Source organism: Bradyrhizobium sp. AS23.2 (assembly GCF_001908185.1).
In the GTDB taxonomy this organism is placed as follows: Bacteria; Pseudomonadota; Alphaproteobacteria; order Rhizobiales; family Xanthobacteraceae; genus Bradyrhizobium.
In genome coordinates this window covers 1-44,674 of the sequence record NZ_LGHM01000162.1, presented here as the reverse complement: position 1 = coordinate 44,674, position 44,674 = coordinate 1, and the positions used below count along the sequence as shown (strand labels likewise).

Below are 44,674 nucleotides of genomic sequence, written 5' to 3'. Positions count from 1 at the left end.
CCCCGTTCGACGACGGCGCGGGCGACGCGCGGCCGGGCGCCATGGCGGGTCTCGATGAAGCCTTCAGCGGCGAGCTGTTCATAGGCGACGGTGACGGTGGAGCGTGCCACGCCCATCTCGCCGGCCAGGGCGCGCGAGGACGGCAGCAACCCGTCCGTTCCGTATACACGCGCGATGATCTGCTCTTTGAGAGCCTCGTAGATCTGGCGTGCACCCATGCGGCCGGCGCGGCGTTCCGGGCGTGTTTTCATCTGGATCATCCGCCGTTCGAGAAGGAGCGTTCTCTCATGCTCGTGATCAGTACGCAGTGAAGGCGGCGTTGTATACCTTCATTCCAGAGGCGCCGGCTTCAATCCGGGTCCGGCTGCCCGGCACGAGAGAAGCCAAGATCGGAGATCGCGATGGACGATCAGGCGAAGCTGGCTGCCCTGCAGCGCCATTGGGACGCTTCGGACGCGAACGATTTCGAGGCGGAGCACGACATCTATCGCGAGGATGCGGTGCTCGACTATCCGCAGTCGGGCGAGCGCATCCGCGGCCGCAGGAACATCCAGGAGAGCCGCTTCGTGCAGCCGAACAGGAAGCGCTTCACGGTTCGGCGGATCGTCGGCGGCGGCGACCTCTGGGTGAGCGAGTTCGTCCTGTCCTATGACGGGGTACCGTCCTACGTGGTCAGCATCATGGAATTCCGCGAGGGAATGGTCGCGCACGAAACGCAATATTTCGGCGACCGGTTCGACCCGGCACCGTCGCGTGCACATCTTGTCGAGCGCGTGGGATAGGATACGCGCTCCGCTTCGTCATTGCGACGTTGATGCAGTGGTACGGCAAGCTACTGTCCCGTGCCCCGGACGCAGCGCAGCGCTCCTTAGCGGTGCGCTGCAGAGCCGGGGCCCATGCAGCAGCGAACCGCGTGGCCTTCTGGGTCCCGGCTCTGCGCCGCAACGCCATAAGCGCGTGTACGCGCGTCTTCGACGCGCTATGCGCGTTGCAGCGCGTCCGGGACACGAGAGCACGGCATGGAATCGATGCGGCGGCTGGTCGCAGGTTCGCGCCTTGATTCCGACAGACGGCGCTTTATGTCTGGAGAGAACAACAATCCGGGCCCCTCTGGCGAGGCCGTCGGCAATGCCGGCAAACCTCGCGATGTCGGATGACCTGTCCCGCGCGAATGCGATGGATCGGCCGATCGTCGGGCCTTCTGAGTTCCCTCCGACCCAATCGTCCCCATCGCAGCTCCGCGCGGCCATTTCGCAAGATTGAGGAGCAACGATGCCTGACGCAGCCACTTCAAATCCGATCGAGATCACCGAACCGTCCAGCCTCAATGAGCAGGCTGCGGTCGCGCTCGTCATTGCCGGCGCGCTCGTCGCGGTGGCTGACCGGCGCGTCTCGCCGGTCGAGCGCGACGAGGTGATCCGTTTCATCAGGGGTCGCGGATTGGCGCCGCACATCGGAGACAACAGGCTGTTTGCGATGTTCGACGAGTTCGCCGAGCGGCTCGAGGAGCCGGACTTTGCCAACGTGGTGATCAATACGCTACGGCCGGTCTCGGATCTGCCGCTCGCAGCGCATCTGATGGAGCTATCGGAGCGCGTTGCGGCCGCGGACGAGGACATTCACCCGCACGAAGTGCAGGCGATCAAGCTGTTGCGCCTGCTGACGCTGGTGTTGCCGCGCGCAAAGCAGGTCGGGCCGAGTCCGACAAGCGCCGCCTCAAAGGAGTGCGCATGAGCGCAGCTTCGGACGAGCGCACGACGGGGACCGGGGACGCCACCAGCCAGATGGCGGGTGGTGACCCGCGCATCGACAAGCTCGTCCATCGCCTGCCGCCGCGCATGGAGGGCGCCGTCTCCTATCTGCTCAAGCCGTCAAGCCGCTGGGTGAGGATCCCCTCGGGCGCGCTGCTCGTCGTCGGCGGCGTGTTCTCCTTCCTGCCGGTGCTCGGCGTCTGGATGCTGCCGCTCGGTCTGGCATTGCTTGCAGAAGACGTGCCCGCGCTGCGCTCCTCGCGCTCGAAGGTCCTGGATTGGGTCGAGCGGAAGAAGCCGCAATGGCTCGATCCGTCCGCAGCCAAAAATGATCAATCATGATTGAATTCATCACCGCCGACGCGCTGTCCGCGCTGCTCCAGGTCGTCCTCATCGACCTTGTGCTCGCCGGCGACAATGCCGTCGTCATCGGCCTTGCCGCCGCCGGCCTGCCGGCCGAGCAGCGCCGGCGCGCCATCGTCGTCGGCATCGTCGCGGCCACCGCGCTGCGCATCGTCTTTGCCGGCGTCGCGACCCAGCTCCTGCAAGTCATCGGCCTGTTGCTCGCCGGCGGCGTGCTGCTGCTCTGGGTGTGCTGGAAGATGTGGCGCGAGCTGCGTGAGCAGGCCGCGCCCTCCAGCCAGCTCGCGTTCAGCCATGGCGGCGGCGGAAATGCTGCTCCCGCGCCGCGCAAGACCTTTGGCCAGGCCGCGGCACAGATCGTCGCCGCTGACGTCTCGATGTCGCTCGACAACGTGCTCGCGGTCGCGGGTGCCGCGCGCGAGCATCCCTACATCCTTGCCTTCGGCCTCTTGCTGTCGGTCTCGCTGATGGGCGTTGCCGCGGACCTGCTCGGCCGCGTGCTGCAGAAGCAGCGCTGGATCGCCTATGTCGGCCTTGCCATCATCGTTTACGTCGCCTTCGAGATGATCTATCGCGGCTCGCTCGAGCTCGCGCCTGTTATCGCGAGTCTCTGAGGCGACAATTCTTGTCTGCAATCCGGAGAGACCAATGACGTCTGAATCCAAAGCACCTTCGGCGCGCACCGCGGCGGGACCGCAAATCGGCCCGTTTGCCCAACTCATCTTTGGCTCGCGCTGGCTGCAACTACCGCTTTATGTCGGTCTCATCATCGCGCAGTCTGTCTATGTGCTGCTGTTCCTGAAAGAACTCTGGCACCTGGTCGTGCACTCGTTCGACGCCAGTGAGCAGCAGATCATGCTGATTGTGCTCGGGCTGATCGACGTCGTCATGATCTCGAACCTGCTGGTGATGGTGATCGTTGGCGGCTACGAGACCTTCGTCTCCCGGCTGAACCTGAACGGCCATCCGGACGAGCCGGAATGGCTCAGTCACGTCAATGCGAGCGTGCTGAAGATCAAACTGGCGATGGCGATCATCGGCATCTCCTCGATCTCGCTGCTCAGGACCTTCATCGAGGCGGGCAATCTCGGCACGACGCGGAGCAATTTCACCGAGACCGGCGTGATGTGGCAGGTGCTGATCCATCTGACCTTCATCATCTCCGCAATCGGCATCGCCTGGGTCGACCGCCTAGCCGACAACGCGCACCGCAAGGAGGCGGGGCACGGCCACGGTCACGGCTGAGGGCGGGGGCGCAATCGCGATCCTACGCGGTAGGCAAAACGACCAGCTCGGGCCAAGCCTCGTTATGCACGATCCTGCCAATCCGATTGTCAGGATTTACGCGAACGGGAGATGTCGCTCCTGAGCGCTTCCAACTCCTTGCGCACGGCGCGCGCAGCATCGCGCTCGATCTTGCGATAGCGTGCGACGAGTCCCTCACCGAACGGGGTCAGCATCGCGCCTCCGCCGTTCTTGCCGCCGGCCTGGGGCTCGACCGCGGCATGCCCGCAAATGCGGTTGATCTCGTCGACGAGATCCCAGGCGCGCTTGTAGGACATGTCCATGGCGCGGCCTGCCGCCGAGATCGAGCCGTGCTCGCGGATCTGCTCCAGAAGCTCGATCTTGCCGGGTCCGATCCGATCCTCGCTGTCGAGGTCGATACGAACGCTCAGCTGAGGAAGCGATTTGGCGCTCGCACGCGACATGATTGGGTCTCTTGACGGTCTCTTGACAGTCTCGTGGCCGATTGCGCCAAAGATTGCCACTCTTGCCCGCCGCGGACAAGGCGACGGCGCCGGATATCCAGAACGCGTCTTTCGCGCCGGTGCGCCCCTTGCCCGGTCAGGTATGGTTGACGATGAGCTTGAGCGAGCCGACGAAAGTCGGCCGTTGCAGAAGGGCGTTTCAAGATCGATCAAATTGTCTGCAATCCGCTCAGCGGTGGCAAACCCTGCGCACAGGAAGCGCGCGGCCTTAAACCTCGGCTTTGGAACCGGCGTGCATCTCTTCCCGGCAACAGGGTGGGGCATCAGCATGTCAGTTTTCAAGGAGATCGTCGCTGCGGTGGCGGGAGTCTACGCGCTCCTGTTCGTCTGCGACGCATTGTTCGGGGGCGGCGAGGCGCGCTTCGACGATGCCTATTACAGCGCCAGCTTCTACGCGCCGCGGCTGAAGGAATTCCGCTTTGCCGGCGATACGCCGCCGGCGGTCCGCGTCAGCGACGCCTTCGCGCAATTCGCGCCGAGCGAAGCCAAGCCGAGCAAGCGCTATTCGTCGCTGACGACGATCATCCGCTAACGCTCGCGGCCGAGGATCAGATCCGGCCCCCCGAAAACGGTCTTGTGAAGATCGCTCCCTTCGGGCGGTGGTAAGAGCGGGCTCATGATCCTCTTTCTGCTTGCTTATCTCGGTGGCGTCCTGACCATCGTGAGCCCGTGCATCCTGCCGGTCATTCCCTTCGTGCTGGCGCGCGCCGATAAACCGTTCCTCAGGAACGGGCTGCCGATGCTGGTCGGCATGTCGCTGGCATTCGCCGTCGTCGCCACGCTTGCCTCCGTGGCTGGCGGCTGGGTGGTCTCGGCCAATCAATACGGGCGTGCCGCCGCATTGGTCCTGCTGGCTCTGTTCGGCCTGACGCTGGTGCTTCCCGAACTCGCCGATCGCCTGATGCGGCCGCTTGTGGCGGTCGGTGCGCGCTTGTCGCAATCGGCGGACCAGCCCGGCAAGGACAGTCTTGTCGCGCCCTTCGTGCTTGGAATTGCGACCGGCTTTCTCTGGGCGCCCTGCGCTGGCCCGGTGCTCGGCCTGATCCTGACCGGCGCCGCGCTCCAGGGCGCAAATGCCGGAACGGCGCTGTTGTTGCTGGTTTACGCGGCCGGCGCCGCCACGTCGCTGGCCCTGGCACTGCTGGTCGGCGGCCGCGTCTTCGCCGCGATGAAACGCTCGATCGGGGCCGGCGAATGGATCAGGCGCGGGGTCGGCGTCGCTGTGCTTGCGGCTGTGGTGGCCATATCGCTCGGCCTGGATACGGGCTTCCTCACCAACCTTTCGGTCGGCGGCACGACGTCGCTGGAGCAGGCGCTGCTCGACAGGCTGCATCCGAACGCCAAGACCGCGATGACCGGACCGTCGATGCAGGCCAAGCCGGCCGGCGGCGCCGCATCTGACCTGATGGTCGAGGATCTCGATCCCTCGCTCGCCGGCGCGCAGCAGTGGCTGAACTCGCCGCCGCTCACCTTTGAGGGGCTGAAGGGCAAGGTCGTCCTCGTCGATTTCTGGACCTATTCCTGCATCAACTGCCTGCGCTCGATTCCTTACGTCCGCGCCTGGGCGGAGAAATATCGCGACCGTGGTCTCGTGGTGATCGGCGTGCACGCGCCCGAATTCGCCTTCGAGCGCAATGTCGACAACGTCAAGAATGCCGTTGCATCCCTGAAGATCGGCTATCCCGTCGCGATCGACAACGACTACAAGATCTGGCGCTCCTTCGAGAACCAGTACTGGCCCGCACACTACTTCATCGATGCCAACGGCAAGGTCCGTCACCATCATTTCGGTGAGGGCGAGTATGCAGAGTCCGAGCGCGTCATCCAGACGCTGCTGAGCGAGGCCGGCAATAAGAACGTTCCGTCCGACATCGTTGCCGTCAAAGGCTCGGGCGCGGAGGCCGCCTCCGACGGCGCTGAGGTCCAATCGCACGAGACTTATGTCGGGTATGACCGCAGCGAGAATTTCGTCTCGCCCGGCGGCGTGGTGAAGGACGAGGGCCACGTCTATGCGGCGGGCGAGCCGCAGCTCAACGACTGGTCGCTCACGGGCAATTGGACGGTCGGGCCGGAGCGCGCGCAACTGAACGAGCCAGGCGGCAGCATCATCTACCGCTTTCACGCCCGCGACCTGCATCTCGTGCTTGGTCCCGCCAGCGAAAGTGCCAGCATCCGCTTCCGCATCACCATCGACGGCAAGCCGCCCGGCGCTGCGCATGGCATGGATTCGGACGCCGACGGCAACGGCGTGGTCACGACGCAGCGGCTCTACCAGCTCATCCGCACCCCGGACGCCGTGACCGACCACACTTTCGAGATCCGCTTCCTCGATGCCGGCGTCCAGGCCTACGCCTTCACGTTTGGCTGAGCGCTGAGGCTCACTCCCCCTGGATCCATTCCGCCACGCCGCGCCACAGCGTGTCGCGGTGCTCGGGGCGGAAGAAACCGAAATGGCCGATCGCCTTGGCGCCGACGTCGGTTGGCTTCACCGTCAACACCTCCGGCTTGATCGCGGTGAATCCGCTCGTGAGCAGTTCGACCGCGGGAAGCGTCGCCCACGGATCGTCCGAGAAACACAACGCGCGCAGCTCTCCCTTGAACTTGGCAAAGTTCTCCAGCGCCGGCAGTTTTGAATCGAAGAGATAGCGGGGGCTGGAGACCCATTCGGCCCACTGCAGGAACACGCCCTTGGGGAGGTCCTCGCCGATGCCGGCCCAGCCCGGTGCGTAGCCGAGCATGTGGACCAGCGGTACGCCGACGAAATTCATGAAGGCGAAGACACGGTATTTCTCGGGTGAGCTCATCAGCCGCCAGGTCGCGGCCTGCGAGGCGAGGAATACGGCGCGCGATATTTCCGTGTTGTTCTCGATCAGCCCCAGCGCCTGGCCGCCGAAGGAGTGGCCGACATAGGCGAGGGGAAGGGTGTTGTACCGGTCGCGCATCCAGCGCACCGCGGCGGTGACGTCGAGCGCGGCCCAGTCCGACATCGAGGCCTCGAAGCCGACCAGCGATTTCGGCTGGTTGTAGCCCACTAGCGCCGGCTGCCGGGAGCCGCCGATGCCGCGGTAGTCGTAGGTCAGGACCGCGCAGCCGCGATGGGCGAGGTAGGAGGCAAAGCCGCGATAGATCTTGCGGGGGACGGCGGTCGCCGAATTGATCAGGACGGCATGGCGCTTGGCGCCGCGCGGCAGGAACAGGGTGCCGGTCAGCCCATACCCGTCCGTTGCCGGGAAGCTGATCTCGTCGATGAAAACGTCGTCCAGTGCCGCGTCCATGGGCGGAGGGGGTCTTGCCGGTTTCTTCGCGATCCCTAGCAAATGCGAATTCGGCTTTCCCCGCAAGGGTTTGCAGTGCGAAATGGATTTACAACTGGCGGCCGGGGACCAGCCTGTGTATAAGGCGGCCCTCGCAACCCGCAGATCAGGTTGTACTTTTTGCTTCACGGAGAGATTGCGATGTCCGAGCGGTGGACGCCCGAGTCCTGGCGCAGCAAGCCGGTGCTACAGGTGCCCGATTATCCCGACGCCAAGGCCCTGGCCGACGTTGAGGCGCAGCTTGCGACCTTTCCGCCGCTGGTGTTTGCGGGCGAGGCGCGCAATCTGAAGAAGGCCTTAGGCCGCGTTGCGGCCGGCGAGGCCTTCCTGCTCCAGGGCGGCGACTGCGCCGAGAGCTTTGCCGAGCACGGCGCCAACAACATCCGCGACTTCTTCCGCGTTCTGCTGCAGATGGCGGTGGTGCTGACCTATGCCGGCGCCGTCCCCGTGGTGAAGGTCGGCCGCATTGCCGGCCAGTTCGCCAAGCCGCGGTCCTCGCCGACCGAGAAGGCCAACGGTATCGAGCTGCCGAGCTATCGCGGCGACATCGTCAACGACATCGCCTTCACCAAGGAAGCGCGCGTGCCGGATCCGCAGCGCCAGTTGATGGCCTATCGCCAGTCGGCCGCGACGCTGAACCTGCTCCGCGCTTTTGCCACCGGCGGCTTCGCCAATCTCGGCAGCGTGCATCAGTGGATGCTCGGTTTCCTGAAGGATAGTCCGCAGTCCCGCCGCTACAAGGAGCTGGCCGACCGCATCTCGGAGGCGCTCAACTTCATGCGCGCCTGCGGCCTCGATCTCGAGAGCCATCCCGAGCTGCGCGCCACCGACTTCTACACCAGCCACGAGGCGCTGCTGCTCGGCTACGAGCAGGCCATGACCCGCGTCGATTCCACGACCGGCGACTGGTACGCGACCTCCGGCCACATGATCTGGATCGGCGACCGCACCCGCCAGCTCGATCACGGCCATGTCGAATATTTCCGCGGCATCAAAAATCCGATCGGGCTCAAGTGCGGCCCGTCGCTGAAGCCCGACGAGCTGTTGAAGCTGATCGACGTGCTCAACCCCGACAACGAGCCCGGCCGCCTGACGCTGATCAGCCGTTTCGGCTCCGACAAGGTCGGCGAGCACCTGCCGAACCTGATCCGCGCCGTGAAGCGCGAGGGCAGGGTTGTGGTCTGGTCCTGCGATCCCATGCACGGTAACACCATCACCTCCACGTCAGGCTACAAGACGCGGCCGTTCGACCGCATCCTGTCCGAAGTGAAGTCGTTCTTCGCGATCCACGCGGCGGAAGGAACTCACCCTGGCGGCGTGCATCTGGAAATGACCGGCAAGGACGTCACCGAATGCCTCGGCGGCGCCCGCGCGATCACGGACGAGGATCTCAACGACCGCTACCACACGGTCTGCGATCCCCGCCTCAATGCCGAGCAATCGATCGACATGGCTTTCCTGGTCGCGGAGCTCCTCAAGCAGGAACGCGTCGGCAAGACCAAGCCGATGCCGTTCGCCGCGGGGCTCTAGGACCTTGCTGCGGATCTGGAAGGCCACGATCAATTCCCGTAACGGTCTGGCCTTTGCGTTCCGCTCGGAGCAGGCCATCCGCGAGGAGATCTTTGCGCTCCTGCTGTCGCTGCCGCTGGCGTGGTTCATCGCCGCGACCGCGATGCGCGCGGTCGAACTGGTGTGTGCCGTCGCGTTCGTGCTGGTGGTCGAGCTGCTCAACACCGCGATCGAGAAGCTCGCCGACCGCCTCACCATGGACCACGACAAGCAGATCGGCCGGGTCAAGGACATGGGCTCGGCCGCGGTCGGCATTGCGCTGCTGATGTCCGGTGCGTTCTGGATCTTTGCCCTCATCGAGCGATTGGGGTTCCTCTAGCTCCCGGAGAATATCCATTGAGCGTGGGTGTCCGCGGCTCCTTCACCTCTCCCCAACGGGGAGAGGTCGATTTGGGTCTCACGATGCGTAGCATCGTCGAGCGCAAAGCGGGTGAGGGGGCGCGGATCCTACGAGAGACCGTAACCCCTCACCCGGATTGCATCTTCAATGCAATCCGACCTCTCCCTTCGGGAGAGGTGACTGCGAGCGATCCATGACCGAACGACTCAACGAATTCGCGGTCACGCTCGCCCAGCTCAATCCGACCGTGGGCGACATCGAGGGCAATGCGGCGAAGGCGCGTGCCGCGCGCGCGCAGGCCGTTGCCGACGGCGCCGATCTCATGCTGTTTCCCGAATTGTTCATCGCCGGCTATCCGCCGGAAGACCTGGTGCAGAAGCCGGCCTTCCAGGCCGCCTGCCGCGCCGCGATCGAAGGCCTTGCGCGCGAGACCGCCGATGGCGGCCCGGCCATGCTGGTCGGCACACCCTGGGTCGAGGACGGCAGGCTCTATAATGCCTGTGCGCTGCTCGACGGCGGCCGGATCGCAGCGCTGCGTTTCAAGTGCAATCTGCCGAACTACGGCGTCTTCGACGAGAAGAGGCTGTTTGCGCGCGGCGCTGCCGCGGGTCCCGTGACCGTGCGCGGTGTGCGCATCGGCGTTCCGATCTGCGAGGACATCTGGCTCGAGGAGTCCGAGGACTACGAGAATGTGGTCGAGACGCTGGCCGAGACCGGCGCGGAGATCATTTTGGTGCCGAACGGCTCGCCCTATGCCCGCGACAAGAGCGACGTGCGCCTGTCGGTGGCGGTGGCGCGCGTGACAGAGAGCGGTCTGCCGCTGGTCTATCTCAACCAGGTCTGCGGCCAGGACGAGCTGGTATTCGACGGCGCCTCCTTCGCGCTCAACGGCGATCTCTCGCTCGCAGCACAATTGCCGGCGTTCGGGGAGAGCATCACCACGCTGCGCTTCACTCGGAATGGCGACGATTGGCGCTGCACCGGGCCGATTGCGGAGCAGCCCGAGGGCGACCAGGCCGATTACGCGGCCTGCGTGCTCGGCTTGCGCGACTACGTCGCCAAGAACGGCTTTCCCGGCGTGCTGCTCGGTATTTCCGGCGGCATCGATTCGGCGCTGTGCGCGGCGATCGCGGTCGATGCGCTCGGCGCCGACCAGGTGCATGGCGTGATGCTGCCTTATCGCTACACTGCGGCGAGCTCGATCGCCGACGCCGGCGAGCTCGCCGGCCATCTCGGCATCCGCTACGAGGTTTTGCCGATCGCGGAGGCGGTAAGCGGCTTCGAGACCATCCTCTCAGGCATCTTCAAGAATCTGCCGCCAGACATCACCGAGGAGAATCTCCAGGCCCGCACCCGCGGCACGCTTCTGATGGCGATCTCCAACAAGACCGGGCTGATGGTGGTCACCACCGGCAACAAGTCGGAAATGTCGGTGGGTTACGCCACGCTCTATGGCGACATGAACGGCGGCTTCAACCCGATCAAGGATATCTACAAGACGCAGGTGTTTCGGTTGGCGGCGTTGCGCAACACCTGGAAGCCGGACGGTGCGCTCGGGCCGGCGGGGGAGGTGATTCCGCCTGATATCATCACGCGTCCGCCGACGGCGGAATTGCGCGAGAACCAGACCGACCAGGACTCGCTGCCGCCCTATGACGTGCTCGATGCCATCCTGGAGCGCCTGGTCGAGCGCGAAGAGCCGCTGGACCAGATCATCGCCGCCGGCTTTGATCGCGAGACGGTCACCCGCATCGACCATCTCCTGAACATCGCCGAATACAAGCGCCGCCAGGCCGCGCCCGGCGTGAAGGTGACGCGCAAGAATTTTGGCCGCGACCGCCGCTATCCCATCACCAACCGTTTTCGCGACAAGGGAGAGCCGCTGCCGGCGCCCGACGAGATGCTGATCTCGCGCGGCAGCCGCGCCTCGATCGATGCGTTCGAGGGATAGCACGAGAGGCCGGGCGGTCTTTCCACTACTCAAGTGTCATCATCCGCGAAGGCGGATGATCCAGTACTCCGCGGCGGACGTTGTAGAAACCGACTCCTGCCGCGGAGTACTGGATGCCCCGCCGGAGCCTGTCATCGGGCTCGCCGAAGGCGAGACCCGGTGGCGGGGCATGACAGTGGAGCGAGGTGCCAGCTCGCGTACTGCTACGACGGGGTTGCGAAGAACAGCTCCCGAAGGAAGTGCGTGTACTCGGATTCGAGCACCATGATCGTCACAAAGACCAACACCGCAATCGGCGGCGCCAGGATGGCATAGGCCAGGGCCAGCCGCTCCCAGGCCATGTGCATGAAGACGGCGACGATCAGGCCGGCCTTCAACACCATGAACAGCAGGATCAGCGACCACCTGAGATAGCCATGCAGGCCAAAGTAGTCGACGAGGTAGGAGCACGTGCTGAGGACAAACAACCAGCCCCAGACCACGAGGTAGAGCTTGATCGGGTGCTGTTGACCCTTGGCGTGAACGGCTCCCGTTGCGACTGCGCCATGCGCCGGAGCGTGGAGCTGGCCTTCCATGTGTACCGCCGCGTTTGTCATGCGCCGACCTCACCAAAGATAGAACAAGGCAAAGATGAACACCCACACGAGATCGACGAAGTGCCAGTACAGGCCCATGATCTCGACGATCTCGTAATAGCCCTTGCGGCTCGTGAAGAAGCCGCGCCTCTCGACGTCGAAGTCGCCGCGCAGGACCTTCCGCGCAATGGCGATCAGGAAGATCACGCCGATGGTCACGTGGGTGCCGTGGAAGCCGGTGATCATGAAGAAGCTCGCACCAAACTGCGCCGCGCCCCACGGATTGCCCCAGGGCCGGACGCCTTCAATGATCAGCTTGGTCCATTCGAAGGCCTGCATTCCGACGAAGGTTGCGCCGAAGGCCGCCGTGACCAGCATCAAGGCTGAGGTTCTGACGCGATCGCGGCGGTAGCCGAAATTGACAGCCATCGCCATCGTGCCGCTGCTGCTGATCAGGATAAAGGTCATGATGGCGATCAGGATCAGCGGAATCTGCTTGCCGGCGAAGTTGAGGGCGAAGACTTCGCTCGGGTTGGGCCACGGCACGGTCGTCGACATGCGCGCCGTCATGTAGGAGAGCAGGAAGCAACTGAAGATGAAGGTGTCGCTGAGGAGGAAGATCCACATCATGGCCTTGCCCCAGGACACATTCTTGAACGCGCGCTGATCCGAAGCCCAGTCCGCAGCGATGCCGCGCCAACCCGGAAGCCGTCCAGGAGCTTCTGCTGGATGTGTCAGTGCAGTCTCAGCCATCTGGTCTCGCCTCCCTAGCTCAGCAATTGGCGACAGATGTTGACGAAATCGTCGGTCCAGCCCGTGAGAAGCCCGAGCAGGACAAGCCAGACCAGCAGCAGGAAATGCCAGTAGATGGCGCATAATTCCACGCTCAAGCGCATGTCGGCGATCTCGGAGCTTCGCCACACCTTGGCCGTGGTTCTGCCCAGCGCCACCAGGCCGCCCGTCAGATGCAGCCCGTGCACCGCGGTCAACAGGTAGAAGAAGGAATTGGCCGGATTGGACGCCACGAAATATCCGGCCGCGTTGAGCTGCTGCCAGGCCAGGAGCTGTCCGGCGAGGAAGACCACGGCAGATGCTCCGCCCGCGAGCAGGCCGATCATGACGCCTTCAGCATCGTGTCGGCGCGCGGCCACGTACGACCATTGCAGCGCGATGCTGCTCAGGACCAGGACACCCGTGTTGAGCCACAGCAGCCGCGGCACGGGCAGCGCCCGCCAGTCCACCACGTTCATGCGCATCGAGTAGGCGCTGATGAAGAGGACGAACAATGCGCTCGCGACGGCGAGGAACACGCCAAGTCCGATCTTCGCCGCCGGCCACGTCATGGCATCGCCGCCGGGGAATTGGCCGACCGGGCCTTCCTCCAGCCACGGCTTGGCCGTCAGCCGCTGCTGCGACAGCCACCATCCGGCGATGACCGCGATCAAAGCCAGGAACAGGATGATGGCGCTCACGAAGCAGCTCCCTGAACGACCTGCGTCGCGCGCGGCGGCTGGTTCTGCGGAATGAAGTCCTCCTCGGCGCCGGGCACGCTGTAGTCATAGGCCCAGCGGTAGACGACCGGGAGCTCCTTGCCCCAGTTGCCGTGCCCGGGGGGCGTCTCCGGCGTCTGCCACTCCAGCGTAGTCGCCCGCCACGGATTGCCGCCCGAGGCCTTACCTTTGAACAGGCTCCAGGCAAGATTGAACAGGAACACCATTTGGCTGAAGCCGACAGTCAAGGCCACCACGGAGATGAAGGCGTTCAGTGAATGGGCCGACGGCGGGATGAATGCCGCGTCGCCAAGTTCGAAATACCGGCGCGGAACCCCGAGCAGTCCGAGATAGTGCATGGGGAAGAAGATCAGGTAGGCGCCGAGGAAGGTGACCCAGAAGTGAAACTTGCCGAGGACGTCGTTCAGCATCCGCCCCGTGACCTTGGGGTACCAATGATAGATCGCGCCGAGCACGACCATGATCGGCGCCACGCCCATCACCATGTGGAAATGCGCGACCACGAACATGGTATCCGAGAGGGGCACGTCCACGACGACGTTGCCGAGGAAGAGGCCGGTCAGCCCGCCGTTCACGAAGGTGATGATGAAGCCGAGGGCGAACAGCATCGGCACCCTGAGATGAATGTCGCCGCGCCACAGGGTTAGCACCCAGTTGTAGACCTTGATCGCGGTGGGGATGGCGATGATGAGCGTCGTGGTGGCGAAGAAGTACCCGAATTGCGGGAACATGCCGCTCACATACATGTGGTGCGCCCACACGAGGAAGCTGAGCGCGCCGATGGCCACGATCGCCCAGACCATCATGCGGTAACCAAAGATGTTCTTGCGCGCATGCGTGCTGATCAGATCGGAGACGATGCCGAAGGCGGGCAGGGCGACGATGTAGACCTCGGGGTGCCCGAAGAACCAGAACAGGTGCTGGAAGAGCAGCGGGCTGCCGCCACCATATTTCGACAGCTGGCCCATCTCGACGAGCGAGGGCATGAAGAAGCTGGTTCCCAAGAGACGGTCGAGCAGCAGCATGACCGAGGCAACGAAGAGTGCAGGGAATGCCAGCAAAGCCATGACGGTCGCCGTGAAAATGCCCCACACCGTCAGGGGCAGGCGCATCAACGTCATGCCGCGGGTGCGCGCCTGCAGCACCGTGACCACATAATTCAGCCCGCCCATGGTGAAGCCGATGATGAACAGGATCAGGGACGACATCATGAGAATGATGCCCCAATCCTGCCCGGGCGTTCCGGAGAGGATTGCTTGCGGCGGATACAGCGTCCAGCCGGCACCTGTGGGGCCGCCGGGCACGAAGAACGTCGAGGCCAGCACCAAGACCGCGAGCAGGTAGACCCAGTAGCTCAGCATGTTCACGTAAGGGAAAACCATGTCCCGGGCGCCGACCATCAGCGGGATCAGGTAGTTGCCGAAGCCGCCCAGGAACAATGCGGTGAGCAGGTAGATCACCATGATCATGCCGTGCATGGTGATGAGCTGGAGGTACTGGTTGGGGTCGATGAAAGAGAAAGTGCCGGGGAATCCCAGTTGCAGTCGCATTAGCCACGACAGCACCAGGGCCACCAGCCCGATGGCGGAGGCTGTCAGCGCGTACTGAATGGCGATCACCTTGGCGTCCTGTGAGAAGACATACCGTGTCCACCAGCTCCTCGGATGATAGAGCTCGACATCAGGTACTTCGGCAGGCGGGATGTCCGCGATCCTGTCATAAGGAATATCGACCATAGAAAACCTCCTCGGTCGTTTCCATCGGGGGCGACGAGTTGACCGCACACACCCGATCTATCTTCGCGGCGGCACCTTGCTACTTGCCACCGGATTGATATGTCGCCTTCACGATGGCGTTTCCGGACGACAATTCTGCAAACGTCTTCTGTTGCTCCAGCCAAGCGTGATATTCACGCTCTTCGTCGACGATGACCTTGGCCCGCATCTGATAATGAGCCGCGCCACAGAGCTCCGCACAGAGAACATCAAACGTTCCGGTTCGGATCGGCTTTATCCAGAAATAGGTCACCACGCCCGGGACCATGTCCATCTTGGCCCGGAACTCGGGCACGTAGAAATCGTGCAGGACGTCAACCGAGCGGAGGAGAATCTTGACCGGCTTTCCCAATTGAAGGTGCAGTTCGCCGTTCTCGATCACGACATCGTCCTGCGCAAGTGGATCGTCGCGATTGAGGCCCATCGGATTGTCGGAACTGATGTTGCGGACGTCCGATGTGCCCAACCGCCCATCCTTGCCCGGAAGGCGGAAGCTCCATTGCCATTGTTGGCCCATGACCTCGACCTCGGTGGCATCCGCAGGCACATTCACGAACTGGTGCCAGACCACGAGGCCCGGCGCCAGCATTGCCGCGACGCCGACGCCGGTCCCGACGCTCAGCCACCATTCGAGCCTTTTGTTTTCCGGATTGTAGTCAGCCCGTCTTCCCTCTTTGTGGTGAAAGCGGAAGACGCAATAGGCCATGAACGCGATGACCGCGACGAAAACGAAGCCCGTGATCCAGAACGTGATGTTGATGGTGTGGTCGATATAGGCCCAGTTCGTGGCGATCGGCGTCCACCACCACGGGCTGTAGATGTGAAACAGCACCGAGCCGATCGCGACCAGAAGCAGTATCAATGCGACAACCATCCTGATCCATCCTTGCCATCAAAGGCTACGGATACGAATCCGGGGCGGAGCTCACGTCTGTCGCGATGGCTGGCTTTTCTTGGTTGGGATCTATGCCATCGCCGGCCTCTTGCCCCGCCCATTCCCGCGGTCGCGAAGTCAACAGAACGGTCGCGACCACCAATTTCATCGGAGCTGAGGGCGTCTGCTCTTAAAGTGATACCAGCAGAACCCGGCGTCAATAGAGCATGTAGGCGTGCTGACGTGGTGTCGGCGTTGCTGTCGCGCGGCAAGAAGCGCCTGTTGCGCGGCGGCGTCTCAGTTGACGCAACGCATAAGAATCTGTGCAGATGCACAATTCACCTAACCGTGAGTGCAGCCGGGCCCGGTGCGCGCTAGGCTTGCCGGGCAGGTCGCGACGGGGTCCGTCGGGCCAGGCTCGTTTCGCTGAACCTGGGTTGCCGTACTCGGCCCATCGCGTTTCTCGCTCGTGAAGCGGACACGCGTGGCTGGAAAGCGCGTGTCGTCGCCACCGCGATTTTCAGCACGGGAGGGTGCGTTCATGGCCACTCTGTACTCCCACGGCATGATAAGGCGGCACGTATTCGGTGAAGCGGCCTCTTATCCCACTCGTAAGATCGGTTTGTCCGACCTAACCGGGGCGCTACGCCTGGGGTGGGAGGATTTCCAGGCGATGCCAAGTCACGCGATCGTCCTGTGCGTGATTTATCCCGTCCTCGGCCTCGTCCTGTTCAGGATGGTCCTCGGCTATTCGGTGCTGCCGCTATTGTTTCCGCTGGCCGCCGGGTTTGCCTTGATCGGTCCCTTTGCCGCGATTGGTCTCTACGAACTCAGTCGCCGCCGCGAGCGCGGCGAGGAGGTCGATGCATGGGACGCGATCAAGGTGCTGCGGGCACCGTCGTTCGGCGCAATGCTCGAGCTCGGCGTGCTCCTGCTCGTCCTGTTCGGGGCCTGGATCGGTGTCGCGAACGCAATCTACGTCACGATCTTCGGTCACGCGCCGGCTGCAAGCATTCCCGACTTCGCAACGCGCGTGCTGACGACACCGGAGGGCTGGTCGCTCATCATCGTCGGTTGTGGTGCCGGCTTCCTGTTTGCGGTCGTGGCCCTGTGCATCAGCGTCGTGTCGTTTCCGTTGATGCTCGACCGGCATGCGACTGCGATCGATGCGATCCGCACGTCGCTCCGAGTGGTGGCGGCGAATCCGGTTGCGATGGCCGGGTGGGGCCTCATCGTGGCGGCGCTCCTCGCGATCGGCTCGCTACCGCTCTTCGTCGGTCTCGCTGTCGTTCTGCCGGTGCTCGGTCATGCCACCTGGCACCTCTATCGGCGGGTGGTCGAGCCGAACCCAAATCCACCGGACGAACCGCCGCCGCCGCCGCCGGGAAGGCGCTACGCAGCGGACTTTCCGGCAAATCTCTTCCCGTGGAGCCGCGAGCGCGAGCAGTAACGGCGAAGCGGCCGCGTCTGGCGGCCGCCTTCGCGGGACATGACAGAGAATAACGACCTACTTCTGCTGCTGCGGCAGGAAGGTCGGCCCGACCGAGCGGATCGGCTTGTTCTCGGACGTGGTGGCGCTGGTTGCATCGGCCGGCGGTGTCGTGGCCGGTGCGGTAGCGGTCGTCGGGGCCGGAGCTGCGCCCTTCTTGGCATTCGCAGGCGTGCCTTTGTTGAGCCGCTGCTGCTGCATCTTCTTGGCGCTCTCCTCGGTGACGATGATGTCACCCTGCTGTTCGACCGCCGCCTTGTCGTCGGCGGATTTCAGCGCGTCGGCCCAGGTCTGCCCGGCTGCCTTGCAGGAGCAGGACGGGTTGAACTCGCTGCGGAATTTGAACGCGGCCGGCAGGGACGTGTAGGGCTGGCCGCTGGTGGAGACCGCAGAGTTCATGTCTTCGCCGGGATTGCGATGGGTGTAGAGCACGGCTTCCGCGGCCGGGCACAGCGCCTTGCAGGTCTTTTCGTCGTCGGGGAAGCGCGCCGGCACGGTGGCGAACGAGATCGGGAAATAGGCACCATCGCAGGTGCGCACGCACACGGTGCGGTAGGTACCCGATTGCGGCCCTAGATCGGAGGGCGGCACGCCTTGCGGATTATTGGGGTTGTTGCCGCCGCCGAACAGATTGCCCAGGAAGCTGCCGCCCTGCGACTGCACGGCGTTGGCATATTGCGGGCCGCAATTGTTCTGCGCCAGCGCCATCAGCACCGAGCGGCGCTGGTTGTCGCGCTCGGGGTTGAAGCCGCCGGGACCGCCGCGCAGGCGTTCGAGATTGCCGGTGATCTGGTCCAGATTGGCGCGCATCTGCTGGATCTGGGTGTTGACCGGACCGCATTGCGCCGACTGGCCGTTGAACAGCGAGAAGAAGCCGGAGGAATCGCAGCCCATGCGCTTGGCCTGCATGGTGACGCGGTCGAGCTCGGCCTGCTGACGGGCTTGGGAATCCTGGTAGCGCCGGATCTGGTCTTCGCGTGCGGGGTCACCGCCAGTCCCGCGGTCGAGCGCGGCGAGCTGGCCTTCCAGTCGCCCGCACATCGGATTCGGCCCGAGCCCGTTTTGGGGGGGCTGAGGCGGCGGTCCGGGAGGGCCGGCCTGCGCGAAAGCGCTGGTGGCGAGCACGACTGTGCTCAGGAGCACGGTGCAGGCAAGGATGGAGCGAGCACGGGAGGGAGACAAAAATTCAGGCATATCCGCCATTCTAGCGAGGTCACGGCCCAATGTGACATTGGGGGGCCGAAGCGCGCCCTCCCATAGCCGCTTCCTGCGGCATCGTCACGTCGTTTCAGGGGTCAAAGACTGGGCCTAAGGTGCGCCAAGTCCGAGCGAATTCAGCGCTGGCAGGTAATTGCGACATATTCGTCGCAATGGCCATGGGAGCAGTTTGCGCCGGTTTTGGGGACAGAGCCGGTAATTTCGTCGGGATCAACCCGCCGGTAGGCCGAGGCCTGGGCAAAATCCCGTGACTGGCAGTAGGTGCGCGCGACCTGCGCGCCGCATTTCTCGCCTTTGACCAGGCACTGGTCGACGCCGTAGCCGTCCGCCTGGTTGGCGATGATGAAGACGCGCGTCTCGGCGCATGCGCTGGATGCCGCGAGGATGGAGGCAAAGACGAGCGCGAACACGGATCGCATGGGTAGCACCGGGGGCTGAGGGAACCGCCGGCTTCGAGTAAACTCAAAAGGTTAAGGATGATGAACCATCAAGGCAGAGTGGCCGCGCATTGCGAAGATAAGGCGGCTTTTTCGCGGCTCTCTTGACGCAAGGGCCCTTCGTGGCCCATATGTTCCCGCATGAACGGTCTCCTCGCCATTTGCGCCATTTGCCGCGAGATTACGAGCTAGCGATTCGCTGGCTGGAGCCGTCTTTTCTCAAAAGCATTGAGAGCCTCGGACGCCCGGCCAACAGCCGACGGGTATCCATATGGAATTGCGCCTTTACGATACGCTGACGAAGGAGAAGCGGCCATTCCAGCCGCTCGATGCGAAGAATGTCCGCATGTATGTCTGCGGACCGACGGTCTACGACTTCGCCCATATCGGCAATGCGCGGCCGGTGATCGTGTTCGACGTGCTGTTTCGGCTGCTGCGCCATCTCTATGGCGAGGCGCATGTCAAATATGTCCGCAACATCACCGACGTCGACGACAAGATCAACGACCGCGCCGCGCGGGATTTTCCAGGGCTCCCGCTGAACGAGGCGATCCGCAAGGTCACCGAGCAGACGGGCAAGCAGTTTCACGCCGACGTCGATGCGCTTGGCGCGCTCCGGCCCAGCGTCGAGCCCCGCGCGACCGAACACATCGGCGAGATGCGCGGGATCATCGAAAAGCTCGTCGCCGGCGGCTTTGCCTATGTCGCGGAGGACCATGTGCTGTTCTCGCCGCAGGCGATGAACGCGGCAAATTCCACGCTGCCGCGCTATGGCGCGCTGTCGAAGCGGTCGCTGGACGAGATGATCGCCGGCGCTCGCGTCGATGTCGCGCCCTACAAGCGCGATGCGACCGACTTCGTGCTGTGGAAGCCGTCCAAACCGGGCGAGCCGTCATGGCCGTCGCCGGCCGGCATCAAGGCAGAGGGGCGTCCGGGCTGGCACGTCGAGTGCTCGGCCATGGCCTGGAAGCATCTCGGCAAGCATTTCGACATCCACGGCGGCGGCATCGATCTCGTGTTTCCGCATCACGAGAACGAAGTCGCGCAGACCTGCTGCGCCTTCCACCAGCAGCGCATGGCAAACTACTGGATGCACAACGGCTTCCTGCAGGTCGAAAGCGAGAAGATGTCGAAGAGCCTCGGCAACTTCGTCACCATCCACGAATTGCTCGCGGATTGGCCGGGCGAGGTGCTGCGCCTCAACATGCTCAAGACGCATTACCGCTCGCCGATCGACTGGACCATGAAATCGCTGGAGGAGAGCGCCAAGACGCTCGACGACTGGTATCGCGTCGCGGCCGATGTCGAGCCCGGCAAGCCGGCCGCGTCCGTGGTCGAGCCGCTGCTTGACGACCTCAACACGTCCCTGGCGATCGCGGCGCTGCACAGCCTGCGCAACAGCGACGTGAGCGCCCTGGCGGGTTCACTGCGTCTGCTCGGCTTCCTCTCCGAGAGCGTCGCGCAGTGGGAAGGTCGCAAGCAGCAGGCGAGCGGGGTCGATGCCAAGGAAGTCGAACGCCTGATCTCGGAGCGGACGGCGGCGCGTGCGCGCAAGGATTTCAGGGAGTCCGACCGCATCCGCGATCTGCTCGCCGCGATGGGCGTTGCGATCAAGGACTCCAAGGAAGGCACGACCTGGGAGTTTTCGCGATGAAACGGCCCGACACGCCTTTCCCGAGGCACTGGCTCTATTACATCGCGCTGAAAATCCTGCTGCTCGGCGCCGCGGTGGCGCTCGTGCTCAAGCTCTATGGGATGTGGTGAAGACGATGGGAAAGACTTTGCCAAAGCCTGGCTTGCGGCCCTTCCTGCCGGACGATGTGCCGGTGCTCGCCGCGATCTTCACCGCGAGCATCGAAGAGCTGACCGGCGATGACTATAGCGAACAGCAGCAGCAAGCCTGGATGGCGAAAGCCGAAAGCGAAGAGTTCGGCAAGCGGCTCGCATCCGACCTGACGCTGATCGCGACGCTGGAAGGCTCGCCCGTCGGCTTCGCTTCGCTCCGCGGCACAGATCACATCCAAATGCTGTATGTGCATCCGGCCGTAGCCGGGCAGGGCGTCGCGACCATGCTGGTCGACGCGCTGGAGAAGCTGGCCGGCGGTCGCGGCGCGAAAAGCCTCTCGGTCGATGCCAGCGACACCGCGCAGGGGTTCTTCGCCAAGCGCGGCTACACCGCCCAGCAGCGCAACAGCGTCACCATCAACGACGAATGGCTCGCCAACACCACCATGAAGAAGACGCTGGGAGCAGCGCAATGAGCAAGGAGCGTCTCTATCTGTTCGACACCACGCTGCGCGACGGCGCGCAGACCAATGGCGTCGATTTCACGCTGACCGACAAGCGGGTCATTGCCACGATGCTGGACGAGCTCGGCATCGACTATGTCGAGGGCGGCTATCCCGGCGCCAATCCGCTCGACACGGAGTTCTTCGGCACCAGGCCGAAGCTCACCCATGCGCGCTTCACCGCCTTCGGCATGACGCGGCGGGCAGGGCGCTCGGTCTCCAACGATCCCGGCGTGGCTGGGCTTCTGGAGGCGAATGCGGATGCGATCTGCTTCGTGGCAAAGTCCTCCGCCTATCAGGTGCGCGTCGCGCTTGAGACGACGAAGGAGGAGAATCTCGCCTCGATCCGCGACAGCATTGCCGCGGCGAAGGCTGCCGGCCGCGAGGTGATGCTCGATTGCGAACATTTCTTCGACGGCTACAAGGAAGACGCGAGTTTTGCGCTCGCCTGCGCAAAAGCCGCCTATGAGGCCGGCGCGCGCTGGGTGGTGCTGTGCGATACCAATGGCGGCACCATGCCGAACGAGGTCGAGGCCATCGTCACCGAGGTGACAAAACACATCCCCGGTGACCACGTCGGCATCCACGCCCATAACGACACCGAGCAGGCGGTGGCGAATTCGCTCGCCGCGGTGCGCGCCGGTGCGCGGCAGATCCAGGGCACCTTGAATGGCCTCGGTGAGCGCTGTGGCAACGCCAATCTCTGCTCGCTGATCCCGACGCTGACATTGAAAAAGGCCTTTGCCGACGCTTTCGAGATCGGTGTTACGCCGGAGAAGCTGGCGACGCTGGTCAGGGTCTCACGCACGCTGGACGACATGCTCAACCGCGTACCGAACCGCCATGCGGCTTACGTCGGCGAGAGCGCCTTCGTCACCAAGACCGGCATCCACGCCTCCGCCGTGATGAAGGATCCGCACACCTACGAGCACGTGACGCCTGAAACGGTCGGCAATCACCGCAAGGTGCTGGTGTCGGACCAGGCCGGGCGCTCCAACGTTATCGCCGAGCTCGATCGCGCCGGCATCGCCTATGAGAAGAGCGATCCGAAGCTGACGCGGCTGGTCGAGGAATTGAAGGAGCGCGAGGCAGCCGGCTACGCCTATGAATCCGCCAACGCCTCGTTCGATCTGCTGGCGCGCCGCACGCTCGGTAAGGTGCCGCATTATTTCGAGGTCGAGCAGTTCGACGTCAATGTGGAGCAGCGCTACAATTCGCACGGCGAGCGCGTCACCGTGGCGCTCGCCGTGGTCAAGGTCGACGTCGCCGGCGAGCGTCTGATCTCGGCGGCCGAGGGCAACGGCCCCGTCAATGCGCTTGACGTCGCCCTGCGCAAGGACCTCGGCAAGTATCAGAAATACATCGAGGGGCTGAAGCTGATCGACTACCGCGTGCGTATCCTCAATGGCGGCACCGGCGCGGTCACGCGCGTGCTGATCGAGAGCGAGGACGAGAACGGCGACAGCTGGATCACGGTCGGCGTCTCCCCGAACATCATCGACGCCTCGTTCCAGGCGCTGATGGATTCGGTGATCTACAAGCTCGTGAAGTCGGGCGCGCCGGCGTAAGCCGGATGGGCGGCGCGGCCACAACCACCATTATTGCGAGGAGCGAAGCGACGAAGCAATCCAGACTGTCTCCGCCGACGCACTCTGGATTGCTTCGCGGAGCCTGTCATCGGGCCGCGCTTAGCGCGGACCCGGTGGCTCGCAATGACGAGGAAGACAGGGGGGAGCGCGACCAATGATCGACCACATCTCCGTCGGCGTCAGCGATCTCGATCGCTCCGCAAGGTTCTACGAGGCCACGCTCGCCGCGCTCGGCCTCACGCGCCTCGTGACGCGGCCGCGGACGATCGGCTTCGGCAAGGCCTATCCGGAATTCTGGATCAATCTACGCGAGGGCATGCCGCCCGTAGCAGCGCAGAGCGGCGTGCACATCTGCCTGCGGGCGAAGACGACGGGCGAGGTCGATGCGTTTCACGCCGCGGCGCTGTCCGCCGGCGGCGCGTCGGAGAGCGCACCTGGTATCCGCCCGCACGACCGCGTACGCTACTACGCTGCTTTCGTCGTCGATCCCGACGGCAACCGGATCGAGGCGGTGACGTTTCCGCCCGTGTAGCGCGTCAGGAGAGCCAGCGCGCCACGTCCGGCGCAAGATCCTTGTCCGCCTCGGCGACCCCTTCCGCGGCCGCCTTGAGCTTCGGCAAGATCTCCTCAACGCGATTGGCCATGAGTATGTCGACCGAAAGGCCGGGGCGGATGAAGTCCGTCTGGCGCATGTGCGAGATCAGCGAGAACAGCGGCTCCCAGAAGTTGTCGATATTGGCGAGCAGCACGGGCTTGGCGTGGCGGCCAAGCTGCTTCCAGGTGAGTTGCTCGACCAGTTCCTCCAGCGTGCCGAGGCCGCCTGGCAGCGCTACGAAGGCGTCGGAGTGTTCGAACATCAGCCGCTTGCGCTCGTGCATGTCGGGGGTGACGATCATCTCCTGCACGCGGGTCAGCGCGTTCTCGCGCATCCGCAGGAAGTCGGGGATGATGCCGGTGACGCTGCCGCCGTGATCGAGCACGGAGGTCGCGACCGCGCCCATCAGGCCGAGGGAGCCGCCGCCATAGACCAGTCGGATGCTGTTTTCAGCGAGAGCCTTGCCGAAGGCCTTGGCGGCTTCGACGAAGCTGGGATTGGTTCCGGGACCGGAGCCGCAATAGACACAGACGGTTTTAATGGTGCTCATTGGCGTCATGATGCATTGCAGCGAAGACGCGTCAAGCCCAATTGGTAATTCGGGCCACCCGGAAATCTACCGGTAAACGACGACAAACAATCGAAGATTCGCCATCTGGCGGGGTGCGCAGGCATCGGGAAGTCTCTATATAGCGAGCGAAAACCGTTAATCGTAACGCCGTCCGCATCCGGCGGGCTTTCAGGCTTCTTGATGAACCAACCTCAACCGCTCGACGGCGCCGACGTTCCCGATCCTGCCGGCGGACCGCTGGAGCGGGCCACGCTGATGGGTACGCTGGCGCATCTGTGGCCCTTTATCTGGCCGGGCGACCGCTTCGACCTGAAGATGCGGGTGGTCTGGTCGCTGGTGCTGCTGCTTGCGGCCAAGCTGATCACGCTGGCCGTGCCGTTCAGCTTCAAATGGGCGACTGATGCGCTGACCGGCGCCAACACCGCGCCGGTGCAGGCCGACAACTGGCACCTCTGGGTGATTGCGTCGCCGCTATTGCTCACCGCGAGCTACGGCGCGATGCGCATCCTGATGGCGGTGCTGACGCAATGGCGTGACGGCATCTTTGCGCGCGTCGCCATGCATGCCGTGCGCAAGCTCGCCACCATCACCTTCGTCCACATGCACGAGCTGTCGCTGCGCTTTCACCTCGAGCGCAAGACCGGCGGCCTGACGCGCGTGCTCGAGCGCGGCCGCGAGGGCATCGAGGTCATCGTGCGTATGGTGATCCTCCAGCTGATCCCGACCATCGTCGAGGTCTCGCTCTTGATGGCCGTGCTGCTCTGGCAGTTCGACTGGCGTTACGTGGTCGCGACGCTGATCACGGTCACGGTCTACATGTATTACACCTACATCGCGACCGAGTGGCGGATCGGCATCCGCCGCAAGATGAACGATTCCGACACCGAGGCGAACACCAAGGCGATCGACTCGCTGCTGAATTACGAGACCGTCAAGTATTTCAGCGCCGAGACGCGCGAGGCGCAGCGCTACGACAAGTCGGTCGCGCGCTACGAGGAGGCGAGCGTCCACACCTACACCTCGCTCGCGGTGCTCAACACCGGCCAGGCCGTGATCTTCACGCTGGGGCTGACCGCGACCATGCTGATGTGCGCGATCGGCGTGCGCAACGGCACCAACACGGTCGGCGATTTCGTGCTGGTCAACGCCATGATGATCCAGCTCTACCAGCCGCTGAACTTCATGGGCATGGTCTATCGCGAGATCAAGCAGGCCATCATCGACATCGAGAAGATGTTCAACGTGCTGGGCCGGGAGGCCGAGATCAAGGATACGCCGGACGCGCAGCCGCTGGCCGTCTCTGCCGGCACCGTGCGTTTCGAGGACGTGCGCTTTGCCTATGAGCCGGCGCGGCCAATCCTCAAGGGGATCAGCTTCGAGGTGCCGGCCGGCAAGACGGTCGCGATCGTGGGCCCGTCGGGTGCAGGCAAGTCGACCATCTCGCGCCTTCTGTTCCGCCTCTACGACGTCTCCGGCGGAAGGATCCTGATCGACGGCCAGGACATCCGCGAGGTCACGCAGGCCTCGCTTCGCGCCTCGATCGGCATGGTGCCGCAGGACACGGTGCTGTTCAACGACACCATCCGCTACAACATTCGCTATGGCCGCTGGGACGCCAGCGATGCCGAGGTCGAGCAGGCCGCGCGGCTCGCGCAGATCGACCATTTCATCCGCATGGCGCCGAAGGGCTATGAGACCCAGGTCGGCGAGCGCGGCCTGAAGCTCTCCGGCGGCGAGAAGCAGCGCGTCGCGATCGCGCGCACCGTGTTGAAGGCGCCGCCGATCCTGGTGCTGGACGAGGCAACCTCGGCACTCGACACCCACACCGAGCACGAGATCCAGGGCGCACTCGATCGCGTGGCGAAGAATCGCACCTCGCTCGTAATCGCGCACCGGCTCTCGACCATCGTCGGTGCCGATGAGATCATTGTGCTGGACCAGGGACGCATTGCCGAACGCGGTACTCACGCCAAGCTGCTCGAGCAGGGCGGCCTCTATGCCAGCATGTGGAACAGGCAGCGCGAGGCCGAGGCTGCACGCGAAAAACTGGCCAGGATGGCCGACAGCGGCGACGCGCCCAACCGGGAGCCACCGCCGGTCGACGACGCCCTGACGCCAGCGGCCGCGGAGTGAGCTTGTCTCCGGTCCCAACTCTGGCCTAAACAACTGCACCGCGCGGGACGACCTGCGCGCCACCAACCCTGAGCGGCAGATAGCGATGTCCATTCTCGATTCGATCCAGCGTCAGATCCCGCCGATCCACAAGGAGGGCTATCCCTTCATCGGCGGCTTTGCGCTCGCAAGCCTCGTCCTGTTCTGGTTGTGGTCGCCGCTCGGGTGGATCGGCACGATACTGACCGTGTGGTGCGCGCTGTTCTTCCGCGACCCCGTGCGCGTCACGCCGGTGCGCGAGGGGCTCGTGGTATCGCCGGCCGACGGCCGCGTCTCGATGATCACCATGGCGCTGCCGCCGGCCGAGCTCGGGCTCGGCGACCGGCCGCTGCCGCGCATCTCGGTCTTCATGAGCGTGTTCAACTGCCATGTGAACCGCAGCCCGATCGCGGGCAGGGTGGACCGCATCGCCTATCGGCCCGGCCTGTTCATCAATGCCGAACTGGACAAGGCGAGCGAGGACAATGAGCGCAACTCGCTGGTCATCTCGACGCCCACGGCGCGGATCGGCGTGATCCAGATCGCAGGCCTGGTCGCCAAGCGCATCGTTTGCTTCGTCAGGGAAGGGCAGGCGATCGGGGCCGGTGAGCGCTTCGGTCTGATCCGCTTCGGCTCGCGCCTCGATGTCTACCTGCCGCCGGGCACCAAGGCACTGGTCTCGGAGGGGCAGACCGCGATCGCCGGCGAGACGATCCTGGCCGACCTCGCCGCCGACGACCCGAGCCGCGCCTATCGCGCCAATTAGCCAAAAGCCGGTCCATGGGGGCCTTCCGCCGCAATGGCGGAGAGGGACGCGGCTTGCTATATCTCGCCTTAAGGTGAGGACGAGCCATGACGCCCTATGACTTCAAATATACCGATACGCCCCGCCGGCGGTTCCGTCCGATCCCGGTGCGGATGCTGGTGCCCAACGTCATCACACTGCTGGCGATCTGCGCCGGCCTGACCGCGATCCGCCTGTCGATCGAAGGGCGGATGTCGCTCGCCGTCTACGCCATCGTGTTCGCGGCCGCGCTCGACGGCATCGACGGTCGCGTCGCGCGCATGATCAAGGGTCAGTCCAAGTTCGGCGCCGAGCTCGACAGTCTCGCAGACTTCGTCAATTTCGGCGTCGCGCCCGGCCTGATGCTGTATTTCTGGCAACTGCATGAGCTCGGCAATGCCGGATGGATTGCCGCCATGGTGTTTGCGATCTCCGGCGGCCTGCGGCTGGCGCGCTTCAACGCCACCATGGACGATCCGAACAAGCCGGCGTTCGCCGCCAATTTCTTCACCGGCGTGCCGGCTCCAGCCGGTGCGATCACGGTGCTGCTGCCGATATATATCGCATTCCTCGATCTCGGCCGGCTGCCGGCGGCGGTGACGGCGGCCTATACGCTTCTAATCGCCTTCCTGATGGTGTCGCGCCTGCCGGTGTTCTCCGGCAAGACCAAGCGCATGCGCGTGCCGCCCGAGCTGGTGCTGCCGGCGTTCGTCGCGGTCATTGTCTTCATCGCTATCCTGATCGCCTATCCCTGGCACGTGCTCTCCATCGGCACGGTGCTGTATCTGCTCGGCCTGCCGCTCGGCTACAAATCCTATCGCGACCAGGCGCGCACGATGGCGGCCACCGCGCCGGCGGGAGGCGAGGTCTCGTCGCCGCCCTCGGCGCCGACGTTGGCAAATCTGTCGGAGCCGCCGCACGACGATCGGCCCGAACGACTGCACTGAGCGTCAACACGCGGATATCTGCCATGAGGGCGTCCTGAGTTGGGTTGAGACCCGATCTCGGCTATATCGCCTTGTGCCGGTGGCAACACGACAACAGCCGCCAATCTGGGAGAGAACGCCGTGACTGATACCGTGACCGGGCCGCTGCCTGCTTCCGTGCTCGAAGCGCTGGGCCGCTATGACACGCCGACGATCTGCAACGCCATGGAGATCGTGGCGCCCGAGCGCCGCCTGATCGGCTACACCACGAAGCAATTGGTCTGCCCGTTTCCCGATCTGCCGCCGATCGTCGGCTACGCCCGCACAGTCGCGATCCGCTCGGTGCTGAAGTCCTCGCTGCCGGCAGAAGAGCAGGCCAAGCGCCGCATCGAATACTACGAATATGTCGGCACCGGCCACGGCCCGCGCATTTCGGTGATCCAGGACATCGACGGTCCCGATGTCGGCTATGGCGCGTTCTGGGGCGAGGTGCAGAGCAACGTGCACAAGGCGCTCGGCTGCCTCGGCGTCATCACCGACGGCTCGATCCGCGACATCCCGCAATGGGCGCCTGGCTTTCAGGCGTTGGCCGGCTCGATCGGTCCCTCGCACGCCTGGGTGCATGCCGAGAGCTTTGGCGGCGAGGTGCGCGTCGCCGGCATGACCGTGAAGTCGGACGATCTGATCCATGCTGACCAGCACGGCGCCATCGTGATCCCGCTCGACGTCGCCGCAAAGCTGCCGGAGGCCGCCGAACTCTGCGGCCGCCGCGAGACGCCGATCCTGGAGATCGCCCGCAGCCCCGACTTCTCGCTGGAGAAGCTGAAGGCCGCACTGAAGCGCTCGGCGGAGATCCATTGAGTCCGGAGAAGCGTCATGGACATGGCCGGCAAGACGGTGCTGATCACGGGCTCGACCGATGGTGTCGGGCGCTACGTCGCAAGCCGTCTTGCCGCTGCGGGCGCGCGCGTCCTGATCCATGGCCGGAGTGCCGAGCGTGCGAGAGCGCTGATTGACGAAATCAAGAAGGCCGGCCACGTCGCGCCGACCTTCTACCAGGCCGACCTGTCGACGATGGCGGGCACCCGCGAACTCGCCAATGCCGTAAAGCGGGATCATCAACGTCTCGACGTCTTCGTCAGCAACGCGGGCATCGGCTCGCAGAACGACGGGCCGAAACGCCAGGAGAGCGCTGACGGTCACGAGCTGCGCTTTGCCGTGAACTACCTCTCGGGCTTCCTGCTCGCCCATCTGTTGCTGCCGCTGCTGAAGGCCGCAGCACCGTCACGCATCGTCAACGTCGCCTCGCTCGGCCAGCATCCGATCGATTTCGTCGACGTCATGATCACGAAGGGCTACAGCGGCTCACGCGCTTATGCGCAGAGCAAGCTTTCGCAGATCATGTTCACGATCGATCTTGCGGAGGCACTGAAGGGCACCGGCGTCGCCGTGAACGCGCTGCATCCCGCGACCTACATGAATACCACGATGGTGCGCGCAGGCGGCATCACCCCGATCTCGACGGTGGAGCAGGGCGGCGCCGCGATCCTGCATCTCGTCGAGGGCGACGATGTTGCCGATAAGAGCGGGTTGTTCTTCAACGGCATGAACGAGGCGCGCGCCATTCCACAGGCCTACGATGCCGATGCGCGCAGGCGCCTGCGCGCGCTCAGCCTGGAGCTGACGGGGGGTATCGTCCTAGCGCCCCCGATTATGGTTAGCGAAGTGTTGAGATTCCTGTCGGCGGTCGGCAAAGCCGCCGCCATTTCAGCGCGCTGCACCGGTCTGGCGCGACGGCTCAACTTAACCTTTACGGGTCTTTAATGGCGGCCCTCTAGGGTTTCCGATGCGGTTCGGGGTTGGGCCGCGCCAGCGGCCAGGACGGCCGTTGTTGCGTACGCGTTGGAGTATCCCATGGATATTATGACGGGCGTCGGGCTCACGGCGGGCATCGTCGTCATCACGGCGATGATCTTCATGGGCGGCGACCTGCACATGTTCATCTCCGAACATGCGATGATCATCATCTTCGGCGGCTCGATCTCCGCCACCATGATCCGCTTCCCGCTCAGCGCGCTCCTGCACGGCCTTCCGCTCGGCGCCAAGTTCGCCTTCACCATGAGCCGCCTGTCGGCCCACGACCTCGTCGACGAGCTCGCCCGCATCGCCGAGATCGCCCGCAAGCAGGGCCCGGTGGGCCTCGAAAAGGTCGAGACCGACGAGCCGTTCCTTGCCAAGGGCATCCGCTACGTCGCCGACGGCTACGATCTCGACTTCATCCGCGACAATCTCGAGCGCGACCGCGACAACTTCCTGATGCATCTGGACGAGGGCAGCAAGATCTATCGCGCCATCGGCGACTGCGCCCCGGCCTTCGGCATGATCGGCACGCTGATCGGAATGGTGCAGATGTTCGCGAACATGACCGACCCCTCCAAGCTCGGCCCGTTCATGGCGACCGCGCTGCTTGCAACCCTGTACGGCGCGCTCGTCGCGAACCTGTTCTGTTTACCGATCGCCGACAAGCTGCACGGCAAGCTGCTCGACGAGGAGACCAACCGCACCCTGATCATCGACGGCATCCTGATGATCCGCGACTCCAAGAGCCCGACGCTGGTGCGCGAAATGCTGCTGGCCTATCTGCCGGAGAAGCATCGTCAGGCCGAAGGCGAGCCGGTGCCGGCGTAAGGCGCCCGCCGGGATTTTGACAGATGGCCAAGAAGAAACGCGGCGATGCGCACGGCGGCGGTCACGGCTGGTTCGTGACCTTCGCCGACCTGATGGGCTTGATGATGAGCTTCTTCGTGATGCTCGTCGCGTTCTCGACGCAGGACGCCAACAAGCTGAAGATCGTCGCTGGCTCCATGCGCGATGCCTTCGGCGTACAGAGCGAAGCGCGCTACGCCGGCATCGTCGAGTCCGACGGCCTGCCGACGCGTCCGCGGCTGAAGCACGTCGATCACATCCAGCCCGAGGATTCCTCCAACACCCCGACGCCGGACCAGGAGGATCGCGACCGCACGTCGGGCGCCAAGCTCAAGGTCGATCGCAATTTTGCGCTCGCCGCCGCCTCGCTGCGCCAAGCCTTGCAGGACATGCCGGAACTGACCGAGATGTCCAAGCACATCATGTTCGAGGAGACCAAGCAGGGCCTCAATCTGGAGATCGTCGACCAGGACGGCCGTTCGATGTTCGCCGATGGCTCCAAGGTACCCTATGACCGCACCCGCCGCCTGATCGAGAAGCTCGCGATTCCGCTCAAGGCAACGCCGCTCCGCGTCTCCATCGCCGGCCACACCGCGGCTGGATTCGTGCCGACTCGCAGCGACTATGGCGCCTTCGATCTGGCGGCCGACCGCGCCAATGCCGTGCGCCAGATCCTCGAACGCGAGGGCCTGCCGCCGTCGCACATCTTCGCCGTCGCGGGCAAGGCGGACACCCAGCCGCTGTTTCCGGACGATCCATCGCTTGCGGCCAATCGGCGGGTCACGATCACCCTGATGCGCGAAGATCCGCCGCTTCCGCCGAATTTGAAGCCGTAGAGCTTTGCGCTACCATCTTACCTGAGGCATCGCGTCGCACTGGCGACGACTGACCGTTGCTGCGCCGTCACAGTATCGGCGCCTGCTTTGCTGTCCCGATTGACAGGCGCGCAGGAACCGTCAAAAGGCGCCGGATCAACTCTCGGGAAGAAGCGTTTCTAGTCTCACATGGCGGCGAGCATCACATCGACCGAAGCCCAGGAAGGTTCGGTCACCTCGGGTTTCTGGGGCCTGACGCTGGGAAGCATCGGCGTCGTCTTCGGCGATATCGGCACCTCGCCGCTCTACGCATTCCACGAGGCGGTCAGGGGCGCGGCCCATGGCGAACCGGTCCCGCGAGCCATGGTGCTCGGCGTGCTCTCGCTGATCCTGTGGGCGCTGTTTATCGTCGTCACTGCCAAATACGTGCTGTTGCTGCTTCGCGCCGACAACAACGGGGAGGGCGGCACGCTTTCGCTGATGGCGCTCGGCCAGCGTGCGCTCGGGCGGCGGAGCTGGTTCCTGCTCGCGCTCGGCGTGGTCGGCGCTTCCATGTTCATCGGCGATTCCATGATCACGCCGGCGATCTCGGTGCTGTCGGCGGTCGAGGGTCTCAAGCTCGCGACGCCTGCGTTCGAACACTACGTCGTGCCGCTCACGGTCCTCATCCTGGCGCTGCTGTTCGCGGTCCAGAGCAAGGGGACGGCGCTGGTGGCTTCGGCGTTCGGGCCGGTGATGGTGGTGTGGTTCACCTGCCTTGCGCTGATGGGCATCGTCAACATCGCCAACGATCCCTCGGTGCTGGTTGCGATCAATCCGTATTACGCGCTGCAGTTCCTGCTGTCGCACGGCACGATCGGCCTGGTGACATTGGGCGCCGTGTTCCTGGCGGTGACCGGCGGCGAAGCGCTCTACGCCGATCTCGGCCATTTCGGCCGCAAGCCGATCCAGTCGGCCTGGATGTTCTTCGTGCTGCCCTCGCTCCTGATCAACTATTTCGGGCAGGGCGCGCTGGTTCTGTCCGATCCCAGCGCGATCGAACATTCCTTCTATCGGATGGTGCCGGAGAATCTGGTGCTGCCGCTGGTCGGACTTGCGACCGCCGCGACCGTGATCGCGAGCCAGGCGGTGATCACGGGCGCCTATTCGCTGGTCTATCAGGCGGTGCAACTTGGCCTCTTGCCGCGCTTCGAGGTGCGCTACACCTCCGCAACCCATGCTGGCCAGATCTATTTGCCGCGTGTCAACCGGCTGCTTCTGATTGGCGTGTTGCTGCTGGTGATGTTGTTCCATACCCCCAGCAACCTGGCTTCGGCCTACGGCATCGCGGTCTCCACCACCATGGTTGCCGACGGCATCATGGGCTTCGTCGTGATCTGGAAATTGTGGAACTGGCGTGCCGCCGCGGCTGCGGCGGTGATCGTGCCCTTCGTCGTGGTCGACATGAGCTTCTTCAGCGCCAACCTGCTCAAGCTGCTCGAAGGCGCCTGGGTGCCGCTGCTGTTCGGCGTCGCCATGGCGGGGACGATCTGGACCTGGCGGCGCGGGTCGGCAATCCTGATCCAGAAGACGCGCCGGATCGAGGTGCCGCTGGATGATCTGATCCGCAGCCTGGAGAAGCGGCCGCCGCACATCGTCAAGGGCACCGCGGTGTTCCTGACCAGCGATCCCGCCTTCGTGCCGACGGCGCTATTGCACAATCTCAAGCACAACAAGGTGCTGCACGAGCACAACGTGATCCTCACCATCGAGACCGCGCAGACGCCGCGGGTCGATCTGTCCGAGCGATTCCGGATGGAGAAGATCAGCGACAAGTTCTCGAAGGTCCGGCTGCGCTTCGGCTACATGGAGCAACCGAACGTTCCCAAGGCGCTCGCGATCGCGCGCAAGCAGGGCTGGCAGTTCGACATCATGTCGACGTCGTTCTTCGTGTCGCGAAGGTCGTTGAAGGCCTCGGCACAGTCGGGTATGCCATTGTGGCAGGACCACATCTTCATTGCGCTGAGCCGGTCTGCCAATGACGCCACCGACTATTTCCAGATTCCGACGGGGCGGGTGGTTGAAGTCGGAACCCAAGTGACTATTTGAGCGCAATTGGCGGACCCATGCGAATTTTGCATGGTGTGGGCTCAAAATCGGGCTAGGCTATGCCATCAGCGCAGGACTATAAGCCGCGCGCTCTTCCAGCCGTAGTGCGGCGAAGCATTTTTAGAGGCCACCGGGCTCTCCCATGACAAGCGACGTAGCGATTTCCGCCCCGGAAACGGCGGCGGCCAATGGCCATGGCGAGGCCCATACAACCGCCGGTTTCGGTGCGCTGACGCTCGGCAGCATCGGTGTCGTCTATGGCGATATCGGCACCAGCCCGCTCTATGCGTTCCGCGAGGCAGTGCTGGCGGCTTCGGGCGTGGAGGGGGTGCCGACGTCGGCGGCCGTTCTCGGTGTGGTGTCTCTCATCCTCTGGGCGCTCATCGTCGTGGTGACGCTCAAATACGTCGTGATCCTGCTGCGCGCCGACAACAATGGCGAGGGCGGCACGCTCGCCCTGATGGCGCTGGCCCAGCGCGCGGTCGGTACGCGCGGGGCGACGGTCGTCTCGCTCGGCATCATCTCCGGTGCCCTGTTCTATGGCGATGCTGTGATCACGCCTGCGGTCTCGGTGCTATCGGCGATCGAAGGCATGAAGGATGTCACGCTGCGGTTCGAGCCCTATATCGTTCCACTGACGGTGGTGATCCTGGTTTGCCTGTTCGCTGTCCAGTCGCGCGGCACTGCCCGCGTCGCAGCGTTCTTCGGCCCCGTGATGTGCGTCTGGTTCGCGGTCATTGCGGTGGCGGCGATCCATCCGATCATCCAGCAGCCGCAGGTGCTGTTCGCGCTCAACCCCTTCTATGCCGTGTCCTTCATGTTCCACCACGGCATCATCGGCTTCGTGACGCTCGGCGCGGTGTTCCTGGCGGTCACCGGCGCCGAGGCGCTCTATGCCGACCTCGGCCATTTCGGCAAGCGGCCGATCCAGACCGCCTGGCTGTTCATCGTGCTGCCGTCGCTGGCGCTGAACTATCTGGGGCAGGGCGCGCTCGTCCTTGGCGATCCCGGCGCGATCGTGAGCCCGTTCTTCCAGCTCTTCCCGCAAGGTTTTATGCGCGGCAGCATGGTCGTGCTTGCTACCGCGGCCACTGTCATCGCGAGCCAGGCCGTCATCACCGGCGCCTATTCGCTGACGCGCCAGGCGATCCAACTCGGGCTGCTGCCGCGCTTTGAAATTCGCCATACATCTGAAGCCCATTCCGGCCAGATCTTCATCCCGCGCATCAACCAGCTGCTGCTGGTCGCGGTGATCATGATGGTGCTGCTGTTCCGCTCCTCCAGTGCGCTGGCCTCCGCCTACGGTATCGCCGTGACCGGCACCATGGTGGTCACTGGAATGATGGGCTTTGTCGTGATCTGGAAGGCGTGGAAGTGGTCGCCGGTCGCCGCCGCCGCGCTGATCGCGCCGTTCCTCTGCCTCGACCTGACCTTCCTCGCCGCCAACCTGCTCAAGGTGTTTGAGGGCGGCTGGGTGCCGCTCGCGCTCGGCTCCCTCATGATCACCCTGATGTACACGTGGCGGCGCGGCAGCCGGCTCCTGTTCGAGAAGTCGCGCAAGCTCGAATTCCCGCTCGCCGACCTCGTGGCGATGCTCGAGAAGCGGCCACCGCAGCGCGTGCCCGGGACCGCCGTCTTCCTGACCAGCGATCCTCTGAGCGCGCCGACCGCGCTGATGCATAGTCTGAAACACTACAAGGTGCTGCACGAGAAGAATGTAATTCTCACCATCGAAACCGCGCAGACCCCGCGCATCGATCCGGCCGAGCGCGTGAGGCTGGAGCAGATCAGCCCGACCTTCTCCAAGGTGGCGCTGAAGTTCGGCTTCATGGAATCGCCCAACGTGCCGAAGGCCCTGGCGATCGCCCGCAAGCTCGGCTGGCAGTTCGACATCATGTCGACCTCGTTCTTCCTGTCGCGCCGGGCGCTCAAGCCCGCCGCCCATTCCGGCATGCCGCGCTGGCAGGACCGGCTGTTCATCTCGCTCAGCCGCTCCGCCAACGATGCCACCGACTATTTCCAGATCCCCAGCGGCCGCGTGGTCGAGGTCGGCACCCAGGTGACGATCTAGGCCAGGGAACTTCGGGCCTTCAAAGCGCGCTTCAAGTCGCTGCGATTTAGCTTTAACTTGCGCCGCGCGGCTCAAGCCTTTGTAGCGCTTGATTTTCGTGAGCCGAGAGGCGAGGTTGCCGCCGGCCGGGACCACCCCGGCATGCGGCTGCGACGTTGGAGGATGATGTGGCGAACCAGGTACAGGATCTGACCCCGGAGGAGGTCTCCAAGGGTGTCGAGGAAGGGCGCTATCTGCTCGTCGACGTCCGCGAGCCGAACGAGGTTGAGGCCGAGGCCTATCCTTACGGCGTCGTGGTGCCGCTCTCGACCTTCGATCCCAAGGCGATCCCCGATCCCCATGGCAAGCAGGTCGTGTTCGCCTGCCGCTCCGGCAAGCGTTCGGTGACGGCCTCGCTCGCGGCGCAGGCGGCGGGTCTGGCTTACGACAAGCATCTGGCCGGTGGCATTTTGGGCTGGAAGGCGGCAGGGCTCCCCACCAAGGCCGGTGGCTAACCTCGCGATGACGACCAAGAGCTCTTCGCTGAACAAGGTCTTCGCCGACCTGCCTGTCACCATTTTCGAGGCGATGTCGCAGGCCGCGCGCGACAACAACGCCATCAATCTCGGCCAGGGTTTCCCTGACGATCCCGGCCCTGAGGACATCCGCCGCGCCGCGGCCGACGCCTCGCTGAACGGCTACAACCAGTACCCGTCGATGATGGGCTTGCCGGAACTGCGCCAGGCGATCGCGACGCATTACGGCCATTGGCACGGCCTCAAGCTCGATCCGATGAGTGAGGTGATGGTGACCTCCGGCGGCACCGAGGCGCTGACCTCGGCGATTCTCGCGGTGGTCCAGCCCGGCGACGAGGTGGTCTGCTTCCAGCCGGTCTATGATTCCTACCTGCCGATCATCCGCCAGGCTGGCGGCATTCCGCGCCTCGTGCGGCTCGAGCCGCCGCATTGGCGGCTGAATGAGGACATGCTGAAAAGCGTCTTCAATTCAAAGACCAAGGCGGTCCTCTTCAACAATCCCCTGAATCCGTCCGCGGTGGTCTATCCGCGTGAGGACCTTGAGCTGCTGGCGCGCTACTGCCAGGAGTTCGACGTCATCGCGATCTGCGACGAGGTCTGGGAGCACGTCACCTTCGACGAGCACAAGCACATCCCGCTGATCACCATCCCCGGCATGCGCGAGCGCACCATCAAGGTCGGCTCGGCCGGCAAGATCTTCTCGCTGACGGGCTGGAAGATCGGATTCGTCTGCGCCGCGCCGCCCTTGCTGCGCGTCGCGGCCAAGGTGCACCAGTTCCTGACCTTCACGACCGCGCCGAACCTCCAGGCAGCCGTCGCCTACGGCCTCGGCAAGCCCGACGACTACTTCCTGTCGATGCGCAAGGATCTGACGCGGAGCAGGGACCGTCTGACCAAGGGGCTGGAGAGCCTCGGCTTCCCCGTGCTGAAGTCGCAAGGGACCTACTTCCTCACCGTGGACCTGTCGCCGCTCGGGCTCAACGAGAGCGATACCGAGTTCTGCTGGCGCATCGTGAAGGACTACAAGGTGGCGGCGATCCCGGTATCGGCGTTCTACGAGCAGGACCCCGTGACCTCGGTGGTGCGCTTCTGCTTTGCCAAGAAGGACGAGACCCTCGACACCGCGCTGGAGCGGCTGTCCGACGCGGTACGCGGGCGCAAGAGGTAGGTGAAGATGACGAACGTCGGCCGCTCGGGGCTTTGTCTTGGTTTCGCAATCGCCGCGGCGCTGACGTTGCTTTCCGCTCCTGCGGGGGCCGAGGAGCGCGTCGTCAACTTCTACAACTGGTCCAACTACATGGCGCCTGGTGTCCTTGAGGACTTCACCAAGGAGACCGGCATCAGGGTGGTCTACGACACCTTCGACGCCAACGAGACGCTGGAGACGCGCCTGATGGCCGGCAAGTCCGGCTACGACGTCGTGGTGCCCACCGCCTATTTCCTGCAGCGCCAGATCAAGGCCAACATCTTCCAGAAGCTCGACAAGTCGAAGCTGCCGAACCTCGCCAACGCCTGGCCGATGGTGACCAAGCATCTGGCGACCTACGATCCCGGCAACGACTTCGCCGCCAACTACATGTGGGGCACGACGGGCATCGGCTACAACGTCGCCAAGGTGAAGCAGATCCTGGCGCCCGATGCCAAGATCGACAGCTGGGAGATCGTCTTCAAGCCTGAGAACCTCGCCAAATTCAAAGACTGCGGCGTGCACATGCTGGACTCCGCCGACGACATCTTTCCGGCGGCGCTGAACTATCTCGGGCTCGATCCGAACTCGACCAAGCAGGCCGACCTCGAGAAGGCCGCCGATGTCGTCGCCAAGGTCCGCCCGTCCGTGCGCAAGTTCCACTCCTCCGAATACCTCAGCGCGCTCGCCACCGGCGAGATCTGCTTCGTGGTCGGCTGGTCCGGCGACATCATGCAGGCCCGCGCCCGCGCGGCCGAGGCCAAGAATGGCGTCGAGATCGGCTATGCCATTCCGAGGGAGGGCGCGCAGATGTTCTTCGACAATCTCGCGATTCCCGCGGATGCCAAGAACGTCAACGAAGCCTACGAGCTGATCAACTATCTCTACCGCCCGGACGTTGCCGCCAGGAACTCGAGCTTCCTGTCCTACGCCAGCGGCAACCTCGCCAGCCAGAAGCTGGTCGACCCAAAGATCCTGAACGACAAGAACATCTATCCTGATGAGGCGACGCTCTCAAAGCTGTTCGTCATCACCGCCCGCGATCCCGCCACCCAGCGCATCATCAACCGGCTCTGGACCAAGGTGAAGACGGGGCGCTGAGGGGGCGCGGTCACGCCTCGGATCACCGCCAAAACTAAAATCTGCAAAACAACCCCATGCACAGTAGAACCGTCATCATCGCGTTGCCGGCTGTGGTGGTGCTCGAGTCGCGACGCGGCTTGGCTTTATCGGCGCGCAGGCGCAAAAGCCTGAAGCGCTTCTTCCAGGGCGCGAATTGAGCCGCGAGATGCGCTTGATGTCATCAGGCGCGGCCATTTGACTCGTCGGGCAAAACACCGGCACTATTGCATCGTGGCCATCAGGTCCAAATACCGCGCTCTTGATGCGAAGCATCGAGAGGCATGGCCGCCTACCATTCATAACGTACCGTGCCCTTGCCGGCGTAAGTCTGCGTGCTGCGGGAGAATTCGCCCTCGACGGTGCCTGCAAGCGAGAGGCCGTTTCTCCATTTCATTTCCGCGCGGCCGCTGACGAGCGCGGAATCGGCCGCGGGGCGCGCGCCGTTGACCGTGAAGGCGGCGCCGGGGAGCGTCTGGAAGGCGGCGCTGACGAGGCGGTCGGTGTTGGAGTCATGGGCCCAGGCGAGCCGGCCGCGCAGGGTGAGCACGCCTTCGTTGACGAGGAAGCGCTGGTCGGTGCGCGCGCCGAGCTCGGTGCGGATGTTGGTCGTGTCTTGTGAGGCGTATGAGAGCGCAAACTGGTTGCTGCCGACGAGCGCGGTCTCGCCGTAGCCGGGCAGGTGGAAGGAGGTCGCTTGTACCGCCGCGTAGGGCGTGACGCCGAAGGTGGAGGCGGGAATTGGGGCAAAGCGCCAGCCCGTTTCCAGGCGGCCGGCAAAGGTGCTGGCCTTGAAGTTCGCGGTCAGCTTGTCGGTGCCTGAGACCGTCACGGTGCGATCCGTGGTCACGTCCTGCCAGCCATAGGCGAGCGCGGCCGAAACATAACCCGGTCCAAAGTTGTGGCGGGCATAGAGGCCGGCCTGGAAGATGTCGGCGCGGCCGCTGCCGAGCGCATCCGCGACCGAGAAATTGAACCCGGCGCCGCCGAGCGCGAAGCCGACCAGCGTGTCCGGCGAGAGGCGATAGTCGGCGCCGACCGCCGTGCCGTAGATGCGGCTGGTGGTCGAGCTCGAACCGGCCACAGCGCTGCCGTTCACCGTGCTCGCGCCGCCGTAGCCTGAGGCCCACACCCCCCCAGCGCCGGTCGATGACATCGCCGCTCGCCTCGCGCGGTGTCACCGCGGCATAGGCCTCACGGATTCCGGCGCTGTGGTTCTTGGCGTCGTCCTGCGCGGTAGCGGCATAGCCCAGCGCTCCGCCGTCGGCGCTGCGTCCGCCGTCCGTGCCGCCATTGAGCGGATCGAGCATATTTATGAACTGCTGCGTGGCGTCGAACGCGGCCTGCGTGCTGGCGGCGCCGGGCTGGCCCGAGACCTGGCTGAGTGCGTGGTTCAATTGCGCACCGCTCATGTTGAGCAACACATCGAAGCCGGCCGGCGGCGTCCCACCGCTCTCGACCGCCTTGTTGATGCCGCCGGCGACGCTGGTCTGGTTGCCACTCGCGCCCGCCGGCAGCACGATCGTGCTTGGATCGAGCACGAGATAGACGTTGTTCAAATCGTAGGTGAGGTGGGGATTGCGGGCAGGACTGAAACTGCCGGTGACGTTCAGCCCGGAGAACCGCGTTCCGCCGAGCCCGCCGGTCGCGTTGAGAATGGTGTAGGTCTGGCTGCGGAAGCTGCCGGGCAGCGCCACGGCCTGCACAGTGCCACCAGTGAGCGTCGCGGCGCCCGAAACATTGGTCCTGTCGGCGGCGGCCGTGGAGACCTCGACCGTATAGAAGCTGCCGGCACTGAAGGTGAGGTTGCCGCTGACGGTGAGCGTGCCGATGGAATTGCCGGGCGCGAGCGCGCCGCCGCTTGCAATCGTGGTGTTGCCGACGATGCCGGTGCCGCCGAGAATGCCGCCGCTGTTCACGGTGACGCCGCTCGACGATGCGATCGAACCATTCACCGCAAGCGTGCCGCCGTCGACCGTGGTGGCGCCGGTATAGGTGTTGGTGCCCGACAGCGTCAGCGTACCGGTGCCGGTCTTGACCAGCGAAGCGCCGGTGTAGCCGCCGGCACCGCCATCCGCGATCACCCCGGTGACGGTGGTCGACAGATTGTTCAAGCCGACCGTCAGTTCCTTGCCGCCGAGATAGAATGTCCCGTTGCCCGCGATCGAGCCCGCGGTAGGTTTGTTGTCGCCGTTCGGGCCGGTGCTCATCGAGAGATCGAAGACAGCGCCGGGCGCGTTGTTGACGAGCTGCGCATTGCCGGGCGTCGAGTTGCCATCGAACAGCACGTTGCCACTGTTTGTGATGGTGGCGCTACCGGCCGTGGCGTTGGTGTCGAACGTCAACTGGCTGTTGTTGGTGATGGTGGCGCTGCCGGCCGTGGAGGAGGAGGCGAACAGCAACTGATCGTTGTTGGTGATGGTCGCGCTGCCCGCGGAGCTGGTATCTTTAAATTCGAATGTGCCGGTGCTGTTGTTCGTGATGATCGCGGTGCCGGCGCTGCTGTGGTCCAGGAAAGTCAGCGTGCCCTGGGTGATGTTGGCGATAGTGGCATTACCGGCCGTGCTGGTGCCGTGGAATTCCGTGGTGCCTTTGTTCGTAACGGTCGCGTTGCCGGCGCTGCTGCTGTCCCAGAAGGTCAGCCTGCCGGAGGCGATGTTGGCGATCGTGGCGCTGCCGGCCGTGCTCGCACTCGCAAACGACATGGAGGAGACGTTGGTCATGGCCGCGTTGCCTGCCGTGCTGTTGTCCCCGAAAGTCAGGTAGCTGTTGTTGGTGATGGTCGCATGACCGGCTGTAGCGGAGTTGCCGAATGTCATGCCGCCATTGTTGGTGATGGATGCGCTGCCCGCTGTGCTGTTGTCCACGAAGTACACGGACGATATCGAATAGACGTTGGTGATGTCCGCGCTTCCAGCCGTGCTCGAGCCGGTGAAGGTCAGGGTCCGGTTGTTGGTGATGGTTCCGCTGCCGGCCGCGCTCGTGTCGTTGAAGGTTAGTTGACCGCTGTTGGTGATTGTGGCGGCCCCGGCGGTGCTCGAGTTGTTGAAGTTGATGCTGCCGGTGGAATTGTTGGTGATCGTGGCGGTCCCAGCCGTGCTCGTGTTGTTGAAGGTCAGGGCGCCGCTGTTGGTGATGGTCGCGCTGCCAGCAGTGCTGGTGTCGCGGAAATAGGTCGTGCCATTGTTGGTGATGGCGGCGGTACCTGCTGTGCTGGTGTCGTAGAAACTCAGCTGGCCGATATTGGTGACGCTGGCGCTGCCGGCACTTGTATCGTTGCGGAAATTTGTATTTCCGCTGTTCGAGATGCTGGTGATGCCGCTCGTGTCGGCGTTGACGACGTCGAATGTGGCCCCACTGCCGACGGTGACTGTCCCCAGAACAGAGCCGGTCGCACCGCCACTGCCGATCTGGAGCGTACCGCCCGAAATCGTCGTGCCGCCGCTATAGCTGTTATGTCCGGTCAGGATGAGCGTGCCGGCGCCAGCCTTGATGAGCGACGTGCCGTTCCATCCGGTCGCGGGGTTCGCTGCCTGATCGGTCAGTGCTGTCCCGACCGTGAAGGTGTCGGTGGCGTTGGTCAGCGTGAAGGTGCCATGGGCGAGGTCGTTACCCGCCGTCCAGCTCAGACCGTAGGTGGCGAGGTATTGCAGGTCGTCGGCCGATTTACGGACGGACATCGTGAGGTAGTCTACCGTGCCGCTGAAGCCACCGATGGTGACGTTGGCGAAGTCGCCGCTGATGCCCGATCGGGTGTCGATCAGCACCTTGTCGAGCTGGCTAGCATCGTTGATGCCGCTGATGTTGAAGGCGACGCCGTTGCCGATCGCGACGCGGTCGGCAGACAGCGCGGGGCTGTTCGTGCCCGCGACGATGGATAATGCGGTGTTGTTGCCGAAGGTTACGGTCTGCGCGACATTCAGGGTGGCCGGCGCCTGAATCGCCAAGGTGCCGCCGGTCACATTGAGGTTGCCGCCCAGATTGTTGCTGCCGCTCGCGCTGCCATCGCCGAACTGCAACCGGCCGCTGGAGACGGTTGTGTCGCCGCTATAGGTGTTCGTGCCGGTCAGGATCGTGGTGCCCGAACCGATCTGCTGTACGGAACCGCTGCCGGAAATATTGACGGCCAAGGTGACCGCGTTGCTGCGGTTGAAGGCGAGCACGCCGTCGTTGACGACAGTGCCGGCAATCGAGCCGGTCGTGCCGCCATTGCCGATCTGCAAAGTGCCGGCCGCGATCGTGGTGCCGCCGGTGTAGCTGTTGTGTCCGGTCAGGATCGTGGTGCCCGAGCCGATCTGCTGCACGGCACCGCTGCCGGAAATATCGCCGGGCAAGGTGACCGCGTCGCTGCGGTTGATGGTGAGCACGCCGTCGTTGACGACATTTCCGTCGATCGAGCCCGTCGTCCCGCCATTGCCGATCTGCAAGGTGCCGGCCGCGATCGTGGTGCCGCCAGTGTAGCTGTTGTTCCCGGTCAGCGTCAGCGTGCCGGTGCCGGTCTTGACCAGCGAACCGCCAGTGCCGCCGGAGGCGCCGCCATCCGCGATGACCCCGCTGACCGTGGTGGAAGCATTGTTGCTGCCGACGGTGAGCTGCTTCGACCCCAGGAAATAACTGCCCGCGCCCTCGATCGAGCCGGCGGTCATCCCGGCCACCGTCAGGCCCGAGATGTCGAACGCGCCGCCGGCGTTGGTGAGGAAGCGGGCGCTGCCGCCGCTGCTGGAGTCGTGGAACGCTGTCGTTCCGCCAGCATCGGTGGTGACGGTGGCGCTGCCGGCGCTTGTGCCGTTGTGGAAATCCGTGGTTCCGGAATTCCAAATGCTGGTGATTCCACTGGTGTTTGCGTCAACGAGACTGAATGTGCTGCCGGCGCTGACGGTGACATCGCCCTGGATCGCGCCGGTGCTGCCGACGGTGCCGAGCTGCAGCGTGCCGGCGTTGATCGTGGTGCCGCCGGTATAGGTGTTGGCGCCTGTGAGGATCGCGGTCCCGCCGCCGGCTTTGGTCAGGGCACCGGCGCTGGCTAGCGTCGCGCTGATCGAACCGCCCGAGAGATTGATTGCGGTTGAAGCCGTGATCGTGCCTGTTCCGGTCACGCTGCCGCCATTGACGTTCAACGTCCCGACGCCGAGATTGTAACCTGCGCCGATGTTGACGATCGCGCTTCCGCTGTTGGTCAGCGTGCCAACCCCGGTCATGTTGCCGCCGGTCAGCGTCAGCACGCCGTTGTTCTGGTTTGTGATGTCGCCTGTGACGGCGACGTTGCCGCCGAGCACTTTGATGTTGCCGTCGTTGACGATGCTGTTCGTTCCCGAAGACAGCGTCGCCGTTCCGGTGGGACCGTTAAAATTGATCGTGCCGCCGCTAAGATTGTTCACCGCACCGGCGTCGACAATGGCACCGCCGGCGCCGACATCGATGACCGCGTTGTTGTTGAGCGTGTTGCCGACGCCTTGCAACGTCGCCCCGGCGCCGATGCTGATCGTGCTTCCATTGTTGTTGATCGTCTGGGCGCTCAGCGTGCGGCCGGCGCCGATGGCGATGGTGCCGTAGTTCGTCAGCGTCGTGATGCCGGTTGCGTCATTCGCCGCCGTTGCCCCCGTCACCGACATGGTGACGCCGCCATTGACCTGGACCGTGCTGTTGAAAGCGCCTGCCATCGTCGTGGCGCCGCCGAGTTCGATCGCGCCGATGTTGCTGCCGGCGAGCGCCGTGATGCTGTTGACGCCGCCGGTGATGACGATGGCGGACGAAAGCACGCCGGTCCCCCCGCCAAAAGGCATCGTGTTGGCGGCACCCTGCTCACCGCCGGCGATCGTACCGCTGTTGACGATGGTCAGGTTCTGGCCGACGATTCCATAGCCGCCGGCCTGCGGCCTGGAGGAAATATTCACGTTCTGGAAATCTGTGCCGCCGTCACCGCCCTTGATCGAGCCTGAATTGGTGATCATCAGCCCGGCGGAAGCCGTAGCGGTAACGCCATTGCCGCCGCGCCCGCCGATGCCGTCAGCGGGAGAACTCGGGAAGGGGAGGCCCGGACCGTAACCCGCGCCACCGCCGCCGCCGTTGCCGCCGGCGATCGTGCCGGTGTTGACGAGATTGCTGCCCGTCGTGGCGATGACGCCCGACCCGCCGCCGCCGCCACCACCACCGGCCCCATAGGAGTAGGTCGGGCTGAAGACAGAATTGCCCCGGCCGCCGTTGCCGCCGTTGCCGCCCGTGATCGCGGCGTTGTTCGTCACGTCCGAGGTTAAGGTCAGCCCGGCGCCGCCTGCACCGCCGCCGCCGCCGCCTGCTCCAGCGCTGTAGCCCTGGCCACCCCCGCCGCCCTGAT

General features: G+C 64.4%; 39 protein-coding genes and 1 pseudogene. 27 read left to right on the top strand and 13 right to left on the bottom strand.

What is annotated here, in order from left to right:
• The coding region (locus tag AC630_RS31970) for a GntR family transcriptional regulator (RefSeq protein WP_143198477.1) at window positions 1-260 on the bottom strand (260 nt) is incomplete at its 3' end.
• Window positions 261-401: 141 nt separating this feature from the next.
• Here AC630_RS31970 and AC630_RS31965 point away from each other — a divergent pair.
• The 5 genes from AC630_RS31965 to AC630_RS31945 all read left to right on the top strand — a co-directional run bounded on the left by AC630_RS31965 (window position 402) and on the right by AC630_RS31945 (window position 3,359).
• Window positions 402-782, top strand: coding sequence for a nuclear transport factor 2 family protein (locus tag AC630_RS31965; RefSeq protein ID WP_074122438.1), 381 nt, complete (start codon window positions 402-404; stop codon window positions 780-782).
• 490 nt (window positions 783-1,272) lie between these two features.
• Complete coding sequence (locus AC630_RS31960; RefSeq protein WP_074122437.1) at window positions 1,273-1,734, top strand: tellurite resistance TerB family protein; 462 nt, start codon at window positions 1,273-1,275, stop codon at window positions 1,732-1,734.
• A complete protein-coding gene (locus AC630_RS31955; protein WP_074122436.1) occupies window positions 1,731-2,093 on the top strand; it encodes a hypothetical protein in 363 nt (120 codons plus the stop codon). Before AC630_RS31960 ends, AC630_RS31955 begins: the two co-directional genes overlap by 4 nt.
• Window positions 2,090-2,728, top strand: coding sequence for a TerC family protein (locus AC630_RS31950; RefSeq protein WP_074122435.1), 639 nt, complete (start codon window positions 2,090-2,092; stop codon window positions 2,726-2,728). The genes AC630_RS31955 and AC630_RS31950 overlap by 4 nt, the downstream gene beginning before the upstream one ends.
• Window positions 2,729-2,762: 34 nt before the next feature.
• Window positions 2,763-3,359, top strand: coding sequence for a TIGR00645 family protein (locus AC630_RS31945; RefSeq protein ID WP_074122434.1), 597 nt, complete (start codon window positions 2,763-2,765; stop codon window positions 3,357-3,359).
• 89 nt (window positions 3,360-3,448) lie between these two features.
• Here AC630_RS31945 and AC630_RS31940 read toward each other — a convergent pair whose 3' ends face one another.
• Complete coding sequence (locus tag AC630_RS31940) at window positions 3,449-3,823, bottom strand: winged helix-turn-helix domain-containing protein (protein WP_074122433.1); 375 nt, start codon at window positions 3,821-3,823, stop codon at window positions 3,449-3,451.
• A gap of 328 nt (window positions 3,824-4,151) precedes the next feature.
• Between AC630_RS31940 and AC630_RS31935 the strand changes: the two genes are divergently transcribed.
• Complete coding sequence (locus AC630_RS31935) at window positions 4,152-4,415, top strand: hypothetical protein (protein ID WP_074122432.1); 264 nt, start codon at window positions 4,152-4,154, stop codon at window positions 4,413-4,415.
• Window positions 4,416-4,499: 84 nt separating this feature from the next.
• Complete coding sequence (locus AC630_RS31930) at window positions 4,500-6,251, top strand: cytochrome c biogenesis protein DipZ (RefSeq protein WP_074122431.1); 1,752 nt, start codon at window positions 4,500-4,502, stop codon at window positions 6,249-6,251.
• 10 nt (window positions 6,252-6,261) lie between these two features.
• Here AC630_RS31930 and AC630_RS31925 read toward each other — a convergent pair whose 3' ends face one another.
• On the bottom strand, window positions 6,262-7,158 hold the full coding sequence (locus AC630_RS31925) for an alpha/beta hydrolase family protein (protein WP_074122430.1): 897 nt from the start codon (window positions 7,156-7,158) through the stop codon (window positions 6,262-6,264).
• A gap of 180 nt (window positions 7,159-7,338) precedes the next feature.
• On the opposite strand from AC630_RS31925, the gene AC630_RS31920 reads away from it, so the two are divergent.
• The 3 genes from AC630_RS31920 to AC630_RS31910 all read left to right on the top strand — a co-directional run bounded on the left by AC630_RS31920 (window position 7,339) and on the right by AC630_RS31910 (window position 11,057).
• The gene (locus AC630_RS31920; RefSeq protein ID WP_074122429.1) at window positions 7,339-8,727 is read left to right on the top strand and encodes a class II 3-deoxy-7-phosphoheptulonate synthase; all 1,389 of its coding nucleotides are present in this window, start codon (window positions 7,339-7,341) and stop codon (window positions 8,725-8,727) included.
• A 4-nt stretch (window positions 8,728-8,731) separates the two neighbouring features.
• Window positions 8,732-9,085, top strand: a complete 354-nt coding sequence (locus AC630_RS31915; protein ID WP_074122428.1) for a diacylglycerol kinase — start codon at window positions 8,732-8,734, stop codon at window positions 9,083-9,085.
• A 214-nt stretch (window positions 9,086-9,299) separates the two neighbouring features.
• Window positions 9,300-11,057 (top strand): NAD+ synthase, encoded by a 1,758-nt coding sequence (locus tag AC630_RS31910; RefSeq protein WP_074122427.1) that lies wholly within the window; start codon window positions 9,300-9,302, stop codon window positions 11,055-11,057.
• A 203-nt stretch (window positions 11,058-11,260) separates the two neighbouring features.
• Here AC630_RS31910 and AC630_RS31905 read toward each other — a convergent pair whose 3' ends face one another.
• From AC630_RS31905 to AC630_RS31885, 5 genes are all read right to left on the bottom strand, one after another.
• On the bottom strand, window positions 11,261-11,653 hold the full coding sequence (locus AC630_RS31905) for a cytochrome C oxidase subunit IV family protein (RefSeq protein ID WP_074122426.1): 393 nt from the start codon (window positions 11,651-11,653) through the stop codon (window positions 11,261-11,263).
• Between the two features lie 9 nt (window positions 11,654-11,662).
• Entirely contained in the window at window positions 11,663-12,385 is a 723-nt protein-coding gene (locus AC630_RS31900; protein ID WP_074122425.1) for a heme-copper oxidase subunit III family protein, read from the bottom strand.
• A 14-nt stretch (window positions 12,386-12,399) separates the two neighbouring features.
• On the bottom strand, window positions 12,400-13,104 hold the full coding sequence (locus AC630_RS31895; protein WP_074122424.1) for a cytochrome c oxidase subunit 3: 705 nt from the start codon (window positions 13,102-13,104) through the stop codon (window positions 12,400-12,402).
• The gene (locus tag AC630_RS31890) at window positions 13,101-14,879 is read right to left on the bottom strand and encodes a cbb3-type cytochrome c oxidase subunit I (RefSeq protein WP_074122423.1); all 1,779 of its coding nucleotides are present in this window, start codon (window positions 14,877-14,879) and stop codon (window positions 13,101-13,103) included. Before AC630_RS31890 ends, AC630_RS31895 begins: the two co-directional genes overlap by 4 nt.
• 79 nt (window positions 14,880-14,958) lie before the next feature.
• The gene (locus tag AC630_RS31885) at window positions 14,959-15,792 is read right to left on the bottom strand and encodes a cytochrome c oxidase subunit II (RefSeq protein WP_074122422.1); all 834 of its coding nucleotides are present in this window, start codon (window positions 15,790-15,792) and stop codon (window positions 14,959-14,961) included.
• Window positions 15,793-16,333: 541 nt separating this feature from the next.
• On the opposite strand from AC630_RS31885, the gene AC630_RS31880 reads away from it, so the two are divergent.
• Entirely contained in the window at window positions 16,334-17,242 is a 909-nt protein-coding gene (locus AC630_RS31880; protein WP_074122421.1) for a DUF2189 domain-containing protein, read from the top strand.
• A 57-nt stretch (window positions 17,243-17,299) separates the two neighbouring features.
• On the opposite strand, the gene AC630_RS31875 is transcribed toward AC630_RS31880, so the two are convergent.
• Both AC630_RS31875 and AC630_RS31870 read right to left on the bottom strand, forming a co-directional pair.
• A complete protein-coding gene (locus tag AC630_RS31875) occupies window positions 17,300-18,484 on the bottom strand; it encodes a DUF2865 domain-containing protein (protein ID WP_074122420.1) in 1,185 nt (394 codons plus the stop codon).
• Between the two features lie 131 nt (window positions 18,485-18,615).
• Window positions 18,616-18,918 (bottom strand): hypothetical protein, encoded by a 303-nt coding sequence (locus tag AC630_RS31870; RefSeq protein WP_074122419.1) that lies wholly within the window; start codon window positions 18,916-18,918, stop codon window positions 18,616-18,618.
• Window positions 18,919-19,207: 289 nt separating this feature from the next.
• Here AC630_RS31870 and cysS point away from each other — a divergent pair, with 289 nt between their 5' ends.
• The 4 genes from cysS to AC630_RS31850 all read left to right on the top strand — a co-directional run bounded on the left by cysS (window position 19,208) and on the right by AC630_RS31850 (window position 23,345).
• Window positions 19,208-20,590 carry a cysteine--tRNA ligase gene (gene cysS, locus AC630_RS31865; protein WP_074122418.1) on the top strand — a complete coding sequence of 461 codons (1,383 nt, stop codon included), beginning with the start codon at window positions 19,208-19,210 and terminating at the stop codon, window positions 20,588-20,590.
• Between the two features lie 115 nt (window positions 20,591-20,705).
• Complete coding sequence (locus AC630_RS31860; RefSeq protein ID WP_074122441.1) at window positions 20,706-21,197, top strand: GNAT family N-acetyltransferase; 492 nt, start codon at window positions 20,706-20,708, stop codon at window positions 21,195-21,197.
• The gene (gene cimA / locus AC630_RS31855; protein ID WP_074122417.1) at window positions 21,194-22,792 is read left to right on the top strand and encodes a citramalate synthase; all 1,599 of its coding nucleotides are present in this window, start codon (window positions 21,194-21,196) and stop codon (window positions 22,790-22,792) included. The genes AC630_RS31860 and cimA overlap by 4 nt, the downstream gene beginning before the upstream one ends.
• Window positions 22,793-22,967: 175 nt before the next feature.
• Entirely contained in the window at window positions 22,968-23,345 is a 378-nt protein-coding gene (locus AC630_RS31850) for a VOC family protein (protein ID WP_074122416.1), read from the top strand.
• 4 nt (window positions 23,346-23,349) lie between these two features.
• Here the strand turns inward: AC630_RS31850 and AC630_RS31845 are convergent, their stop codons facing one another.
• Window positions 23,350-23,958, bottom strand: coding sequence for an LOG family protein (locus AC630_RS31845; protein WP_074122415.1), 609 nt, complete (start codon window positions 23,956-23,958; stop codon window positions 23,350-23,352).
• Between the two features lie 201 nt (window positions 23,959-24,159).
• On the opposite strand from AC630_RS31845, the gene AC630_RS31840 reads away from it, so the two are divergent.
• The 12 genes from AC630_RS31840 (at window position 24,160) to AC630_RS31785 (ending at window position 38,322) form a co-directional block, all read left to right on the top strand.
• Entirely contained in the window at window positions 24,160-26,112 is a 1,953-nt protein-coding gene (locus tag AC630_RS31840; protein ID WP_074122414.1) for an ABCB family ABC transporter ATP-binding protein/permease, read from the top strand.
• 52 nt (window positions 26,113-26,164) lie between these two features.
• Complete coding sequence (locus AC630_RS31835) at window positions 26,165-26,896, top strand: phosphatidylserine decarboxylase (protein ID WP_283808468.1); 732 nt, start codon at window positions 26,165-26,167, stop codon at window positions 26,894-26,896.
• A gap of 86 nt (window positions 26,897-26,982) precedes the next feature.
• Window positions 26,983-27,861: a CDP-alcohol phosphatidyltransferase family protein gene (locus AC630_RS31830; protein ID WP_074122412.1), complete on the top strand. Its 879-nt coding sequence runs from the start codon at window positions 26,983-26,985 to the stop codon at window positions 27,859-27,861.
• A 120-nt stretch (window positions 27,862-27,981) separates the two neighbouring features.
• The gene (locus tag AC630_RS31825; protein ID WP_074122411.1) at window positions 27,982-28,701 is read left to right on the top strand and encodes an RraA family protein; all 720 of its coding nucleotides are present in this window, start codon (window positions 27,982-27,984) and stop codon (window positions 28,699-28,701) included.
• Window positions 28,702-28,716: 15 nt separating this feature from the next.
• Window positions 28,717-29,664, top strand: a complete 948-nt coding sequence (locus tag AC630_RS31820) for an SDR family NAD(P)-dependent oxidoreductase (protein WP_083636466.1) — start codon at window positions 28,717-28,719, stop codon at window positions 29,662-29,664.
• A 90-nt stretch (window positions 29,665-29,754) separates the two neighbouring features.
• A complete protein-coding gene (locus AC630_RS31815) occupies window positions 29,755-30,528 on the top strand; it encodes a motility protein A (protein ID WP_074122410.1) in 774 nt (257 codons plus the stop codon).
• Between the two features lie 23 nt (window positions 30,529-30,551).
• A complete protein-coding gene (locus tag AC630_RS31810) occupies window positions 30,552-31,382 on the top strand; it encodes an OmpA/MotB family protein (RefSeq protein ID WP_074122409.1) in 831 nt (276 codons plus the stop codon).
• 168 nt (window positions 31,383-31,550) lie between these two features.
• On the top strand, window positions 31,551-33,449 hold the full coding sequence (locus AC630_RS31805) for a potassium transporter Kup (RefSeq protein WP_074122408.1): 1,899 nt from the start codon (window positions 31,551-31,553) through the stop codon (window positions 33,447-33,449).
• 142 nt (window positions 33,450-33,591) lie between these two features.
• Window positions 33,592-35,520, top strand: coding sequence for a potassium transporter Kup (locus AC630_RS31800; RefSeq protein WP_074122407.1), 1,929 nt, complete (start codon window positions 33,592-33,594; stop codon window positions 35,518-35,520).
• A gap of 167 nt (window positions 35,521-35,687) precedes the next feature.
• Window positions 35,688-36,014 (top strand): rhodanese-like domain-containing protein, encoded by a 327-nt coding sequence (locus AC630_RS31795; RefSeq protein ID WP_074122440.1) that lies wholly within the window; start codon window positions 35,688-35,690, stop codon window positions 36,012-36,014.
• A 7-nt stretch (window positions 36,015-36,021) separates the two neighbouring features.
• On the top strand, window positions 36,022-37,203 hold the full coding sequence (locus AC630_RS31790; protein WP_074122406.1) for an aminotransferase: 1,182 nt from the start codon (window positions 36,022-36,024) through the stop codon (window positions 37,201-37,203).
• Window positions 37,204-37,209: 6 nt separating this feature from the next.
• On the top strand, window positions 37,210-38,322 hold the full coding sequence (locus AC630_RS31785) for a polyamine ABC transporter substrate-binding protein (RefSeq protein ID WP_074122439.1): 1,113 nt from the start codon (window positions 37,210-37,212) through the stop codon (window positions 38,320-38,322).
• Window positions 38,323-38,632: 310 nt separating this feature from the next.
• On the opposite strand, the gene AC630_RS47330 is transcribed toward AC630_RS31785, so the two are convergent.
• Both AC630_RS47330 and AC630_RS47325 read right to left on the bottom strand, forming a co-directional pair.
• Window positions 38,633-39,496 carry an autotransporter outer membrane beta-barrel domain-containing protein gene (locus AC630_RS47330; protein WP_245330576.1) on the bottom strand — a complete coding sequence of 288 codons (864 nt, stop codon included), beginning with the start codon at window positions 39,494-39,496 and terminating at the stop codon, window positions 38,633-38,635.
• A gap of 805 nt (window positions 39,497-40,301) precedes the next feature.
• A pseudogene (locus AC630_RS47325) lies at window positions 40,302-43,538 on the bottom strand (beta strand repeat-containing protein); the annotation flags it as partial.
• Window positions 43,539-44,674: the final 1,136 nt, after the last annotated feature.

Coding starts and splice junctions, on each gene's coding strand:
- AC630_RS31965 (WP_074122438.1), top strand. CDS start 402: ATGGACGATCAGGCGAAGCTGGCTGCCCTGCAGCGCCATTGGGACGCT.
- AC630_RS31960 (WP_074122437.1), top strand. CDS start 1,273: ATGCCTGACGCAGCCACTTCAAATCCGATCGAGATCACCGAACCGTCC.
- AC630_RS31955 (WP_074122436.1), top strand. CDS start 1,731: ATGAGCGCAGCTTCGGACGAGCGCACGACGGGGACCGGGGACGCCACC.
- AC630_RS31950 (WP_074122435.1), top strand. CDS start 2,090: ATGATTGAATTCATCACCGCCGACGCGCTGTCCGCGCTGCTCCAGGTC.
- AC630_RS31945 (WP_074122434.1), top strand. CDS start 2,763: ATGACGTCTGAATCCAAAGCACCTTCGGCGCGCACCGCGGCGGGACCG.
- AC630_RS31940 (WP_074122433.1), bottom strand. CDS start 3,823: ATGTCGCGTGCGAGCGCCAAATCGCTTCCTCAGCTGAGCGTTCGTATC.
- AC630_RS31935 (WP_074122432.1), top strand. CDS start 4,152: ATGTCAGTTTTCAAGGAGATCGTCGCTGCGGTGGCGGGAGTCTACGCG.
- AC630_RS31930 (WP_074122431.1), top strand. CDS start 4,500: ATGATCCTCTTTCTGCTTGCTTATCTCGGTGGCGTCCTGACCATCGTG.
- AC630_RS31925 (WP_074122430.1), bottom strand. CDS start 7,158: ATGGACGCGGCACTGGACGACGTTTTCATCGACGAGATCAGCTTCCCG.
- AC630_RS31920 (WP_074122429.1), top strand. CDS start 7,339: ATGTCCGAGCGGTGGACGCCCGAGTCCTGGCGCAGCAAGCCGGTGCTA.
- AC630_RS31910 (WP_074122427.1), top strand. CDS start 9,300: ATGACCGAACGACTCAACGAATTCGCGGTCACGCTCGCCCAGCTCAAT.
- AC630_RS31905 (WP_074122426.1), bottom strand. CDS start 11,653: ATGACAAACGCGGCGGTACACATGGAAGGCCAGCTCCACGCTCCGGCG.
- AC630_RS31900 (WP_074122425.1), bottom strand. CDS start 12,385: ATGGCTGAGACTGCACTGACACATCCAGCAGAAGCTCCTGGACGGCTT.
- AC630_RS31890 (WP_074122423.1), bottom strand. CDS start 14,879: ATGGTCGATATTCCTTATGACAGGATCGCGGACATCCCGCCTGCCGAA.
- AC630_RS31885 (WP_074122422.1), bottom strand. CDS start 15,792: ATGGTTGTCGCATTGATACTGCTTCTGGTCGCGATCGGCTCGGTGCTG.
- AC630_RS31880 (WP_074122421.1), top strand. CDS start 16,334: ATGGCCACTCTGTACTCCCACGGCATGATAAGGCGGCACGTATTCGGT.
- AC630_RS31875 (WP_074122420.1), bottom strand. CDS start 18,484: ATGGCGGATATGCCTGAATTTTTGTCTCCCTCCCGTGCTCGCTCCATC.
- AC630_RS31870 (WP_074122419.1), bottom strand. CDS start 18,918: ATGCGATCCGTGTTCGCGCTCGTCTTTGCCTCCATCCTCGCGGCATCC.
- cysS (WP_074122418.1), top strand. CDS start 19,208: ATGGAATTGCGCCTTTACGATACGCTGACGAAGGAGAAGCGGCCATTC.
- AC630_RS31860 (WP_074122441.1), top strand. CDS start 20,706: ATGGGAAAGACTTTGCCAAAGCCTGGCTTGCGGCCCTTCCTGCCGGAC.
- cimA (WP_074122417.1), top strand. CDS start 21,194: ATGAGCAAGGAGCGTCTCTATCTGTTCGACACCACGCTGCGCGACGGC.
- AC630_RS31850 (WP_074122416.1), top strand. CDS start 22,968: ATGATCGACCACATCTCCGTCGGCGTCAGCGATCTCGATCGCTCCGCA.
- AC630_RS31845 (WP_074122415.1), bottom strand. CDS start 23,958: ATGAGCACCATTAAAACCGTCTGTGTCTATTGCGGCTCCGGTCCCGGA.
- AC630_RS31840 (WP_074122414.1), top strand. CDS start 24,160: ATGAACCAACCTCAACCGCTCGACGGCGCCGACGTTCCCGATCCTGCC.
- AC630_RS31830 (WP_074122412.1), top strand. CDS start 26,983: ATGACGCCCTATGACTTCAAATATACCGATACGCCCCGCCGGCGGTTC.
- AC630_RS31820 (WP_083636466.1), top strand. CDS start 28,717: ATGGACATGGCCGGCAAGACGGTGCTGATCACGGGCTCGACCGATGGT.
- AC630_RS31815 (WP_074122410.1), top strand. CDS start 29,755: ATGGATATTATGACGGGCGTCGGGCTCACGGCGGGCATCGTCGTCATC.
- AC630_RS31810 (WP_074122409.1), top strand. CDS start 30,552: ATGGCCAAGAAGAAACGCGGCGATGCGCACGGCGGCGGTCACGGCTGG.
- AC630_RS31805 (WP_074122408.1), top strand. CDS start 31,551: ATGGCGGCGAGCATCACATCGACCGAAGCCCAGGAAGGTTCGGTCACC.
- AC630_RS31800 (WP_074122407.1), top strand. CDS start 33,592: ATGACAAGCGACGTAGCGATTTCCGCCCCGGAAACGGCGGCGGCCAAT.
- AC630_RS31790 (WP_074122406.1), top strand. CDS start 36,022: ATGACGACCAAGAGCTCTTCGCTGAACAAGGTCTTCGCCGACCTGCCT.
- AC630_RS31785 (WP_074122439.1), top strand. CDS start 37,210: ATGACGAACGTCGGCCGCTCGGGGCTTTGTCTTGGTTTCGCAATCGCC.
- AC630_RS47330 (WP_245330576.1), bottom strand. CDS start 39,496: ATGTCATCGACCGGCGCTGGGGGGGTGTGGGCCTCAGGCTACGGCGGC.